Source organism: Verrucomicrobiia bacterium (assembly GCA_019634625.1).
In the GTDB taxonomy this organism is placed as follows: Bacteria; Verrucomicrobiota; Verrucomicrobiia; order Limisphaerales; family CAIMTB01; genus CAIMTB01.
The window spans coordinates 1-57,671 of sequence record JAHCBA010000024.1 but is presented as its reverse complement, the minus strand read 5'-3'; the positions used below and the strand labels follow the sequence as shown (position 1 = coordinate 57,671).

General features: G+C 67.0%; 36 protein-coding genes (1 of these 36 running past the window's edge). 21 read left to right on the top strand and 15 right to left on the bottom strand.

Annotation, left to right across the window (positions count from 1 at the left end; genetic code table 11):
- The 4 genes from KF833_14795 to KF833_14780 all read left to right on the top strand — a co-directional run.
- Window positions 1-709: the 3' end of a DUF1501 domain-containing protein gene (locus KF833_14795; GenBank protein ID MBX3746574.1), read on the top strand. It extends 734 nt beyond the left edge of the window; 709 of the gene's 1,443 nt are visible here — the last part of the coding sequence; its start codon lies off the left edge, out of view; its stop codon occupies window positions 707-709.
- Window positions 706-1,755 (top strand): DUF1080 domain-containing protein, encoded by a 1,050-nt coding sequence (locus tag KF833_14790; GenBank protein ID MBX3746573.1) that lies wholly within the window; start codon window positions 706-708, stop codon window positions 1,753-1,755. Before KF833_14795 ends, KF833_14790 begins: the two co-directional genes overlap by 4 nt.
- 196 nt (window positions 1,756-1,951) lie before the next feature.
- Complete coding sequence (gene rho, locus KF833_14785) at window positions 1,952-3,079, top strand: transcription termination factor Rho (GenBank protein MBX3746572.1); 1,128 nt, start codon at window positions 1,952-1,954, stop codon at window positions 3,077-3,079.
- A 21-nt stretch (window positions 3,080-3,100) separates the two neighbouring features.
- The gene (locus tag KF833_14780) at window positions 3,101-3,508 is read left to right on the top strand and encodes a TM2 domain-containing protein (protein MBX3746571.1); all 408 of its coding nucleotides are present in this window, start codon (window positions 3,101-3,103) and stop codon (window positions 3,506-3,508) included.
- Window positions 3,509-3,526: 18 nt separating this feature from the next.
- On the opposite strand, the gene KF833_14775 is transcribed toward KF833_14780, so the two are convergent.
- Window positions 3,527-4,987 (bottom strand): DUF1501 domain-containing protein, encoded by a 1,461-nt coding sequence (locus KF833_14775; protein ID MBX3746570.1) that lies wholly within the window; start codon window positions 4,985-4,987, stop codon window positions 3,527-3,529.
- Between the two features lie 567 nt (window positions 4,988-5,554).
- On the opposite strand from KF833_14775, the gene KF833_14770 reads away from it, so the two are divergent.
- The 3 genes from KF833_14770 to argB all read left to right on the top strand — a co-directional run bounded on the left by KF833_14770 (window position 5,555) and on the right by argB (window position 8,129).
- On the top strand, window positions 5,555-6,412 hold the full coding sequence (locus tag KF833_14770) for a transglutaminase family protein (protein MBX3746569.1): 858 nt from the start codon (window positions 5,555-5,557) through the stop codon (window positions 6,410-6,412).
- Between the two features lie 96 nt (window positions 6,413-6,508).
- The gene (gene deoC, locus KF833_14765; protein MBX3746568.1) at window positions 6,509-7,201 is read left to right on the top strand and encodes a deoxyribose-phosphate aldolase; all 693 of its coding nucleotides are present in this window, start codon (window positions 6,509-6,511) and stop codon (window positions 7,199-7,201) included.
- A 52-nt stretch (window positions 7,202-7,253) separates the two neighbouring features.
- Window positions 7,254-8,129, top strand: coding sequence for an acetylglutamate kinase (argB, locus tag KF833_14760; protein ID MBX3746567.1), 876 nt, complete (start codon window positions 7,254-7,256; stop codon window positions 8,127-8,129).
- Here the strand turns inward: argB and KF833_14755 are convergent.
- Window positions 8,126-8,548 carry a hypothetical protein gene (locus tag KF833_14755; protein ID MBX3746566.1) on the bottom strand — a complete coding sequence of 141 codons (423 nt, stop codon included), beginning with the start codon at window positions 8,546-8,548 and terminating at the stop codon, window positions 8,126-8,128. The two genes, argB and KF833_14755, sit on opposite strands and share 4 nt — an antisense overlap.
- Window positions 8,549-9,090: 542 nt before the next feature.
- On the opposite strand from KF833_14755, the gene KF833_14750 reads away from it, so the two are divergent.
- Together KF833_14750 and gltA are read left to right on the top strand one after the other, a co-directional pair.
- The gene (locus KF833_14750) at window positions 9,091-9,999 is read left to right on the top strand and encodes a sulfide/dihydroorotate dehydrogenase-like FAD/NAD-binding protein (GenBank protein ID MBX3746565.1); all 909 of its coding nucleotides are present in this window, start codon (window positions 9,091-9,093) and stop codon (window positions 9,997-9,999) included.
- Between the two features lie 58 nt (window positions 10,000-10,057).
- Entirely contained in the window at window positions 10,058-11,491 is a 1,434-nt protein-coding gene (gltA, locus tag KF833_14745; GenBank protein MBX3746564.1) for an NADPH-dependent glutamate synthase, read from the top strand.
- A 137-nt stretch (window positions 11,492-11,628) separates the two neighbouring features.
- Here the strand turns inward: gltA and KF833_14740 are convergent, their stop codons facing one another.
- Both KF833_14740 and nifS read right to left on the bottom strand, forming a co-directional pair.
- Window positions 11,629-12,456 (bottom strand): hypothetical protein, encoded by an 828-nt coding sequence (locus KF833_14740; protein ID MBX3746563.1) that lies wholly within the window; start codon window positions 12,454-12,456, stop codon window positions 11,629-11,631.
- A 34-nt stretch (window positions 12,457-12,490) separates the two neighbouring features.
- Complete coding sequence (nifS, locus tag KF833_14735; GenBank protein MBX3746562.1) at window positions 12,491-13,756, bottom strand: cysteine desulfurase NifS; 1,266 nt, start codon at window positions 13,754-13,756, stop codon at window positions 12,491-12,493.
- 166 nt (window positions 13,757-13,922) lie between these two features.
- Between nifS and KF833_14730 the strand changes: the two genes are divergently transcribed.
- From KF833_14730 to KF833_14715, 4 genes are all read left to right on the top strand, one after another.
- The gene (locus KF833_14730; protein MBX3746561.1) at window positions 13,923-15,605 is read left to right on the top strand and encodes an NADPH-dependent assimilatory sulfite reductase hemoprotein subunit; all 1,683 of its coding nucleotides are present in this window, start codon (window positions 13,923-13,925) and stop codon (window positions 15,603-15,605) included.
- A 21-nt stretch (window positions 15,606-15,626) separates the two neighbouring features.
- Window positions 15,627-16,289, top strand: coding sequence for a phosphoadenosine phosphosulfate reductase family protein (locus KF833_14725; GenBank protein ID MBX3746560.1), 663 nt, complete (start codon window positions 15,627-15,629; stop codon window positions 16,287-16,289).
- Window positions 16,290-16,304: 15 nt separating this feature from the next.
- Window positions 16,305-17,207, top strand: a complete 903-nt coding sequence (gene cysD / locus KF833_14720) for a sulfate adenylyltransferase subunit CysD (protein ID MBX3746559.1) — start codon at window positions 16,305-16,307, stop codon at window positions 17,205-17,207.
- A 113-nt stretch (window positions 17,208-17,320) separates the two neighbouring features.
- On the top strand, window positions 17,321-18,643 hold the full coding sequence (locus KF833_14715; GenBank protein ID MBX3746558.1) for a sulfate adenylyltransferase: 1,323 nt from the start codon (window positions 17,321-17,323) through the stop codon (window positions 18,641-18,643).
- 51 nt (window positions 18,644-18,694) lie between these two features.
- On the opposite strand, the gene KF833_14710 is transcribed toward KF833_14715, so the two are convergent.
- Window positions 18,695-19,657, bottom strand: a complete 963-nt coding sequence (locus KF833_14710; GenBank protein ID MBX3746557.1) for an FAD:protein FMN transferase — start codon at window positions 19,655-19,657, stop codon at window positions 18,695-18,697.
- Window positions 19,658-19,835: 178 nt separating this feature from the next.
- Here KF833_14710 and KF833_14705 point away from each other — a divergent pair, with 178 nt between their 5' ends.
- Together KF833_14705 and KF833_14700 are read left to right on the top strand one after the other, a co-directional pair.
- Complete coding sequence (locus KF833_14705; GenBank protein MBX3746556.1) at window positions 19,836-20,189, top strand: helix-turn-helix domain-containing protein; 354 nt, start codon at window positions 19,836-19,838, stop codon at window positions 20,187-20,189.
- Window positions 20,190-20,195: 6 nt separating this feature from the next.
- Window positions 20,196-20,996 (top strand): hypothetical protein, encoded by an 801-nt coding sequence (locus KF833_14700; GenBank protein MBX3746555.1) that lies wholly within the window; start codon window positions 20,196-20,198, stop codon window positions 20,994-20,996.
- A gap of 6 nt (window positions 20,997-21,002) precedes the next feature.
- On the opposite strand, the gene KF833_14695 is transcribed toward KF833_14700, so the two are convergent.
- The 3 genes from KF833_14695 to KF833_14685 all read right to left on the bottom strand — a co-directional run bounded on the left by KF833_14695 (window position 21,003) and on the right by KF833_14685 (window position 30,726).
- Complete coding sequence (locus KF833_14695; protein MBX3746554.1) at window positions 21,003-22,160, bottom strand: iron-containing alcohol dehydrogenase; 1,158 nt, start codon at window positions 22,158-22,160, stop codon at window positions 21,003-21,005.
- A gap of 523 nt (window positions 22,161-22,683) precedes the next feature.
- A complete protein-coding gene (locus KF833_14690) occupies window positions 22,684-24,714 on the bottom strand; it encodes a hypothetical protein (protein MBX3746553.1) in 2,031 nt (676 codons plus the stop codon).
- Window positions 24,715-24,999: 285 nt separating this feature from the next.
- Window positions 25,000-30,726, bottom strand: coding sequence for an Ig-like domain-containing protein (locus KF833_14685; GenBank protein ID MBX3746552.1), 5,727 nt, complete (start codon window positions 30,724-30,726; stop codon window positions 25,000-25,002).
- Window positions 30,727-31,361: 635 nt separating this feature from the next.
- On the opposite strand from KF833_14685, the gene KF833_14680 reads away from it, so the two are divergent.
- Complete coding sequence (locus tag KF833_14680; GenBank protein MBX3746551.1) at window positions 31,362-34,010, top strand: DUF3516 domain-containing protein; 2,649 nt, start codon at window positions 31,362-31,364, stop codon at window positions 34,008-34,010.
- A gap of 10 nt (window positions 34,011-34,020) precedes the next feature.
- Entirely contained in the window at window positions 34,021-35,718 is a 1,698-nt protein-coding gene (locus KF833_14675) for an alpha/beta-hydrolase family protein (GenBank protein ID MBX3746550.1), read from the top strand.
- Window positions 35,719-35,882: 164 nt separating this feature from the next.
- Here the strand turns inward: KF833_14675 and KF833_14670 are convergent, their stop codons facing one another.
- Window positions 35,883-39,341 (bottom strand): SUMF1/EgtB/PvdO family nonheme iron enzyme, encoded by a 3,459-nt coding sequence (locus KF833_14670; GenBank protein MBX3746549.1) that lies wholly within the window; start codon window positions 39,339-39,341, stop codon window positions 35,883-35,885.
- Between the two features lie 552 nt (window positions 39,342-39,893).
- Window positions 39,894-46,853: a lamin tail domain-containing protein gene (locus KF833_14665; GenBank protein MBX3746548.1), complete on the bottom strand. Its 6,960-nt coding sequence runs from the start codon at window positions 46,851-46,853 to the stop codon at window positions 39,894-39,896.
- Window positions 46,854-47,314: 461 nt separating this feature from the next.
- Between KF833_14665 and gcvH the strand changes: the two genes are divergently transcribed.
- Window positions 47,315-47,698, top strand: a complete 384-nt coding sequence (gcvH, locus tag KF833_14660; GenBank protein ID MBX3746547.1) for a glycine cleavage system protein GcvH — start codon at window positions 47,315-47,317, stop codon at window positions 47,696-47,698.
- A 120-nt stretch (window positions 47,699-47,818) separates the two neighbouring features.
- Here the strand turns inward: gcvH and rnc are convergent, their stop codons facing one another.
- From rnc to KF833_14645, 3 genes are all read right to left on the bottom strand, one after another.
- Entirely contained in the window at window positions 47,819-48,634 is an 816-nt protein-coding gene (rnc, locus tag KF833_14655) for a ribonuclease III (GenBank protein ID MBX3746546.1), read from the bottom strand.
- A 10-nt stretch (window positions 48,635-48,644) separates the two neighbouring features.
- A complete protein-coding gene (locus KF833_14650; GenBank protein ID MBX3746545.1) occupies window positions 48,645-49,277 on the bottom strand; it encodes a hypothetical protein in 633 nt (210 codons plus the stop codon).
- Between the two features lie 723 nt (window positions 49,278-50,000).
- On the bottom strand, window positions 50,001-51,326 hold the full coding sequence (locus KF833_14645) for a Gfo/Idh/MocA family oxidoreductase (GenBank protein ID MBX3746544.1): 1,326 nt from the start codon (window positions 51,324-51,326) through the stop codon (window positions 50,001-50,003).
- A 308-nt stretch (window positions 51,327-51,634) separates the two neighbouring features.
- On the opposite strand from KF833_14645, the gene KF833_14640 reads away from it, so the two are divergent.
- The 3 genes from KF833_14640 to KF833_14630 all read left to right on the top strand — a co-directional run bounded on the left by KF833_14640 (window position 51,635) and on the right by KF833_14630 (window position 54,829).
- Complete coding sequence (locus KF833_14640) at window positions 51,635-52,195, top strand: DUF2062 domain-containing protein (GenBank protein ID MBX3746543.1); 561 nt, start codon at window positions 51,635-51,637, stop codon at window positions 52,193-52,195.
- 45 nt (window positions 52,196-52,240) lie between these two features.
- Window positions 52,241-53,200 (top strand): glycosyltransferase family 2 protein, encoded by a 960-nt coding sequence (locus KF833_14635; GenBank protein MBX3746542.1) that lies wholly within the window; start codon window positions 52,241-52,243, stop codon window positions 53,198-53,200.
- 66 nt (window positions 53,201-53,266) lie between these two features.
- A complete protein-coding gene (locus KF833_14630; GenBank protein ID MBX3746541.1) occupies window positions 53,267-54,829 on the top strand; it encodes a hypothetical protein in 1,563 nt (520 codons plus the stop codon).
- Between the two features lie 23 nt (window positions 54,830-54,852).
- Here the strand turns inward: KF833_14630 and KF833_14625 are convergent, their stop codons facing one another.
- Together KF833_14625 and katG are read right to left on the bottom strand one after the other, a co-directional pair.
- Entirely contained in the window at window positions 54,853-55,152 is a 300-nt protein-coding gene (locus tag KF833_14625; GenBank protein MBX3746540.1) for an STAS domain-containing protein, read from the bottom strand.
- Window positions 55,153-55,211: 59 nt separating this feature from the next.
- Entirely contained in the window at window positions 55,212-57,386 is a 2,175-nt protein-coding gene (gene katG, locus KF833_14620) for a catalase/peroxidase HPI (GenBank protein MBX3746539.1), read from the bottom strand.
- Between the last annotated feature and the right edge of the window lie 285 nt (window positions 57,387-57,671).

Below are 57,671 nucleotides of genomic sequence, written 5' to 3'. Positions count from 1 at the left end.
ACTCGACCTCCTCCAGCAGCTCAACGAACGCCACCTCCGCCAGCGCCAGCACGAATCCCCCCTCGAAGCCCGCATCCAGTCCTTCGAACTCGCCTACCGCATGCAGCTCGAAGCCGCCGATGCCTTCGACATCTCCCGGGAACCCGAGTCGATCCGGAAACTCTACGGCGACGGCCAGCAGGCCCGCCAGATCCTCATCGCCCGCCGCCTCATCGAACGCGGCGTCCGCTTCGTCCAGCTCTGGCACGGTGCCGGACAGCCCTGGGACAACCACGACGATCTCGAGGTCAATCACCGCCGCCTCGCCCGCGAATGCGACCAGGCCATCGGCGCCCTCCTCACCGACCTCAAACAACGCGGACTCCTCGACGAAACCCTCGTCATCTGGGGCGGTGAGTTCGGTCGCACCCCGACCGTCGAACTCCCCACCCCGGGTGCCAACGCCGGCAAAATCAACGGCCGCGACCACAATCACCACGGCTTCACCATGTGGCTCGCCGGCGGCGGCGTCCGCGGCGGCTATGTCCACGGCGCCACCGACGAGTTCGGCTTCAAGGCCGTCGAGAAACCCGTCCACGTCCACGATCTCCACGCCACCCTCCTCGCCCTCCTCGGCTTCGATCACGAAAAACTCACCTTCCGCCACGCCGGACGCGACTTCCGCCTGACCGACGTGCACGGTCACGTGGTCAGGGAACTCATCGCGTGATCCGTTGCCTCGCCGCCCTCGCCCTCGCCCTCGCCCTGTTCCCCGCCCCGGCGGCGGAACGGACACTCGACTTTTCCCGGATGACCCCGGGTGCGCCCCTCACCGATTTCCGCGCCGCCCTCAACGGCTCCGGTTCGCCTCCCGACTGGCGCCTCATCCGTACCGAGGTCCCCAGCGGCTTCCCCGCCCTCGGCGACGGCCCGCCCGAAGTCTCCCACCAGACCGTCCTGGCCCAGCTCTCCGAAGACCCCACCGACGAACGGTTCCCCCTCCTCATCTATGAGCCCGATGTCTTCGCCGACTTCACCGCCACCCTCCGCTTCCGCACCGTGAGCGGCCGCGTCGCCCGGATGGCCGGGCTCGCCTTCCGGCTCCAGGACGAAAACAACTTCTACATCCTCCGGGCCAGTTCCCTCGGCAACACCCTCCGCTTCTACAAGGTGGTCGACGGCGTCCGCAGCGACCCCATCGGACCCGAGGTCCGCATTCCCGCGGGCGCCTGGCACACCCTCGAGGTCCGCTGCCGCGGCAACACCATCCAGTGTCTCTTCAATGGCGAGGAAGTCATTCCCCTCCTCAATGACTCCAGTTTTAGTCAGGGACGACTCGCCCTCTGGACCAAGTCCGACTCAGTCAGTCACTTCTCCAGCCTCCGCATCGAATACGACATCGTCCGCACCCTCCCCCGCCGCCTGGTCGAGGGCGCCATGCAACGCTACCCGCGCCTCCTCGGCATCGTCGTGTACGCCCGCCAGGATGGGACCGTCGCCCCCGTCGCCGCCTCCGACCCGGACCTCCTGCAACGACCCGCCACGGATTCGGAAATCCAGGCCATCGAGGCCGGTCAGATCGCCGTGGGCACCGCCTCCTCCCATGCCGCCGCCGTCTTCCCCCTGCGCGACCGCAACGGGGATCCCCTCTTCGCCGTCCACCTCCGGATGAGCACCTTCAAGGGCCAGACCCAGAACAACGTGGCGGCGCGCGGACGGATCGTGGTGGACTACCTGGACACCCTGGTGCGCTCCGCCGACCGGTCGGAGCGCTGAAACGGCCGAGAAAAACTTGTTGCGCTCGGCTTCGTACACGGTTAGAGCAACGGGCGTCGCAACTTTCAAGGCCGTTTCGATCGGCCCTGGCAGGGAGCCAGTGCGACGGGTCTCCTGGTTCCAAGGTTAAGTACCGCGGCATCTCTGATTCGGGTTACCGCTCGTCGGGCCGGCATCGAAGGTGGCGCCTTTCGCCATGAATAATACGAACAGTCATTTGCCGTCCTTCGGGTCCGGATTCCTCGAAATCTCGGAGAAGGGCTTCGGCTTCCTTCGGTCCGCCGACAATCGCTACCAACCCCGGCCGGCCGACGTCTTTGTCACACCCGACACCATCAAGCGCCACTTCCTCCGCGAAGGCTGCCTCGTCGAAGGCCGCCTCCAACCGCCCCATCGCGGTGTCAGCCCCCAGTTGCGCGAAGTCATCCAGGTCAACGGGATGCCCTTCAACGAATTCGTGAAATCCGTCCGCTTCGAAAACCTCACCACCATCGATCCCATCGAGAAGTTCAATCTCGAGACCACTCCCGATCAGCTCGAACCCCGGATCATCGACCTCGTCACCCCCATCGGGCGCGGCACCCGCGGCCTCATCGTCGCCCCACCCCGCACCGGCAAGACAACCATCCTCAAGCAGATCGCCAACGCGGTCACCACCAACCACCCCGAAGTCACCGTCATCGTCCTCCTCATCGACGAACGCCCCGAGGAGGTCACCGACTTCCAGCGCTCCGTCAAGGCCGAGGTCGTCGCCTCCTCCAATGACATGGACCTCGAAACCCATGTCCGCCTCTCCCGCTTCACCATCGAACGCTGCCGCCGCCTCGTCGAAACCGGCAAGGACGTCTTCGTCCTCCTCGATTCCATCACCCGCGTCGCCCGCGCCTACAACAGCGTCCATGGCGGCAGCGGCCGCACCATGACCGGCGGTGTCGATGCCCGCGCCCTCGAAATGCCCCGCAAGATGTTCGCCGCCGCCCGCAAGATCGAGCACGGCGGCTCCCTTACCATTGTCGCCACCGCCCTCGTCGATACCGGGTCCCGCATGGACGAACTCATCTTCCAGGAGTTCAAGGGCACCGGAAACATGGAGCTTATCCTCGACCGCAAACTGTCCGATCGCCGCCTTTACCCGGCTCTCGACATTCCCAAGAGCGGCACCCGCAAGGAGGAGAAACTCTTCGACAACCGCCAGATCGATGCCATCCGCAAACTCCGCCGCATGATGGTCGAACTCAATCCCATCGAGGCCATGGAAACCCTCCTCGGTGCCGTCCGTAAGTACAAAACCAACGAGGAACTGCTCACCAAGCTCGGCGGCTGAACCCACCCGGATCCCCCCCGAATGGATCCCCGAACCCCCACGCACAGCACCCTCATCGGGTACGTCACGTGGATCTTCGGATTCATCGGCTCCCACCGCTTCTACTTCGGACGCCCGATCACCGGCACGATCTGGTTCTTCACGCTCGGGCTGTTCCTCGTCGGCTGGATCGTGGACCTGTTCCTGATCCCCTGGATGTCCCGCTCCGCCGACCGCCGCTTCGTCTCGGGTCCCTACAACTACACCATCGCCTGGGTCCTGCTCACCTTCCTCGGTGTCTTCGGCATCCACCGCTTCTACCAGGGCAAGTGGGGCACCGGCATCCTCTACCTCCTCACCGGCGGCCTCCTCCTCCTCGGCGTCCTTTACGACTTCTGGACCCTCAACCAGCAGCTCAGCGAGCGGAATCACGCCTCCCGCCCCGGCTGATCCCCCTCCCACCGCCCCTCATACCAGCAGGTCCTTCATCACGTGCCCATGCACATCAGTCAGCCGGAATTGCCGGCCCTGATGGGTGAACGTCAGCCGCTCGTGATCCAGTCCCAGGCAATGCAGAATCGTCGCCTGCAGGTCATGCACATGAACGGGATTCTCCACCACGTGGAACCCCAAATCGTCGGTCGCCCCGTAGTTCATCCCCCCACGCACCCCGCCCCCGGCCAGCCACACGGTGAACGCCTGCGGATGATGGTCCCGCCCCAGACTCCGCCCCAGCGCGGCGTTGCTCTCCACCATCGGCGTCCGTCCGAATTCGCCCCCCCACACCACCAGCGTCGAGTCCAGCAATCCCCGCTGTTTCAGATCCTTCACCAGCGCCGCGCTCGCCCGGTCGGTCGCCCCGCAGTTGCTCCGCAAATTCCCCACCACGTCCGAATGCGCGTCCCATCCCTCGTGGTAGATGTTGATGAACCGCACCCCCCGCTCGACCATCCGCCGCGCCAGCAGGCACGCCCGCGCAAAGGACGGCTTGTCCGGATCGCAACCGTACATCTCCAGGGTGGACGTCGATTCCTGGCGCAGATCCATCAACTCCGGCGCCGACGTCTGTAACCGGTACGCCATCTCGTAACTCTGCACCCGCGTCGCAATCTCCGGATCCCCCACCTCTCCAAGCTGCCGCCGGTTCAGGTCCGCAACGAGGTCCAGCGTGTCCCGCTGCAATCGGGCGTCCACCCCCTTCGGACTCGATACGTTGAGAATCGGATCCCCCGAGTTGCGGAAACGCACCCCCGAGTAGTACGTCGGCAGAAATCCGCTCGACCAGTTGGCCGATCCACCGCTGATCCCCGCCCCCGTGGACATCACCACAAACGCCGGCAGATCCTGTGTCTCGCAACCCAGCCCATACGTCACCCAGGAACCCAGACTCGGCCGGCCCGGGAGCGGAAACCCGCTGTTCAGAAAAATCTGGCCCGGCGCATGATTGAACTGGTCGGTCCGGCACGAACGCACCACGCAGATGTCGTCCACCACCGTCGCCAGATGCGGCAGCATCTCCGACAACGTCGTCCCCGCCCCGCCATGCTGTTGAAACTTGAACTGCGGCCCCAATACGGCCGCGTCCGGTCGGATGAACGCATACCGCTGACCCATGATCACCGAGGGCGGCAACGGCTTCCCCTCGAGCTTCGCCAGTTCCGGCTTCGGGTCGAACAGGTCGAGCTGGCTCGGTGCCCCCGCCATGAACAGGTGGATCACCGCCCGGGCCTTCCCCGGATAATGCGGCGGACGCGGGGCCAGCGGATTGCGCGGCGCCACCGCCGTCGCCCAGGCGGCCCGCCCCCCCAGGGATCCCGTCAGCAAACCCGCCAGCGCCATCTTGCCGAGACCCACTCCGCAATCGCGCAGAAACCAGCGCCGCGATCGCACCGGGCCCGGCCATGAGGACAAATCAATCGGGATATTCATGACGACCCGGCATTCTTAACGCCCGCCTTCACCCCCCGCAAACCGCTTTCGTCTGCTTCGTCGCTGCCCGGTGCATCCCGGAGTTGTGGGTGCGTTGCGAACACCGCCCAGCGGTGCTTCGGAGGGCCGAGTTCCACGAGGCCGCAACGGTGTGGAGCGGTGTGGGTTGAGGACTCGCAGAGCTCGTCCCTCCGATTCGCTGCCTCTGCAAAGGGTCGGTGAGGATGCATGGGCTCGGAAGGACCCGCTCTGCGAGCCCTCTGCGTCGCCCCACCACCCAACGCTCCCCGAAATATCCCCGAAGTTTCCTTGCGCCCGACCCCATCCGACTGCCCTAGTGCTGTCGTTGGAAAAGCGTTCATCCAAGGCCATACCATGATCGGCTGGCTCACCATGGCTCGGGATCGCCTGCGACGGTGGCAGGTGGACATCCTCATGGTCGCTTTCCTGCTGATTGCCGTCCTGGGCGCCGGGGTGCTCGGGTACTTTGCCCTCCGTTGACGCCGGACCGGCGGCGCATGGCCTCAGGTCGGACTTGCCAGACCTCCCGGACCCACAACCGATCCCATGCGACGCCTCCGCATCGAACACAGGACGACCTACCGGTTCCCCGTACGGGTCGAACTGGAGCCTCACCGATTGTACCTCCGCCCCAGGGAGGGCCATGACGTCCAGGTGGAATCCTCCCGGCTGGCAATCCACCCCCCATGTGAGGTCCTTTGGCAGCGGGATCTGCACGACAACGCCCTCGCCATTGCCCGCTTCCTCGAGCCCGCTGACACCCTTTCCATCGAGAGCGAGATCGTCATCCAGCACTTCGAGTGCATGCCGCCGTTCTTCCCCATCGACCGCGCCTGGACGGCTTACCCCTGCCAGGTCTCGAACCACGAGGCGATCAGCCTGTCCCCTCACCGCATCCAGGCGTACCCCGGCGATTCGCCCGCCTGCCTTGATTGGCGGGCCCGATTCTGGCGACCCGGACAGGTCATCGACACCCTCGCCCTGCTGGCCGGGATCAATCGGGCGATCGCCTCCGAATTCACCTACGCGGAGCGCCATGCGGAAGGCGTGCAGTCGCCGGATGTGACGCTGGCAACGCGGACGGGCTCCTGCCGGGATTTCGCCACCCTATTCATGGAGACCTGTCGCGGCCTGGGACTCCCTGCCCGTTTCGTCAGCGGCTACCTGTGCACCGGTTCCAGTGCCGGCCCCGGTGGCTCCACCCACGCCTGGACCGAAGTCTATCTGCCCGGTGCCGGCTGGCGGGGCTACGACAGCACCCTCGGGGAAGCCACCGGCGGCTCCCATATCGCCGTCGCCGTCGGTCGCCATCCCTCTGCCGTGCCGCCCGTCGCCGGAAGCTTTGTGGGACCAGCCGGCCTCGCCCCCACCCTCTTCGTCGGCGTCAGGACCATCATCCTCTGAACGGCCAACCGCGCCCGCCAGGGGTCAAGTCACCGACCGCGGAGGCCCGCGCGCCCCACGCTCGACAGTGGCGCTCCAACCCGTTTCCCTCGGCCCGTGGATGCCGTCCCGCTCTCTCGCCGCCTCGAATGGATCGCCCTTCGTCCCGACCTGACCCGGGCCGACCTGGAACGAGCCTGCTCGCTTGCCCGGCAGCAACTGTGGTGGGCCGTGTGTGTCGGCGGTTCCAGGGTCCAACTCGCCGCCAGCCTCCTCGAGGATTCACCCGTCCACGTCGCAGCCCTGGTCGGGTTCCCCTTCGGCCAGGCCGATCCCGACACCAAACGATTCGAAGCCGAAGCCGCCATCGATGCCGGAGCCGCTGAACTCGACGTCGTACTCAATCTCGGCTGGATCAAGGATCGGGACGAGAAGCGTCTCCTGCGCGAATTGCGCGACATCCGGGATATTGCCGAGGATCGCCCCGTCAAGGCGGTGATCGAATGGCCCCTTCTCGACGATGACGACCTTCGCCTCGCCGCCCGCGTCGTCCTCGATGCGGAAGTCCAGTTCCTGGTCAACGCCACCGGTTGCGCCGTGCGCCCCGCCACCCCCGGGGATGTCCGACGCCTTCGGGAATGGGTGGGACCGGATCTCGGCCTCAAGGCCGTCGGCGGTGTCCAGGCCCGCCACCATGCCGAAGCCCTCGTGGCCGCCGGCGCCAATCGTGTCGGCCTCCTCCAACCCGGACTTCCCGACGACGAAGATGACCCGGCCCCGGCCAACCTTGACGCCCCGGCACCAGGGTGAGACAGAAGGTCCGTCGCCGCCCAGACCTGTCCGGGCGACGTCCAACCCCCGGATGCAAGATCTCATCGCCAAAGCTCACACACTGCTGGAGGCCCTTCCCTACATCCAGCGCTTCAGCGGCGCCACCTTCGTCGTGAAGTACGGCGGCTCGTTCATGGATTCCCCGGACCCGGCGGTCCGTCAGGGCGTCGCCCGCGATGTCGTCTTCCTCGAAGCGGTCGAGATCGATCCGGTCGTCGTCCACGGCGGCGGCAAGGCCATCACCCGCGCCATGGAACGTGCTGGCCTCCAGGCCCGCTTCGTCCAGGGTCGCCGCGTCACCGACGCGACCACCGCCGAACTCGTCCATCGCATCCTCTCCCACGAAATCAACCCGGAGATCGTCGCCACCATCAATCAACTCGGCGGTCGCGCCTGCGGCTTTGCCGGCACCGACATCTACCGCTGCCGCAAGGCGGCCATCGATGGACCCGGCGGCGAACCCCTCGACCTCGGCTTTGTCGGCGAAGTCGTCGAGGTCAATACCCGTCCCCTGCTCGATTGCATCGCCGAAGGCGTCACCCCGGTGATCAGCCCCACCGCTCGCGGCTTCGACGGCCACCTCTACAACTGCAACGCCGATGTCGCCGCCGCCATGACCGCCATCGCCCTCAAGGCCCGGCGCCTCGTCTTCATGTCAGATGTTCCCGGCCTTCTTCGCGATCCCAGGAACCCCGAATCGGTGATCCCTCACCTCCGAACCGCCGAGGTCGCTGACCTCCGAACCGCCGGCGTCATCGATCAGGGCATGATCCCCAAGGTCGAAAGCGCCGTCGCCGCCATCCGGGCCGGAGTCGAAAAGGTCTCCTTCGTGGACGGCCGGATTCCCCATGCCGTCCTGCTCGAAATCTTCACCGACGAAGGCGTCGGCACCGAAGTGGTGTCCTAGAACTCCTCCGGCGGACGCACCCGGTCCGGATCCGTCCCCACCGTCGAGGCCTCCCGTCCATCCAGTGCGGCCATCATGTCCTCGACCGCCTGGTACACCGCCAGGTCAGCTTTGTCGCCATCCTCCGCCATAACCACCTGGATCATGGCCCCCACGTTGATCATCGCATTCTTCTGATCCTCGCTGAGCGATTCTGCAGAACGTGCCAGGTTCGCCAGGGCGGTCGCTCCGTCCAGGAATTTCCCCGCCTTCAACGCCTGCACCGCCGTCGTCGCCGTTGCCTTCACTTCCGGTTCCGCACGCACAAAGGCCGCGTCGAGATCCGCCGTATCAATGCCTCCCCCCTTCCCACAGCCGGTGATGAACAGGCCCAGCGCGACAAAACCTCCCCACAGAATCGGTGCAATGCGTTGCTTCATGGTCGTGTACGATTGACGCCTGAACTTGGGCTGCGCCCCTCCCGCGATAAAGCCCAAAGTGGCGGCCCCCGGCCGGCACAGGCCCGCAGAACCAGTCCGTCCCAGTTACCCAGGCCGCAGATACACAGATCCAGATTAAATAATGGGCCTGACGTATATTGTTGACTCGAATTTAGATATTGAGACCGACTTTTATTCATTGATCCATGACCCGGTGGAGACTTGGTGGGACGGGCTCGAATCTGTACGGACGTGGATTTATGCTGCCCGGCTTATTTTGTTGACCCGCGCACAAGATAAAATGACCCCCTGAGTTAGTTGACTCTAACTACTACCTTCAACTAGACAGCTCGCCTGACTTTTGATTTTAGTTATTGACTAGGCACAACGCGCTTCCTTCGAAAAATAGCTGGCCCCATCGAGATCGGGATCAATGCCACCCCACAGGGCTTTACAGATTGCCTGCCAGCGCCAACCTCATCGACAAACAGTGGTTCGTGATCCCCGCATGTCCCGGGGCGAGCCGCAGCCCAAGTCCAATCATGCACCGGATCGTCGAAGCCCGATTCCTGGCGCCGGACGTAAAACTACTCCGGATCCACGCCCCCCTAGTCGCCCGCAAACGCCGTGCCGGCCAGTTCGCCATCGTTCGCGTCCATGACCATGGCGAACGCATTCCCCTCACACTCGCCGATTCCAACCCGGACGAAGGAACCATCACGCTGGTCGTTCAGGGTGTCGGCAAAACCACCCGGCTCCTCAACCAACTCGAACCTGGCGACGCTCTCTGCGATGTCGTCGGTCCCCTTGGGAAACCCTCTCCCATCGAACGTTACGGCACCGTGGTGGTCATCGGTGGCGGCCTCGGCATCGCCATCGCCTGGCCCACCGCCCGCGCCCTTCGTGAGGCCGGCAATCGCGTGATCGCCATCCTGGGCGGACGCAGCCGCCCCTACGTCCTTCTCGAAGACGAAGTTCGCGCACTCGCCGAAGAGGTGTTCGTCACCACCGATGACGGATCCTACGGACTGCATGGGCGCGTGACCGACCCCCTTCAATCCCTCCTCGACGCCGGACGCCCGATCGACCTCGTCCTTGCCATCGGCCCCATCCCGATGATGCGTGCAGTGGCCGAAACCACCCGGCCGGCCGGCATCCGCACCCTTGTCAGCCTCAATCCCATCATGGTCGATGGTACGGGCATGTGCGGCGGCTGCCGGGTGATTGTCGGTGGTCAGGCACGCTTCGCCTGCGTGGACGGACCGGAGTTCGATGCCCACCAGGTGGACTTCCGCATCCTCGGCCAACGCAATGCCATGTATCGCGACCAGGAACGCGTCGCCGCCGCAACCCTCCAAGCCAGTCCCCCGGACCCAGCCCCGCACGATCCCGCCTCCTGCCGCCTGCTTCAGGCCGCCGATGTCCCCGTCACGACGGCGACCGCCCCGTGACGTCGCGCCCCGAATCCTGCTTCTTCGAGCTCCCACACCCAGCCTGCCCCGACCGGTCATGCCCAATCCCCTGTCCTCCAAGGAACGCCTCAAAATCCCCCGTCAGCCCATGCCGGAGCGACCGGCCGGGGAACGCGCTCACTGCTTCTCCGAAGTCAATCTCGGCCTCGATGCCGCCCTCGCGAAACAGGAGGCCCTCCGTTGCCTCTCCTGTCGCAACCAGCACTGCTTCACCGCCTGCCCCGTCGGCGTGAAAGTACGCGACTTCGTCCACCTCATTGTCGAAGGCGACTACCTCGCCGCCGCCGCCAAGATCCGCGAAGACAATGTTCTCCCCGCCGTCACCGGCCGGGTCTGCCCCCAGGAACACCAATGCGAAGGGGCCTGTGTCCTGGGCAAACGCGGCGAATCGCTGGCCATCGGGTACCTCGAACGTTTCGTCGCCGACTACGAACGCCAGACCGGCCGCGTCGGCCTACCGGCTCGCGCCCCCGATACCGGCCGCCGCGTGGCCATTGTGGGGAGCGGTCCCGCCGGACTCAGCTGCGCCGGGGACCTCGCCCTCCGTGGTCACCGCGTGACCGTCATCGAAGCCCTCCACGAGATCGGCGGCGTTCTCCTCTACGGCATCCCTGAGTTCCGGCTTCCCAAGGACATCGTCCGCGACGAGGTCGAAAACCTCCGCCGCATGGGCGTGGAGTTCCAAACCAACGTCGTGGTCGGTCGCACGGTCACCGTGGACGAACTCCTCGGCGAACAGGGTTACCACGCCCTCTTCGTCGCCACCGGCGCGGGTCTGCCCCTCTTCCTCAACATCCCCGGCGAACACCTCTGCGGTGTGTACTCCGCCAACGAGTTCCTCACCCGCGTCAACCTCATGAAGGCCGCCGATTTCCCCGCCTACGACAGCCCCATCTGCGACTGCCGCGATCGCGATGTCGCCGTCTTCGGTGGCGGCAATACCGCCATGGATGCCGTCCGGACCGCCCTCCGCCTCGGCGCCCGTACCGCCACCATCATCTATCGCCGTTCCGAAACCGAAATGCCCGCCCGGGCCGAAGAAGTCCACCACGCCCGCGACGAAGGCGTCCGCTTCCGCATGCTGACCCAACCCCTCGAGTTCCTCGGCAACGAGTCCGGCTGGCTGACCGGGGTCCGGCTCCAGGAAATGCGCCTCGGCGAACCCGATGCCTCCGGACGCCGCCGTCCCGAGCCCAGCTCCGAGGCCTCCTTCGATCTGCCCATCCAGGTCGCCATCATCGCCATCGGCAATCGCGGCAATCCGCTCGTCCAGGCCACCACCCCGGACCTCGCCACCACCGCCAAGGGTTACCTGGTCACCCAACCCGGCAGCCTCCACACCACCCGCAAGGGAGTCTTCGCCGGCGGCGATGTCGTCACCGGCGGCGCCACCGTGATCCTCGCCATGGGCGCCGGCCGTCAGGCCGCCCGCGAAATCGATGCCTACCTCCGCGCCGGGGAGACCCCCTGAGAGCCTGTCTGAAGCCTCGCCAGCCTCACAACGACCCGGTCTCCAGGCACCTCACCCTGCCCCGGTTGAAATCGAATTCGGGAGCGACATCGCCAACCAGCTCCCCAGCCTGCACGCCGCTTTCACCCCCCGCTCCGTCACCTGCCATCCCGCCCGCCCCAACGCCGCAACACCCACTCCAGATACCGTCGCCCCATCTCGTCGCCCCCCCCCATCCCACCTGTCGGCGCCGGATTCTCCAGCAAATCGGCGGCTGCCACCCGTGCCAGATCGCCGTAGGTCCCCGGCGCCATTTCATCCAGCAACAGCGCCAGATAAGACACCTCCCGCCCGTCCGTCGCCGTTCGCAACGTCTCCGCCAGCAATCGCTCCGCCGCGTTCCCACCGATCGCCCGCAACACATCAAACAACCCCATCCGCAACGTCGGCGGCGAAATGAACTCCAAGGCCTCCACTTCGTCCCCTTCCCCCAAACCCTCCCCATTCCCCGTCGGACGCCGCACCTCGGGATACACCGTGTCGCTCCCCCCGCGCAGATACTCGCGAATCGCGGGAACCGCCGCCGGCCCCGCCTCCCCCAGTCGTGCCAGTCCCGTAATCAACCGCCGCAACGTCGCCACCGTCCAGCCGTCCGGACCCGGGCGCAGCTCGGTCAACCGCCTCACCGCGTCCGCCGGGTCCACCGGCTCGCCTCCGGCTCCAGACCCCGCGCTGACGGATGCCGCCTCCCGCAACCGGTCGATCTCGAGTTCGAGTGTGGCCCGTGTCGTTTCCCATGCCGACTCGGCCTGCGCCCGCTCCCGTCGCACCCGATCCGCCCAACGCTGCGACAGGACGCCGTAGGTCACGGCCGCCGACACCAGGATCGCCACCAAGACCGCCACCCATGGCCAGGTGCCCGCCACGACCGCCGCGCTCGAAGGCTCGGATGCCGCCCCCACCCATCCCGGCCGACGTCGCGGCACGCGTCCCGGTTCCAAATCGGCGTCGCGCGACACGCTAGGCGGCCACCACCCGGTCTTCCTTCTGCACCGCCTCCGCCAACTCCCGCTCGTGCTTTGCCCGGGCGGCCTCGATGTCGTACCGGTCGTTGTCTGGGTGCTCCGGATTCAGCGGCGAAATGTCCCGCAGCTTCTGGATGATCGGCCCCAGGTGCCCCAGCAGATAATCCACCTCCGCCTCCGTGTTGCCCACTCCCAGACTGAACCGTACACAGCCCCGCGCCCGCATCGGGGTCAACCCCATCGCCATCAGCACATGCGACGGATCCAGCGACCCGGTCGTGCACGCCGACCCGCTCGAGGCACAGATTCCCACCTGGTCCAGCAGCATCAACACCGCCTCCGCCTCCACAAACTCAAAGGCGATGTTCGTCGTGTTCGGCAGCCGGTTCTTCCGGTCCCCGTTCACAAACGTGTGCGGAATGGTCCGCAGAATCGTCTCCTCCAGCCGGTCCCTCAGCCCTTTCACCCGGGCGTACTCCTCGGACAGCCGCGACTGCGCCAGTTCCGCCGCCTTCCCAAACCCGACGATGTGCGGGACGTTCTCCGTCCCACCCCGCCGCCCACGCTCCTGGTGCCCCCCCACCACCAGCGGCTGAAACCGCGTCCGGCGCTTCACATAGAGCATCCCGATCCCCTTCGGCGCATAAAGCTTGTGCGCCGACAACGACAGAAAGTCCACGCCCAGCGACTTCACATCGATCCGCAGCTTCCCCGGCACCTGAACCGCGTCGGTGTGGCACAACACCCCCTTGCTCCGACACAGCGCCGCCACCTCCTCGATCGGAAAAATCACCCCCGTCTCGTTGTTCGCCCACATCACCGACACCACCGCCGTGTCCGGCCGGATCGTCTTCTCCAGCAGGTGCAAATCCAGCGACCCGTCCGATTCCACCGGCAGATACGTCACTTCGTACCCCTGCCGCTTCAGAAAATCCCCGTAGTTGATGTTCGCCGAATGCTCCACCGCCGTCGTCACCACATGACGCTTCCCCGGCTGCGTCATCAGCGCACTGTGGATCGCCGCGTTGTTGCTCTCCGTGCCGCAACTGGTGAAGATCACCTCCCGCGGGTCCGCATGAACCAGTGCCGCCACACTCGCCCGGGCCCCCTCCACCGCCCGATGCACTTCGCTCGCGATCCGGTAGGCGCTCGATGGGTTCGCCCACCCGTCCCGCAGGAACGGGATCATCGCGTCGGCGACCTCGGACGCGATCGGCGTCGTGGCGTTGTTGTCGAAATAATAAAAAGCGGGCTGACTCATGGTGCGCTCAGGAACCCGAACTCCGAAAACCGGACCGAATTCGTCCCGTTCAGAATAGGGAAGCCCACCCCACGCGCAAGCATCCCGTGGCCGCACCGCTCCATGCATTGACACCTCGATCCAAGACCGCCAATCTCTTTTCACAAGTAAGTTGACCGATTTAGTCATGAATACAGCCGCACCCGGGGCCCAACCGAAGCTCACGCATAACGAGGCGATCAAGGAGGCCGTCCCAACCCTCGCCGGAACCATCGCCGCCACCCTCGCCGATCCCAACGCCGACCGCTTCTCCGAGGACGACCAGCAGTTCCTCAAGTTCCACGGGATCTATCAGCAGGACGACCGCGACCTCCGCAAAACCGGCAAGAAGTTCATCATGATGATCCGCGGTCGCATCCCGGGCGGTGTCATGTCCCCCGCCCAATGGATCGTCTTCGATGACCTCGCCACCCGCCACGGCAACAACACCCTGCGGATCACCACCCGCCAGAGCATCCAGTTCCACGGGGTCGTGAAGGCCGGCCTCGGCCCGCTCATGCGCGCCATCAACGATTCCCTCCTCTCCACCCTCGCCGCCTGCGGTGACGTCAACCGCAACGTCCTTGCCCCCCCCACCCCCGCCTTCAGCCCCGCCCGCGCCGAGGTCTTCGCCGATTGCGTCCGCGTCGCAGATGCCCTCCGTCCCCAAACCCACGCCTATCACGCCATCTGGCTCGACGGCACCCAGCTCAACCTCGAAGACCCCGCCCAAAAGGACTTCGTCGATCCCCTTTACGGCCCCACCTACCTCCCGAGGAAGTTCAAGACCGCCTTCGTCATCCCCCCGCACAACGACATCGACATCCTGACCAACGACCTCGGCTTCATCGCGGTGATCGAGGACGGTCAACTCCTCGGTTACAACCTCGCCGTGGGTGGCGGCATGGGGCGCAGTCACGGCAACACCCAGACCTTCCCGCGCCTCGCCGACGTCCTCGGCTTCCTTCCCCGCGAACACCTCGTCGAAGTCGCCAAGGCCGTCCTCACGGTTCACCGCGATTTCGGCAATCGCTCCGACCGCAAACGCGCCCGGCTCAAATACGTCCTCGAGGAACGCGGCGCCGATTGGGCCCGCGACCAGGTGGAGCAGCGCGCCGGCATCCGCCTCGAACCCGCCCGCCCCTTCGAGTTCACCCGTCAGGACGACCTCCTCGACTGGCACCGTCAGCACGACGGTCGCTGGTTCCTCGGCCTGTGGGTGCCAAGCGGTCGCATTCAGGACCATGGCCCGGTCCGCCTGAAAACCGCCCTGCGCCAGGTGGCGGAACGGTTCCCGATCGAGTTCCGCCTCACCGCCAACCAGAACGTTTACCTCGCCGACGTCACCGAAGCCGATCGTCCTGCGGTGGACGCCCTGCTCCGGGATCACGGTGTTCGCACCGAGTCCCAGACGAGCCCGATCCGGGCCGCCGCCCTCTCCTGCCCCGCGCTCCCCACCTGCGGACTCGCCCTCGCCGAATCCGAACGCCACCTGCCCGGCGTTCTCGACCGCATCGAAGCCCTCTGCGCCGAACTCGGCCTCGCCAACGAGGAAATCACCCTCCGCATGACCGGCTGCCCCAACGGCTGCGCACGCCCCTACGCCGCCGAAATCGGTTTCGTCGGCAAGGCCCCCGGCCGCTACCAGGTCTGGCTCGGCGGCAACCAGGCCAGCACCCGCCTCAACCGCCTCTGGAAGGAGACCGTCAAGGACCCCGAACTCATCGACGAACTCCGCCCGCTCCTCGCCCGCTACGCCGGCGAACGCCAGTCCGGCGAACGCTTCGGGGACTGGGTCGCCCGCGTCCTCTGGAACGAATCCCAATCCTGATTCCCCAATCCTGATTCCCCCATGTCCGCCCCTCCCGACCTCGCCGCCCTCAATCGCGATCTCGCCGGCAAACCCGCCCTCGAAATCGTCCGCTGGGCCATCGCCCATGCCCCCGGTCACGCCATTGTCTCCACCAACTTCCGTCCCTACGAGGCGGTCCTCCTCCACCTCTGTGTCCAGGTTCAACCCGACCTCCCCGTCCTCTGGGTGGACCATGGCTACAACCGCCCCGCCACCTATCGCCACGCCGAACAACTCCGGTCCCGTCTCGGCCTCCAGCTCAGGCCCTACCTGCCCCGCCTCACCGCCGCCCATCGCGATGCCATCGACGGTCCCATCCCCGACCCCGGCGACGAGGAAGGCCTCAAGAAGTTCAGCGCCCTGATGAAGCTCGAACCCTTCCAGCGCGGCATGCGCGAACTGGCCCCCAAAGTCTGGATCACCGCACTCCGCAAGGTGCAGAACCCCAACCGCGCCGGACTCGACATCGTCAGCGACGACGCCAACTTCGGCACCCTCAAGGTCAGCCCCCTCTTCCACTGGTCCGACGCCCAGCTCGAAGACTACCTCCGCCAGCACGATCTCCCCAACGAGTGGGACTACTTCGACCCCGCCAAGGCCGACGAAAAACGCGAGTGCGGCCTCCACGCCGCCTGGGGTGGCAAGGCCGCCGCCGCCGTCTAGGACCCACCCCGACTCATGTCCTCCTACCACCTCGACCACCTCCAGTATCTCGAAACGGAGGCCATCCATGTCATGCGCGAGGTCGCCGCCGAGTTCGAGCGGCCCGCCCTCCTCTTCTCCGGCGGCAAGGATTCCATCTGCCTCCTGCGCCTCGCGGAAAAGGCCTTCCGCCCCTCCGACCTGCCGCTGCCCCTCCTCAACATCGACACCGGACATCACTTCCCCGAACTCAACGCCTTCCGCGACCACCGCGCCGCCGAACTCGGCGCCCGCCTCATCGTCCGTACCGTCGAACAGGCCATCGCCTCCGGCATCGCCGTCCCTGTCCCCGGCGAAATCAGCCGCAACCGCCTCCAGATCCCCACCCTCCTCGCCGCCATCGAGGAGTTCCGCTTCGACTGCTGCATCGGCGGCGCCCGGCGCGACGAGGAAAAGGCCCGCGCCAAGGAACGCTTCTTCAGCTTCCGCGACGGCTTCGGACAGTGGGACCCCAAGAACCAGCGCCCCGAGCTCTGGAACCTCTACAACGGCCGCGTCAATCCCGGCGAACACATGCGCGCCTTCCCCCTCTCCAACTGGACCGAACTCGATGTCTGGGAATACATCCGCCGCGAACGCCTCGAAGTCCCCACCATCTACTTCAGCCATCGCCGCTCCTGCGTCCGCCGCGGCGGCCAATGGCTCCCCGTCACCGATCTCCTCCCGCCCAAACCCCGCGAGGACGTCCGCGACCTCGTCGTCCGCGTTCGCACCATCGGCGACATCATCAGCACCGGCCTCGTCGAAAGCCCCGCCAACACCGTCGAGGATATCCTCGCCGAAATCGCCGCCGCCCGCGTCACCGAACGCGGTTCCCGCGCCGACGACCGCTCCTCCGAAGCCGCCATGGAGGACCGCAAAAAGCAGGGTTACTTCTGATGCTCCCCATGAATCGTGGCGAATCGTAATTCGTGAATCGTCGAGGGTCCGTTCGCTCCCGTAAACCACGCCTGCGATCCGCCGCCTCCCGTCCCCGGAAAACCGCCCCCTCCATGTCCTCCCGACTCTCCCATCCCGTTGACATCCTCCGCTTCAACACCTGCGGCTCGGTGGACGACGGCAAGTCCACCCTCATCGGCCGTCTCCTCTACGACTCGAAATCGCTCATGGAGGACCAGATCGAGGCCCTTGAACGCTCGGCCGACATCACCGGCGGCGGTCAGATCAACCTCGCCAATCTCACCGACGGACTCCGCGCCGAACGGGAACAGGGCATCACCATCGATGTCGCCTACCGCTACTTCGCCACCCCCCGCCGCCGCTTCATCGTCGCCGACACCCCCGGCCATGTGCAGTACACCCGCAACATGGTCACCGGTGCCTCCTCGGCCAACCTCTCCATCGTCCTCGTCGATGCCCGCCACGGCGTCACCGAACAAAGCCGCCGCCACACCTGCATCGCCGCCCTCCTCGGCATCCCCCACCTCGTCATCGCCGTCAACAAGATGGACCTCGTGGACTGGAACGAGGAACGCTTCCTCGCCATCCGCAGCGAATTCGAGGGCTTCCTTCCCCGCCTCGATGTCCTCCGCGACGTGAAGTTCATCCCCATGAGCGCCCTCAACGGGGACAACGTCGTCACGCCCTCCGCCAACACCCCCTGGCACCAGGGACCCGCCCTCCTCGGCCACCTCGAAACCGTCCACATCGCCAGCGACTGGAACCTCAGTGGCTTCCGTTTCCCCGTCCAGTGGGTCAACCGCCCCAACAACCCCCGCGACCCCGCCCTTCACGACTTTCGCGGCTTCAGCGGCCAGATCGCCGGCGGCATCGTCCGCAAAGGCCAGTCCGTCCTCGTCCTCCCCTCCGGCCTCAAAACCCGGATCCGTGACCTCTGGACCCACGACGGCTCCCTCGATGAAGCCTTCTGCCCCCAGTCCATCACCCTCGTCCTCGAAGACGACCTCGACATCTCCCGCGGCGACATGATCGTCGGTCTCGAGAATCTCCCCGGCATGGACAGCGACCTCCGCGCCCGCGTCTGCTGGATGCACCCCCGTCCCCTCCAGGCCGGCCGGAAGTACCTCCTCAAGCAGACCACCCAGACCGTCCAGGCCGTCGTCACCCATCTCGACAGCCGCCTCGACATCCGCACCTTCGAATCCGACCCCGCCGCCCCGCAACTGGCGATGAACGACATCGGCGAGATCCGCCTGCACACCGCCCGGCCCCTCGTGTACGACGGCTATCCCCAGAACCGCCTCACCGGCTCCTTCATCCTCATCGAACCCGGCACCAACATGACCGTCGCCGCCGGCATGCTCCATCCCCCCTCCGCCCTCGTGAAACCCGAATACACCGACTTCGCCATCTGACCCCACGGGGTCACATCTCTGAATTTGACAATTGCATGCTTGGGACCGGTTTCACGCCTCCATGGTCAGATTCAGGGATCTGACCCCGCCCCCCGCTTCCACCACCATTCCGCGAAACACGGACATCGCCCTTCCGATTCGGTCCAGCATCCCCGCGCCCCGCACCAGCAGCGCCGTGGAAAGCGCGTCCGATTCCGTTGCCGAAGGCAGCACCGCCGCCGCCAGCCAGGCGCCCTGCACCGGTTCCCCCAGCCGCGGATCGATGACATGCCCGTAGTAACGGCCGCCCGCTTCAAAGCCCTTTCCCCACACCGCCGATACCGACAGCGTCTCGTCCCGCAGGTCCACCACCGCGAGGGGTTTCGCGCCCGACTCCGACCCGGCCCTCTCAACGCCCGGACACCCCGGCCCCTGCGGAGGATCGATCGCCACCCGCCACACCCCGATCTCGGGCGGCGAACCCCACGCCACCGCCGTACTGGTGCCCCCATGGATCAGGGCCGCCTCGATGCCACCGTCCCGCAATCCTTCCGCCGCCCGGTCCAGCGCATACCCTTTCCCGATCGAACCCAGGTCCAGCATCATCCCTTCGCAGCGAAACCCGATCGTGTGCCGGTCCGGATCCAGATCGATCCCGTCCCAGCCCACACACCGTCGCGCCGCCTCGATCTCGTCCGCCTCCGGCACCCGGCCCCGCTCTCCCATCCCGCCCCACACCCGGACCAGCGGCGCCACCGTCACATCGAACGCCCCGTCCGTCACCCGCGACAGCAGGCAGGCATGCTCGATCAGTTGAAACACCTCCGGGGTCACCCGCACCGGCTGCCGGGCCGCACGGCGATTGACCGCCGACACCTGGCTGTCCGGCCGGTACAAGCTCAACGCCGCCTCGATCCGTTCGATCTCCCCCACCGCCTCCTCGCCCAGCGCCCGCAACCGCCGTTCCTCCGGACCGTGCAGCACCAGTTCGAACCGCGTCGCCATCGCCGCGCAGGCCATTCGAAGCATCGCCACGCCGCCACCCTCCCCCCGCTGCCCCGGAGCCCCAAGCCAAAAGACCCGGTCAAGAGACCCGCTGTGCCATCCGTGTCAGCGGGCGGTCAAAACCGGCCAGTGGTGGGCGGTTCAAAACCAGCCACGGGTGAGGTGAAGTTCCTCGCGGAGGCGGCGGCGTTGGCCGTTGGTTCCCGGGTTGAATATCCTCACCGTGAACGAACAGCAGTCCATTCGAACCCTTGCCGAGCGGGGCTGGTCCCGTCGGCGCATCGCACGGGAGCTGGGTCTTCACCGTGAGACGGTAGGCCGATACCTCGGTCCGGCGGGCGCATCGACCGGGGCGGTCGCTGCCGGCGCCGCAAAACCAGCCATTCCGCCCGCCGGCTCCGCGGATTCAGAACCGGCCAACCCCGGGGTCACATCTCTGAATTTGACAATTGGACCCGCGTCAGCGTTCCGCCTCAAATGTCAAATTCAGAGATGTGACCCCGGGTTGGCCACCGGCACGGTGGAGTCAGGCTTGACCCAAATGTCAAATTCAGAGATGTGACCCCAAGTGAACGCGGACTCCGCCGCCCTCGATCTCGCCGAATTGATCGTCGCCCTCCTCGACTGGATCCCGCATCCCACGGCCCATCAGCTCCGGCCCATCCTGGAACGATGGGATCCCCGTCACGGGTTCCGTCCCCAGTTCCGCGCCCTCAGCCGTGCCGGCCTCGCCGAATGCCGGCGCACCGGCCGCGACACCCGCATTTCCCTCACTCCGAAAGGCCGCGCCGCCGCCCTGGGAGGTCTCGACCCAGCAGCCCGTTGGAGTCGTCCCTGGGACGGACAGTGGCGCTTTCTCCTGTTCGATCTCACCGGGTACCAGCCCGGACTCCGCATGCGTCTCTGGCGCTGGTTGCGCCAGGGCCGGCTCGGCTGCCTCCAAAACAGCGTGTGGATCTCCCCCGACCGGCTCGACACCCACTCCCTCCCGCTTCGCGACCTCCATCTCACTCCGGACGCCTGCACGGTCATCCAGGGTCGCCCCGCCCCGCCCGATCAGGATGCCGACCTGGTCCGGTCCGCGTGGGATTTCACCGCCATCGACACGCGCTATCGCCAGTATCTTCGCGCTGCGGAGCAGGGACTTGACCTCGCCTCATCGCGGGACGTGCCGCCGGCGCAGCGCCGAAAGTGGCTCCGGTTCCAACGCCTCGTCTGGCGCCAGGCCCTCTCCCTCGACCCCGTCCTCCCGTCTCCCCTCTGTCCCCCTTCCTACCTGGGCCGTGACGCCTTCGAATCGAGGGCCCAGGTCCTCGCCCGCTGGGTCGAATCCGACCTCCAGGCCCTCGGCGGCGTGCCCGCCCCCTGATCGCCCCTACAGCACCTCCAGATACAATGACCGGAGATCGTCGCGTGTCACCGGGACCGCGTTGGTCCGATGACACGGATCCTCCCACGCCTGGTCTGCGAGGGTCTCAATATGCTCCGGTGTCACGCCGTGCTGGCTCAACCGGCTTGCCAGTCCGAGGTCCGCCAGGAACTTCATCAGGAATCCCACCGTCTGGCAGTCCGCCTCCCCGTCGCTCACCCGCACCAGATCCAGCCCGCACGCCAGTCCCACGCGCCGATACAGCCCCGGGCGTTGACGCGCGTTGAAGTTCATCACCGCCACAAGGCACAGGGCGTTGGCGAGTCCGTGGTGCATCCCGCACACCGTCGAGAGCGGATGCGCCATCGAATGCACCGCCCCGAGATCCTTCTGAAATGCCACCGCCCCCATCGCGGCCGCCACCAGCATCCGCCCCCGGGCATCCACATCCGCACCATCCCGGTAAGCCCTCGGCAACGCCTCGACGATCAGCCGGATGCCCTCCAGCGCAATGCCGTCGCACATCGGATGGAACTGCGGGCAGGTGAAGCTCTCGATGCAGTGCGTCAAGGCATCCGCCCCCGTCGCCGCCGTCAGTCCCGCCGGCAACCCCGTCGTCAGCGCCGGATCCAGCACCACCAAGCGCGCCAGCAACTCCGGATGAAACAGCACCGATTTCCGTCCCGTGGCCGCCAGCGTGATCACGGAACTCCGCCCCACCTCGCTCCCCGTCCCGGCCGTCGTCGGAATCGCCACCAGCGGTGCCAGCCCTGTCCAGTCCTCGGGCACCTCGTAAAACCGCCGCAGATCGCACCCGGGCCGCTTCACCAGCAGTCGTGCGGCCTTTCCCGCATCCAGCGGACTCCCCCCCCCCAGCGCCACCACCCCGTCGCATCCCCGGTCCCGAAACTTCGATGCCGCCACCCGGACGTCGTCCTCCACGGGGTTCGGATGCACCCCGTCGAACACGTGCCATTGACTGCCCCTCCCTTCCGCCCCCAGCGCCGCCTCCACCTGCCGGAACGCATCCGTGCGCACCACCCCGGCATCGGTGACGACCAACGGCCGCCGCACCCCCATCGCCTTCAACTCCGCCGCCAGCCCGGCGATGGTCCCCGCCCCGAACAGGGTCCGGGTGGGAAACGAAAACGTCGTCGCATTCATGCTCCGCCCCGTCCTCGCATGCCGGCCCCGGTCCGCGCAAGCCGGCACCTGTTCACCCTTCGGAGGGACGAGCTCCGCGAGGCCGCAATCCACTGCTCCACGCCCTTTCCCCCTCCCCGGGAACTCGTACTCAGCCCGAAGGGCGGTACTCGTACGCGTCCTCGTCCTCGAACCCGCAGGCACACCCCTTCAGCGTCGCCTCATGGCGGGTCCGATGGCTTCGACCCTGTTCGGACCTCCCGTTCCGTATGCGAACTGGGCGGGTACGATTACGATTACGATTACGATTACGATTACGATTACGATTACGAGTACGAGTACGGGTAAGAGGCCTGCTGCAAGAGTCTGAAATGCGCTGACAGCAGGGCGGGGACGTCGGAGGGCAGAGGCTGGGTCGAACTCTGTTGGGTGTGCACGCTTTAGCGTGTCGGGGCGGATTTTGGAGGCTCACGCTGAAGCGTGTACACCCAACGGTCCCTCCGACTTCACCACCCCGTTTCACCCTTCGGAGGGAGGAACGGACTCACGGCGCATTGAATTGCGCGGAAGCCTGCAATGTGCCCACGCCGCGCGGTACCGTGACGTTGAATGTCACGGTTCCCGCCGCCATCGCCTGAGGTCCCGACTCGATCACGCTGGACGTGGAGGTGATCCGCAACCGGACCGGCGTACCGTCAGGAATCCCGGTGCCGGTCACCACCACCTGCACCGGCCCCGCGTCGGTAAAGACAACATCCGGGGTCTGGAGGTTCCCCGAAGGCGGTTGGGCGACGTTGACGCCGCGGACGCTCTGGATGGCAAGTGTGCCAATCCGGTTGAGTTCGCCATTCGCTGCGGGCAGCCCAACGACTTCGACTGGAACACGGCTGCCGGTGAGGGACCGGACATAGCCCTCGACCCGGATCCGTCCGTTCGGGTTGTTCTGCTGCCCGCCGAAGGCCTGCAGGGTTCCGCCCCCGGTCACCCGATCGGCCCGCAGCAGAATGGACCCGCCCGAACCGAATCCGCCGAAACTGGCACCGCTCCATTCCCGGTCGCCGCCGTTGGCCCGGATCAGGCCGTTAAGCTGAATGTCGCGCGACGACGCGATGAGGATCGCCCCGCCGCCCCCTCCGCCATTTCCTCCGTTCGATCCCGCGGTCGAGGAGCCGCCGCCCCCGCCCGACCCCCCGGTGAGCGGCTGGAGGAAGGCGTTGCCGTAAGTTCCGTTGTGACTCCCGTTCTGGCCGTCCCGCAAATTCTCCGGATTCGTCTGCTGCGCCGTTCCCGGGGCACCTCCGCCGGGACCCTGTCCCGGCGACCCGACCGTGGAGGCGGAGGAATCGAAGGCGATCGCCCCCCGTCCGCCATGGAACCCGCCTGGCCCCCCCAAAGCCGCCACTCCGGGCGGCAAGGCATTAAAACCCGTCTGCCCGCTCACATCGATCGTACCGTCGATGGTGACGTCACCCGTCGCCAGCCACCGGACCGGTGTGTTGCCCGCATTCCGATTGAATTGAACGGTCACGCCGGCCGGGACGTGGATGGTCGTGAAGTTCCAGATCCCGTCCGGTCTGGCCGACATGTCGAAGACCTGCGCCTTGGAACTCCAGAGCGTCCAGTTGTTGCCGTCCCAAAGCCACGTGTCGGCGGAGAAGTTGTCCACGCTCGGGATGGCTCCGCCAAAAAGGACCCCGCGCCCCCGGGCATTATCCCAGACCATGGCATGATTCTGCCGGCCGGCCGGGCTCGTCGCTGGCGAACGCTCGGTCCAGTCCGTGCCATCCCAGCTCCAGGTGTCGCTCCGGTTCCCGCCGCCGAAGAGAAGCAGCGTGTTCGAAGTGCCATCGGCAATGAACGTCGGGAAGTTCCGGGCCGGCGGCGTTCTAAGCGAATTGCGCTGGGCCCAGTTGGCCCCATCCCACACCCACGTCTGGCCGAAGTTGCCGAACAACACGCATTCCTGCCGGGCGGCATGATACGCCATGGCACTGGAACCGGTGCCCGGCGGACGGGTCGGAGGATTGGCCTGGGACCAGTTCACGCCGTCCCACAGCCAGGTCTCCTGGCCCCCGCCATTGCCTCCGAACAGCACCACCCGTTGCCGTGCCGCGTCGTAGGCCATGGCGTGACCATCGCGGGTGGTGGGTGAACTCGCCGGGGTCCTCTGAACCCAGTTCGTGCCGTTCCATGTCCAGGTGTCGTTCAGGCGGCCGGTCGAGCGGGTGCCGCCGAACAGCACCACCTCGCCGCGCGCCTCATCCCACACCATCGCGTGGCCCCACCGATCGACCGGACTGCTGGCAGGAAGGACCCGCAGCCAGTTGCCGCCGCGCCACACCCATGTATCCCCAACGCCGACATTGGAACTCTGCCCGCCGAACAGCACCACCTCCTGCCGCACGGGATCGTATGCCATGCCCGCCGCGTTTCGGCCCAACGCGATCTCCCGGAAGGTGAGCGGCCCGTCGGCCCCCGTGGAGCCGCTCGAGAACGGCAGATCCGGATCCGCCGCCCAAGCCGGCAGGCCCAGCACCAGCACCGCCCCGGCGAACCAGGCCAACCCGCGGCGCACCGACCCTCGCAGAGGGTCCTCCCCTCGATACGGCGCGCCCGGCGACACCTCCGGAGGCAGACCGCACCGTCCCGCACCCCGATTGGCGATTCGCGATTCGCGATTCGCCGGTTCTTGGGCACACAGGGGGTTCCGCGGCGCAGCGTGGCGGGCGGAAAGGAGGCGCAGGTGACTCATGGCTCGGTCGGTGGAGGTTGCGAGGGGCGGCAAAGGAAATCCAGAACGCCGGACGGGCCGGGCGAAGGCGGGTTGAAAAGTGCGTTGCGTGGACATGGTCCGGGTCGGTCAGGGGTTGTGATAACTCACCACGGGAGAGACGACGGTGACAGGTCCTGTGACGGGTGCCGGCACGGCGTTGAGGTAACTCACGACCGGCGCCGCGACGGTCATCGCCGTCCCCGCCGGCACCCCGTCGCCCAGGGCATTGAGGTAACTGGCGGGCGCGGAAACCACCCGAACAGACACCCCCGCCGGGGGGCCTTCCGCCAGGGCGTTCAGGAACGAAACCGGAGCCGAAACAACCCGCAGCAAGGGGGTCGAACTGGCGTCCAGCGGATCGGAACCGCTCGCAACCTCGCCATTGTCGTCCCACCCGTCGCCGTCACTGTCCGGACTGATGGGACTGGTCCCGCGACGAAACTCCTCCCGGTTGCTCAACCCGTCGTTGTCCATGTCCTCGTCCCCGTCATTGATCCCGTTGCCATTCGTGTCCGCCAGGCGCGGATCGAGTCCGAAGAACAGCTCCCAGGCGTTCCCCAGGCCGTCGCCATCGAGATCCTCAAGGCCGTCCGGAATGCCGTTCCCGTTGGTGTCGCGGCGGGTCGGGTCGTATCCAAGGGCCTCCTCGATGTTGTCCGGCAATCCATCGCCGTCGGAGTCCACCTCGCTCAGAACCCAGAAGGTCCAGGTCACATCCGCCGTCAGGGCGTTGCCTGCCAGATCGGCGATGGGCGGGCGCACCCGCGCCTCGTAATACCCCGGCGCCAGCGGCTCGGGCAGCGTCAGCAACGCGGTCTGCAATGGACCCCGGTATTCCACCCGCCCCTGCGTCACAAGGATGTCGTCCGCCGTTCCGAGCGCCGCATCCGGACCGGCCGAGCGCAGGGTGAAGGTCTCCCGTCCCACCGTGGCAGGCACGACGGGCTCATTGAACACCGCCGAGAGCACCGCCACTTCGCTGGCGAAGGCGCCCGGGGCCGGCGTGCGCCGGATCACCCGTGGCGGGGTGGCGTCCGGAACCAGCTCCACCGTGACCACCGGCGTCGCGGCCCGGTTCCCACCCGTGTCGATCGCCCTCGCCTGCAGGGTGAACGAGTTCCGGGTCGGGGTGATCGTTGGCGTGGTGAAGAAGAAATCGAACCCGTAGTTGTTGTCGGTCGCCACCAGGACCCCATCGACCAGGAACTCGACGCTCCGCACCTGGACATCGTCCCGGACCCGGGCGATGACATTCACCAGCTTGCCCTCCTCCGCCCGCGGCGGATCGAGCGGGAAACTGGCTGCCAGCGAGATGGACGGCGGAACCCCGGCGCGGTCGAAGGCGAGGAAATTGATCACCTGCAGCCCCGCCCGGCCGTCGGCGACATACGCCATCCCATTGTACAGGCTCAACGCGGTGGCCAGCCCGGGCGTCGGGAAGGTGGCCACGAACGCCGTTCCCAAACCATCCTCCCCAAGGTTGTAAAGCGAGACGTGGTGGTCGCCGTCGTCGGTGCTGTTGGCCGACACCGTCGCCACGCCCAGGCCCGAACCGTTGGGAACGATCTGCTTCCAACCCTGCTGGGCCGTGTTGTTGGCCAGCACCCGCCGCAGGCTGGTCCGGTCACTCACATCGAAGACGTTGTACCCGGACGTGAAGGTCGCGTAGGCACGCCCGTCGGCCACAAACAGCCGAAGACGCCGGCGCCCCGCCCCCACGCCTCCCGGCGACGCCACACTCCCCGTCACCGTCAACGCCCCCTCGTCCAGTGCCACCGCATACAACTGCCCCACCGCCAGCACGAAGAGCGTCGTCCCGGACACCGCCAGATCCTGGATGTTCGCCGAATTGGACAGCACGGTTGAATCGATGACCCGCCCCGAGGCGAGATCGACCATGGCCACCAGTCCGTTGGCCAGCCCGACCAATCCGACACCCCCCGCCACCGCCACCGCATTGACCGGCGCCCCCAGGTTCACCTGGTGGAGGAGGCGCGGCCCGTCGGCCCCCTGAAGGTCGATCACGATGAACCCGCCCGGCCCGTCGGCCACCGCGACGTACCGTGCGGTGCAGGCCACGCACCCGGCGTTGCCAGGCGTGTCGATCTGCGCCACCCGCGTGGGATTCAACCCGCCCGACACGTCGAAAATCGCCACTCCCGCCTCCGAATCCGCCACGACCGCCAGACTTCCCAGCGCGCACACATCCACCGCGTTCCCCGGCGTGTCCGCGCTCGCCACAATCCCCGTGCTGACCGGCCGGCCATCATTCGGATTGGTGCCCCGGCGCACTTCCTCCCCGTCCGGAATCCCGTCCCCATCCGTGTCCGGGTTCCGGTCGTCCGTCCCCATGATGAACTCCGCCAGATCCGACAACCCGTCCCCGTCCGTGTCCGGCGAACGGTCCGGCCCGAGCACCACCCCCGGCAGCAGGAACTGCCGCCCGTTCCCCGCCGAAATCCAGTCGGCCGTGCCCACATGCAGATCCCGGGCCCGCAAGACCCACTGACGATACCGTGTGTTGGGAGCCATGATGAGGTTGGCGTGCCCCTCCCCGTTTCGTCCGGTCACGCCCCGCTGCTCGATCCGGCCCGTCTCGAGATTCATCAACACGAAGTAGTGCAGCCCCAGCGACGGCGTCCGTCGCGGCCGCCGCGTCGCCAGCGGCGGCGTCCCGCGCAGCGTTTCCTCAAAATCGCTCACCCCGTCGCCATCCGTGTCGCGCCGCCTCGGATCCGTCCCCAGCTCGTACTCGCGCCGGTTGATCAATCCGTCGCCATCGAGATCCAGGAAGGCATCGGCCGGGTTCGCCGGATTGAGGCCGTGCTGCAATTCCCACGCATCGGGCATCCCGTCGTTGTCCATGTCCAGCGGTGACCGCACCACGATCCGCACCGCCGCACTCAGCGGTTTGCGATCCATCCCCGGCGAATGCGTCACCAGAATCGTCGCCGTCCCCGGCCCCACCCCATGCACCACCCCATCCACCGAGACGGTCACCACCGCCGGATCGGTGGAGCGATAACGCGTGCCCGACGCCTGCCGCGTCACGTCGGTGGACACGCCGTCACGGAATCCCAGCGTCGTGATCGCCGCCGTCTCCCCGATGTCCACCAGCTCGCGCGGCACCGACGCCGTCAGCCGGTCGAACGGCATCCCGGCTCCGTGCCCGTGCAGTCCGAGGCGCGGCCCGCCGGGACCGACTTGATGCGGCGAGGGCGCCGGGCACGCCGGCCAGCCCTGCGCCGTCGCGAACGCCCTGATCTGGTCGATCATCCCGTTCAACACCGCCTGTCCCGCCTGGTACGCCGCATCCGTGCGCGCCGAATCGTGCCCGACGTTGTACGCCACCACCGCCGCCGTGAACTGCGTCTCCAATTGCGCCGTCAACGCCTGCGCCCGCGCGTTCAGCGTCGCCGTCGCTTCCGCTTCCGTCCGGATGCAGGGCACGAACTCCGCCTCCAGCGCCGCCTCGGTCGCCGTCCACAACGGCGCCAGCAACCCCGGCCAGTCCACGTCCCGGTGATGCACCTCATGCGCCCGGCTCGCCTCCTTCATGTGCCATGCCCCCCGCCCCGCCCCCAGGTACGCCGCAAGCGTATCGATGACATTGCACCGGTTCGCCCGGGTGATGTTTCCTCCCACCGTCGGATTCGGCTCCGTGCTCCCCGACATCGACAGGTTGATGGTCCCGTTCCAACGCAACCGCGTCACCCGGTACCGCCAGTTGTTGTCCGCGTCCCGGCAGATCGTTCCGTCGATGGTGAACCCGCTGTGGGACGTGTAATTGCCCCCCGCGTCGGCATCGTTCTCGGTCAGCGTCCACCCGCTCTGATCCACCGGACCCAACCCGTTCGCCCCGCAGCCGGGACCGGCCGGCGGCGTTCCCCGGCATTCGCCCCCGACACAACGGTCGTCCGTCGTGCACGGATCCCCATCGTCGCAGACCGACCCCTCCTCGCATGGCCCATCGCCGTCCCCATCTCCATCTCCATCTCCATCTCCATCCCCATCCCCGTCCCCATCGCCGTCTCCATCCCCGTCGCCGTCGCCGTCGCCACCTCCATCGCCGTCTCCGCCACCTCCCCCGTCTCCGTCTCCGCCCCCATCTCCTCCTCCATCGCCATCCCCATTGCCACCGCCACCCCCCAACAACTGGTCACAGCCACCGCTGCTTCCGGGGGCCGTTCCATGCCAGCCGGGCTGAAGCAGCCCCACCCCGGGGTCGGTCTCCACAAACAGCCCGTCCGCCGTCACCGTCATGGGACCCACGATCTCCCATTCGCCCGTGTCGTGGTTGAAACTCCAAAGCGCGCTCGACGCGCCGGGTGGCAGCCGCTCGCCCGTCTCGGGATCGGGCAGGTTCGGGAACCGGACGGGCACCGGCCGGTCGAAATTGCTCGCGCCGTCGGTCTGGACCGTGATGACCAGCGGCAGATTGAGACCCGGCGGCAGCGGGCTCGGCAACCGGTCCGCCGGCACCGGCGCAATTCCAACCCTGCCCCCGCGCGTGCCATCATCCGCAAACAACGCATTCGCCGGCACCTGTATGGCCACCCCCGCCAGCTCGGGACTCCCGGTAATCACCTCGTCCGGGAACGTGACCACCGTGTCCACCGTCGCGCTGACCACCTGCAACGTCCCCGGCACCACCCGCGGCAGGTAAATCACGCCGGTCCCGCCGGCGAGGTTGTCATCCCGCCCGGCCGCCGCCGTAAACGACTTGCCCACAAACGGGTAATAAGCCCCGTCCGGCCAGTCCGAATCCGGTGAAGTCCGCCCGTCAATGTGGACGAAAAACGTCCCCGACGGCGCCGGCCTCAGCGTGAAGTTCCCGTCCACATCGGTCACCGCCCGCAACGTCTCCTCCCGTCCGTCCACCGTGATGGTGACCCCGGACAGCGGCCGGTTGATCGGCTGGCCCAGGGCATCCGTGCCCGGCTCCGAGGCCAGCACCCGCCCGATCACCGCCGTTTGCCCCACCGGCGTCAGACTGACGGTGTCGAACCGGAACACCCGCCGCCCCCCCGGTCGCCCGTCGCCATTCGCATCCAACGCCACCCCGCGCGCATCCCGCAGATGGTCTCCCACCAGGGTCACCGTAACCCGGGTGTTGCCGGGCAACGGTTCCAGATAGAACAGGCTCGCCTTCAGCCGGTCACTCGACAGATCCACCCGCGTCAGCAACCGGCGCCCGCCCGCCTCGGCGTAAAAGTTTGCCGGTTCCAGCACCGCGTCGGCGCCCAGCGGCCCCGTGAAGTACACGATGCTCTCCCGCGTGACCGCAATGTCGCTCGCATTGGCCGCCGGACTCGTCGAGGCCACCCCCGTCACCGGAGTTCCCGAATCGGGATCCGTCCCCTCCAGGTACTCCTCCAGGTTCGATCTCCCGTCCCCGTCCTGGTCCCGGGCCGCATCGGTGGGATCAAACGGATTCAGGAATGTCGGGTACTGCAATTCGTACAGGTCATCGATGCCGTCCCCGTCCACGTCCCCCGGAGAGTCCACCGAAAACCGCTGCACCCGGTAGAACCGCGACCCGCTCCGCCCCAACGCCGCGCTGTCGGTCAGCGTCACCTCACCCTGCACCCCCATCGCGATCGCCACCGGCTCGGTCACCGTCGTCGCCGTCGCCCCCCGGAACAGCACGTAATAGCTGCCCGACACCGCCTCGACCCGCACCGCCGGCCGATCCACCGAGTCCAGTTGCGCCTCGACGATCCGGAAGGTCTGCGACTGGAGGCTCGCGGAGGCCAGGAGAAACGCCCAACTCCCGATCAGACCACCAACACGCTGGAGGAATCGAAGGTTCACGGGGAGGGAGAGCAGGCGCTGCCTTCGTACGCGCACCAGCGCTCCCATGTCCACATGTTTTCTTGAAAAACAGTCCTCCTTACCCACCCCGCTTCACCCTTCGGAGGGACGAGCTCCGCGAGGCCGCAATCCACTGCTCCACGCCCTTTCCCCCTCCCCGGGACTCGTACTCAGCCCGAAGGGCGGTACTCGTACGCGTCCTCGAACCCGCAGGCACACCGTTTCAACGTCGCCTCATGGCGGATCCGATGGCTTCGACCCTGTTCGGACCTCCCATTTCGCATGCGAATCAGGCAGGGCGGGTACGAGTACGAGTACGATTACGATTACGATTACGATTACGATTACGATTACGATTACGAGCACGAGCACGAGCACGAGCACGAGCACGAGCACGAGCACGAGCACGAGCACGAGCACGAGCACGAGCACGAGGCCGAGGCCTGTTGCAATACACGGAGATGCGCCCCATCGCACCACCCCCTTGCGGCCTCGTGGAACCCGGCCCTCCGAGGCGAGGCTGCGCGACGTTCGCACCTCTCCCCACGATTCCCCGTTCCCCGTTCCCCGTTCCCCATTCGTGATCCCCCATTCGCCTTCGTTCCCGGCCGCCCGACCCGTACCCTCGGCCCATCGTGTCCGTCACGCTCTACGATCTCCTTCCCAAGGACGGCCCCGTCGGGCCCGACGTCCTGCTCGGCCGGTTCCTCGAATACGCCGAGGCCCGACGCCTCACGCTCTACCCGGCCCAGGAGGAAGCCATCCTCGAACTCTTCGAGGGCCGCAACGTCGTCCTCAACACCCCCACCGGCTCCGGCAAGTCCCTCGTTGCCGCCGCCCTCCACTTCCACGCCCTCGCCCGCGGACGTCGCTCGATCTACACCTGCCCGATCAAGGCCCTCGTGAACGAGAAATGGATGGCCCTCTGCCGTGAGTTCGGACCCGACAACGTCGGACTCAGCACCGGCGATGCCACCGTCAACCGCGACGCCCCCATCCTCTGTTGCACCGCCGAGGTCCTCGCCAACATCGCCCTCCGCGAAGGTCCCGACGCCACCGTCCACGATGTCGTCATGGACGAGTTCCACTGGTACGCCGACCGCGATCGCGGCGTTGCCTGGCAGGTTCCCCTTCTCACGCTCCCCCAGGCCCGTTTCCTTCTCATGTCCGCCACCCTCGGCGACACCGCCTTCTTCGAGGAACAACTCACCCTCCTCAACGGACGCGACACCGTTCCGGTGAAATCCACCGACCGCCCCGTCCCGCTCGAGTTCTCCTACGCCGAGACGCCCCTTGCCGAAACCCTCGACACCCTGGTCCGCGAAGGCCGCGCCCCGGTCTATATCGTCCACTTCACCCAGGCCGAAGCCGCCGAAAGCGCCCAGGACTTCACCAGCATCAACGTCTGCACCCGCGACGAGAAGGCGGCCATCGCCCGGGCCATCGACGACTTCCGCTTCGCCAGCCCCTACGGACCCGAAATCAAGCGCTGGCTCCGTCACGGCATCGGACTTCACCACGCCGGGCTTCTCCCCAAGTACCGGGTCCTGATCGAGCAACTCGCCCAGCGGGGACTCCTCAAGGTCATCTGCGGCACCGACACCCTCGGCGTCGGCATCAACATCCCCATCCGCACCGTCCTCTTCACCCGCCTCTGCAAGTTCGATGGCCAGAAGGTCGGCATCCTCAGCGCCCGCGACTTCCACCAGATCTCCGGCCGCGCCGGCCGCAAGGGCTTCGATGACCGCGGCTGGGTGGTCGCCCAGGCCCCCGCCCACGCCGTCGAGAACCTCCGCCTCGAGGAGAAATCCAAACGCGACGGGAAGAAGTTCCAGCGCCGCCAGCCCCCCGAACGCAACTGGGTCAACTGGGACCGCAAGACCTTCGACCGCCTCATCGCCGCCCCCCCCGAACGCCTCGCCTCCAGCTTCGCCGTCTCCCACGGCATGCTCCTCAATGTCCTCAGCCGCCCCACCGACGGTTGCGCCGCCATGCGCGACCTCATCCGCAGCAGCCACGAATCCCCCAACCGCCGCAAAGCCCACCGCCGCCGCGCCTGGCAGCTCTTCCGCTCCCTCCTCGAACGCCGCATCGTCGAGTTCGTCCCGGACACCCCCTCCGCCCCTTCCGTCGCTCCCGCCCCTTCCTCCCCACCCCGCCGCCACACCCCGCTCCGGGTCCACGTCGATCTCCAGGACGACTTCTCGATGGACCAGACCCTCTCGCTCTACCTCATCGAAACCCTCCCCCAACTCGACCCCGCCTCCCCCTCCTACGCCCTCGATCTCCTCACCCTCGTCGAGGCGATCCTCGAGAACCCCGAAATCATCCTCCGCCGCCAGCTCGACAAGCTGAAGGCCGAGAAGATCGCCGAGTGGAAGCAGCAGGGCATGGAATACGACGAGCGCATGGAGGAACTCGAGAAGCTCGAATACCCCAAGCCCCTCCGCGAATTCGTTTACGCCACCTTCAACGCCTTCGCCGACCGTCACCCCTGGGTCGGCCAGGAGAACATCCGTCCCAAGTCCATCGCCCGCGAAATGTTCGAGACGTTCCGTTCCTTCGCCGACTACATCAAACTCTACGATCTCCAGCGCTCCGAAGGCCTCCTCCTCCGCCACCTCCACAGCGCCTACAAGGTCCTCGCCCAGACCGTCCCCGACGCCGCCAAGACCGATCCCGTCCGCGAAATGGAACTCTACCTCGGCACCATGATCCGCGAGGTCGATTCCAGCCTCCTCGACGAGTGGGAACGCATGCGCAATCCCGATCGCCCCACCGCCGGGGACCGCACCGACCGGCGTCCCCCCGGCGCCGAAGAGGCCGATGCCGACATCACCCGCGATCCCCGCACCTTCACCGCCGCCCTGCGCGTCCGCATCTTCGCCTTCCTCCGCGCCCTCGATCACGACGACCCCGCCGCCGCCCTCGAACAGATCCCGGCCCACGCCGATTCCGAACCCTGGGACCCCGCCCGGCTCCGCACCGCGCTCGACGCCTACCGCAGCGAACACCACGGACCCCGCCTCGACCCCGAAGCCCGCAACGCCCGCCACACCTACCTCCGCCGCTCCGAAGACGGCGCCACCTGGCACCTCGAACAGATCCTCGTCGATCTCGAAGCCCACAACGACTGGGCCGCGGAGTTCACCGTGGATCTCCCCGCCTCCCGCGCCGCCCGCGAACCCGTCATCCGCTTCCTCCGCCTCCGCCCCCTGCTCGATCCTTCATCCCATCGCCCGGAGGAGCCTCCTCCAGTTGACCCGCCCTCACCGACCGCCTGATTCCGGGGCCATGAAAGGATGCACTCCAGAGAGGCAGGGCAGTGCCAGAGCGTTGCGGGTCCGCCGGCTGCTGAGGCCGTTGTGCCCCGAGGGGATGGTGGCGGGCGCGGTGTTCTTCGCCTTCTCGCTGACCCCTTCCCTCCTGCCCCGCTCCTACGCCGTCCAGGGACTGCTTTCCGGACTGTCCTTCGCCGCCGGCTACGGGGTGGGCGTGGCCGGCGTCCTGCTCTGGCGCTATCTGCAATTGCCCCGGGCCCGCACCCGCGTCCGCCGGGTGCTGCGAACCATCGCCGCGGCGGCGACCGCGCTGTTGTGCCTCGCCAGCCTGTGGCACGCGGCGCACTGGCAGAACTCGATCCGCCGATTGCTGGGCATGGAGGAGTTGTCGGGATTCCAGCCGGTGCTGCTGGTGTTGATCGGGGCCCTGCTCTTTGTGCTGGTGCTGGGACTGGCGCGCCTCTTCGCGTGGGTGTGGCGGAGGTTGTCGTCACGACTCGGGCGCTACGTGCCGGCCCGACTGGCCCGTCTCCTGGCGGCGGGGCTGTCGGTGTTCGTCTTCTGGACGACCCTCAACGGGCTCTTCTACCGGTTCCTGCTGAAGGCCGCGGACCGTTCCTTCCAGGCACTCGACGCGCTGATCGACGATGAGCTGCCGCGTCCGGCCGGTCCGGAACAGACGGGCAGCAGCGCGTCTCGAATCGCCTGGGAAGACCTCGGCCGTCAGGGGCGGGAATTCGTCGCCCGGGGCCCGTCAGCCGCCGACTTGAGTGCGTTCTTCGGACGCCCGGTGACGGCACCGATCCGGGTATATGTGGGACTCAACAGCGCAGACAACCCCGAAGCGCGCGCGCAACTGGCCCTGGAGGAACTCATTCGTGCCGGCGGCTTCCAACGGTCGTTGTTGCTTCTGGTCACCCCGACCGGCACGGGCTGGGTGGACCCGGCGTCCCAGGCCACCGTGGAATACCTCCATCGCGGGGACCTCGCCACGGTGGCGGCGCAGTACTCCTACTTGAGCAGCCCCCTGGCGTTGCTCACCCAGGGCGACTACGGCGCCGAAATGGCGCGCGCCCTGTTTGCACGGATCTACGGGCACTGGCGTTCGCTCCCGAAAGACTCGCGTCCACGCCTGTTCCTGCACGGTCTCAGCCTCGGATCCCTCAACTCCGACCTGTCCTTCGACGTCTTCGATGTCGTGGAGGATCCGTTCGACGGCGCCTTGTGGAGCGGGCCGCCCTACCGTCATGGGACGTGGCGGCGGGCAACCCGGGAACGGGATCCGGGGTCTCCGGCCTGGCTTCCAATCTTCCGGGGCGGATCCGTGGTCCGATTCATGAACCAGACAACCGGACTTCGGGAGGGAACCGGCACCTGGGGAAACTTCCGAATCGCCTTCCTTCAGTACGCCAGCGATCCCATCACCTTCTTCGACCCCAAATCCGCGTGGCGCATGCCCGACTGGATGCGCGAACCGCGGGGTCCCGATGTCTCACCCGCGTTGCGATGGTTCCCGGTGGTGACGATGCTGCAACTGGCCACGGACATGATGGCCGGAACGGCCCCCAAGGGCTTTGGCCACGAGTACGCACCGCTGCACTACATCGACGCCTGGCTCGCAGTGACGGAACCCGAAGGGTGGACGGATGCCGAACTGCAGCGACTGCGCGCCCTCTTTCACGAAAACGAACCGCGCGCCGGGGGACGATGATCCGCCCATGTGCGGGTCAATCCTGTGCCCGCACGTACCCGCCCTGCCAGAGGCAATGGGCTCAAATCGGCATTCTTGATCTTCTGTCCCGGGCCTCCAGGTCGCCTCGGCACCCGTCCGAGGATGAATTGTAATAATACAGATTTGACCCCATTGCCCGCGGTTCACTCCCTCCGTCCGTCCGCGCGCCGCTCCGGAGCTCCTGACCATGCGGCCAAGCGAAAGCCCTGGTTGCCGTCCCCGTCGCTAGGGTCCCAGTGGGCCCGGTAGGCGGCACGGCAGAAGCGCGCGCTGTACAGCCACGAGCCGCCGCGGATCACCCGGTCGGCGCCATCGACCGGCCTGACGGGATCGCTATCGCCACCTTGGGCGTAGGCATCCGGGGCGTACCAATCCGCACACCACTCCCACACATTGCCGCTCATCTCTTCAATTCCGAAGGGACTCGCCCCACCCGGAAAACATCCTACGGCACTGGTCGATCCAATCCCGGTCTCAAAGCAGTTCTGGCGGTCAGGATCCTCGTGGTCCCCCCACGGGAACACACTCCGATCCGTCCCGCGTGCCGCCTTCTCCCATTGGGCTTCGGTGGGCAGACCCATCCGCATTCCCCCTGCGGTGAGCGCCCTCCGGAGGGGCTCCGGTGTGACCCGGCTGTTCCGCAGCTTCCGCGTCAGCCAGACGCAGTAGGCCATCGCCTCGTCCCACGAAACCCAGATCACCGGATGGTTCGCCACGCCGCGCAGGCAGTCGGGTTTGCAAGGACGAAAGCCCCCGTTCTCCGCCCGGTCCTCCGCGAACGCGCGGAACTGCGCCACTGTCACCGGATACCGCCCGATGTAGTACCGCGTCAGCGACACCGTCCGGGACGGCACTTCGTTAGAATCGGCATTCGGATCGCGCCTCGGATCGCTTCCCTGCTGGAATGGCCCCTCCGGAATCTCGACGAACCCCAGCAGAGGCTCGTCGGGCAGATACCACGCATCGGCCCGGAACCGCGCATCGCCCAATCTCCCCAGGGCCTCGCCCAGGCCGCAGCGTTCGCGCGCCGGACGTGTTCCCCGCATTCCCTCGAGGCAAAGCGTCCGCACTCCATCGAGCATTCCATCCGTCAGTTCGACCTGCCGCCCTCTCAGAATCTCGACACAGTCGGCCACCAGCGTCGTCATCGACAGCCCGGGGGTTCCTGAAATCGCCTTGAGGATCTCCCGCAGCAGATCGACCGCACGCCGGGGACGCCGGTTCCCGGCCAATTGATTCCCAAAGAGAAAGGAAAGCGTGTTGCGCCACTCCGGCCGTTCGCCCCGTTCGCGAAACACCGCCGCCAGTCGGGCCTCATCGACATCGGCGATCCGTTCGGCGGCAAAGAACTCCTGAAACGAGAAATGATGGAACTCCGCCCCGTCCGACTCCACCGGGAGGAGCAGCCCGCTCTCGGACAGCAGCCGGTCCCTCGCTTCGTTCACCCTTCGGAAGCCCGGCTCCCGGTAGTCCGCCTGTTGATCCGCCTGGAGCAGACGGTCGATCTCCCGGGCGGTCGCCCGCGCCTCCGGCGTCTCCCGCGTCTCGTCCAGCCCCTGGCCGGTATGCATGCCGTGGGCGATGGCCGCCAGACGATGCCGCATCAGGGGGACCTCCTCCGGCGCGAACCGGTTGTGCAGCACCGTGTCGGCGATGCGGTCGTACAAGTCATGCCTGTCCTGCGGCAGCCGCTTGCCCTCCCCGTACACGATGCCCATGGCCGTCAGGAGCAGCGGATTCTCGGCCAATGGCACCAGCCATGTACGCTCCGCGATGTCCCTCAGCAGACCCGCCGCCGTCTCCCCGGCCCGCCCCGGATCCTCGATCAGGATCCGGAACCAGCGCCGGACCAGTTGCTCCTGGAACTCCCGGGCCAGCCGGTCCAACGGCGCATGCACCAGCCCCAGCCTCCGGACATCCCCATCGGACAGGCCATACGGCCGGCTGGTGAGCAGGATCCGGTTCCCCGCCTTCTCCCAATCCGGAAGACACTGTGCCAGACCGCTGACCAAGGCCGCCCGACGGGAGGCGGGCACTTCATCCGCCCCATCGAGAATCAGCACCACGCCGCCTCCCTCCAGGCGCGGTTGCAGCCCACCCCAGGAAAGGTCGCCGGGTCGCTCCTTCGTGAGCCACCGCTTCAGGGCGTCCTGAAGCAACCGGGCGGTAAGCTCCCGGCGCCGCGGCAATGCGCGGTGGAAATCACGCAGGCGGATCAGCACGGGAAGCTTGCCTTCAAGCTGCCATGGAAGGCCCTCGAATCGCGTCTCCTCTGCCCGCTCCAATTCCGGTTCCGGCATCCGCCTGTTCGCCAGCAGCCAGGCCAGCCAGCGGCAAAAAGTGGACTTCCCCGACCCCGGCGCACCCGAGACGTAGAGCGAATGCTGGTTGACCACATCCAGCAGGAGCGGCGAATCGGAAGGCTGGTCCGCCTCGCCGAATTCCGCTCGGTCGGGGTGAATCGCGATCCATCGCCGCTTCCCCCCGCCTTCCTCCGCATCCGGACGCGCCTCCCGCCACGTCGTGGTCAGCGGCACATACACCGAGCCGATTCGCACCGACTGCCCCTGCTTCAACCGCAGGCCAAGCAGCTCGACGCTGCCGCATTCCCGCTTCACCCACTCCAGGTACCCGGATGGAATCGCCTGTGCCTTTCCCCCCTTTCCGCCCCGGCTGGCGCGCCCCCCGGCCCCCTTCCCTCCACCCGATCCCCGCCCTTTCCCAGGCAACCTGGCCGCCAGTCGCTTGAGGAACGGAACCAGGTCGTCGAAGGACGCCCCGTAGGGCACCACGTCGAGCCACGCCACCTCCTTCAATTCGTCGCGCAGCGCCCCGGCGTCCTCCTCCCGACAGAGCACGAAGTGCCGATGAGTCGTGTGTTTCCGCGCCTCGCGGGCCCACTCAATCAGGCGGGTGAAGTTCGGATCTGTCACCGTCCCGCGGCATCCCACGAACACCAGCGTCCGGTCCATGGTGAACAACCGCAGGATCGTGGCCGCAAGCGGATCGTCCCTCACCCGGTCGTAGGAGCGCAGCCCGAGCACCACGGATTCAGGATTCTCGTAATACCCATGGAGGTGGAGAACGCATGACCCCCCGTCACCGCGCAACGCCTCCTCGAACCGCGCCTTGTTCCCTTCGACCCAGGTGACCGGCGATCGCCCGGTGGCCTTCTCGAACAGCGGATCGTAGTTCAGCGTGGCCAGCAACCCGGGAAAGCCGGCCAGCACTTTCAAGATCTCCGGTTTCGCCGGTTCGAGTTCTCCCAGGCTGTCCTTGAGCCAGGCACGGTACTTTCCCGGAGCCTTGCGCATGAGTCGGCTCGTGATCATCTCCGCCGCCTGCACCAGGAAGTCCGGACTGCCCAACCGGATCAGGGCGCGCACCGCATCCGCCTCGTCGGCCTTGATCGCGTGTTCCACCTTCTCGCAGTAATCCACACCATGGCCAAGCAACCCATCCCAACTGGCCACGACATGGCCATTCACCTCCTGCCGGTCACAGGCCGCCAGCGCCACGCCCGTCCCGGCCACCAGGACCAGTTGTTCCGGGCGCCCGGCGACCTCCTCCTCGAGCTTTTCCACCAGGGGATGCAGGCTCACGGGCCGAGATGGTGAATCCCCTTCCATCCGTGAGGCAATGACCTTGGTTTGCCACCGGAACCACGCGGTGCATCCCCAAGTTGTCGGTGGGGAGGCAGCCAATCGGAGGGACGAGCTCTGCGAGTCCTCATCCCAACACACCACGTCGTTGCGGCCTCGTGGAACTCAGCCCTCCGAAGCGATGCTTCGCGAAGTTCGCGCCTCTACCCACAACTCCGGGATGCACGGGGAACCACGAGGGCACTCCCGCGATCCGCCGCCACGGGCGCCTCTTCGAGTTGTCGGTCGATTCAGTCGCAACGGGTGTCGAAATCGCGTTTTCGGATGGCAACCTCAACACCCAGGAGGTGACGCACTCCAGTTTCTTGGAGTGCGGCGGTTCCCGCCGCTTTGGATCCCGCTCCGGCCAAGCCTCAAGCCCGGGTGCGTCTTCAATCCTTCCCTCCGCGGACCAACCCTGCCCCCCCCACACGTCCCCGCCCTGCCAGAACCGCTGGGTGTACACGCTTCAGCGTGAGCCTCCCAAACCACCCCCGACACGCTAAACAGAGGTCAAGGGGCGGGCCGCGCGGGAGTGACGAGTCGGTAGTAGCTGGGGGCGGCAGGGTCGGGTTCGATGGCAATGGCGATGGGACCGTCGGCGGTGGCGGGTTGGACGGTGTGATGGACATGCCAGGCGCCGAACCCGGGATGGTCGCGCACGAGAATCGAATAGCTGCGGCCGGCGATGGCATGGAATCCGAGGACGAGGGTGTCGGGCGTGTCCTGGCGGGCGGTGAGCCGAAGAGTGCTCCCGGGATCGCGGGGATCGGTTCCGGCAAGGTACTCCTCGAGGTTGGTCAGGCCGTCGCCATCGGAATCGAGGTGGGCGTCGGCGGGATTGTTGGGGTCGAGTCCGTGGGCGAGTTCCCATTCGTCCGGCATCCCGTCGAAGTCGGTGTCCCAGGCCGGGGGCGGGGTGGCCCGGGTGGCGGAGGGCGGCGCGGCAATCCAGTTGGCGGGGTCGTTGGCGTATTCGAGGGGACGCCGCCGCTGGAGGGACCAGCCGCGTTCGAGGGGTTCGACGGGCCAGGGCGGCGTGCTGCGGTAGTGGACGCGCTCGACCAGGAGGTAGGGAACGAAACCGGCGTCGGGCCGGCCCGGGCCCTGGGGGGTGTCGGGGCGTTCGAGCCGGATGTCGTCGTCCTCGTTGGAGAGCCGGCCGGTGAAGGGCCCGAGGAAGGGGAAGAATCCCGCGGGCTGATACCGGGTGCTGAAGGCTTCAGCGCGGGCGCTGTCGGTGGGCGCAAACCGGACCACGAGGGCGAAGCTACCCGGGGGTAAGATGATGCCGGGGGGCAGGTCGAACTCGATGCCGCCCCGGAAGCGCCAGGTGTGGGTGGGATGGGCCGGATCGAAGAGGGGGACGTCCTGGCTGGAGGCGTTGTGGAGTTCGATGAACTCGTCGAGCGGTTCCTCGGGGAAGGCCGGGTCCCCTGGAACGACGGGCCGGTAGTGGATCTCGGTGATGACGATGGGCCCGACCAGGGGATAGGCGTTGGGGAGTCCGGTGCCCTGGCGAAACTCCTCGATCGAGGTGGGGATGTCCCGGCCGAAGGTCCGCCGGCTGAGGGGCGCGAAGTCCCATCCGACGCTGGTACGATGGCGTCCGTGGGACATGGCGTTGGCGGCGGGCTCGAAGTCGAGACGGGCGCGGAAGCCGGTGGCCTGTCCCGCGGCATCCGTCTGGCTCAGCCAGAGGGTGCCGCCGCGGGAGGAACTGAGTCCGAAGGCAGACGGCTGGCCGGGGGCGTTGAACTGGTTCGCGTAGAGAACGTGGTATCCGCCGGGTGGCAGGACGGTGCCGTCCGGGAGCCGGTATTTCCACAGGTCGGAGGCGTCATCGCTCATCCACCAGCCGGTCAGGGAGAGCGGTTGACCCCCGTGGTTCAGGAGTTCGACGGCGTCCTCGAGGGGCGGGTCGGTGTGAGTGAGGATTTCGTTGAAGACGAGCGCCGGGTGGGGAAGCCAGTTGGCGGCGCCGGGCGACGGCGATAGCGGGAAGTCGGCGAGGGTGTTCGAACTGTCGGGGAAGCGCCCCTGGGAGACGTCGCGGCGCTGGGGCCCGAGATCGACGGAATCGATGATGGCCCGCTGGGGGGTGTAAAGGCGGATGGTTTCGCCGTCGATGTGGAGGCTGAAGTTGAGGTGGTTGGGTCCGAGGTCGGGCTGGCTGCTGGCGTACCAGAATTGATGCCCGTTGGGTGCGATGAGGGAAAGCGGGGCGAGTTGGGAGCGGGTGACGCCGGCAACGGAGGGGTCGTCGGTGAGGTAGTGGAGTCCGAGATCCACGGGAAGGGGTTGGGGATTGTGGATCTCGATCCAGTCGTGGCCGGAGGAGCTGCTGGCCAGCCATTCGTTGAGGCGCACACCGATGGACGGGGCGAGCGGAGCGGCGGGTCGGTTGGCGGCGCCGGGAGTCGGGGCTTCGAGGAGCGCATGGCCGCCAGTGGCCCAACCGACGGAACGGTCCTGAAGTTGGGGACCGTAGGTGACCTGGTCGAGGACCTGGCCGGAGGCGGAGACGAGCCGGAGCACGGTGCCGTCACCGGGGAGGGCATGACCGGTGCGAAGCGGTGGGGTGGCGGTGGTCGAGGCAGGACGGTCGGGGTCGCACCAGAGGACGAGATATCCCTGGGCGGGGAGGACGGTGCCGGCGGGGAAGGTGAAGGATGCGGCCGGGTCGGGTCCTATGAGGAATCGGGCACCGGCGAGGTCGTGGGAATCGGCGCTGGAGTTGTGGAGTTCCATCCAGTCCACGTGCCGGCCTTCGGGATCGGCCACGGCGGAGCGGTTGCGGGCCATCCATTCGTGGAAGCGCGGGCCGGAGGCGAGCAGGACGTAATTGCTGGCGCCGGGGCTGGCGGTGTTGGGGAAGGGCACGGGCTGGCCGGTGCCGTCGGGAAAGCGCCCGTGGCTGAGGCCTTCAGGCATGGCGGGATAGATCACCCGGTCGAGTTCGGAACCGGCGTCGTCGTGGAGGGCAATGAGACCGCCGGCAGCGGGGAGCCGGAGTCCGGCGCGATTCAGGCCGGGCCGCGGATGGGCGGTGAGGACGACAAAGCCGGAGGGGGGCACGAAGGAATGGATGCCGAGGGTGAAGGTGGCGTTGCTGGTGGACAGGGAGAGGCCGCGGAGAGGGACCGGGGCGGAGGTGTTGAGATTGTGAAGTTCGAGCCAGTCGTCGGCGCCGGGAGGCGGGTTGGCGAGCCATTCGTTGAGGGCGAGGTCGCGGGCCGGGGCGGCGACGGCGGGTTCGTTGGGGGCGCCCGGCGTGGGTTCGCAGAGGTGCCAGGCCAGCGAATCGTCGAGGCGGCCGAGGGTGTATCCGGTGGGGAGGGTGCCGAAGGAGACGGCATCGATGCGGGCGCCGGCGGGATTGTAGAGGGCGAGGGTCTCGCCGTCCTGACTGAGGCCGAAGCCGGTGTGGAGTTCGTCGGTCGAGCGGCTGTCGGCCCAGACGCGGAGGTGCTGGCCGGGGGCGAGGACGGTGTTCGGAGGGAAGACGAAACGTCGGGGATCGGCGGTGTCGGAGAGGCTCCAGCCGGCGAGATTGGCGGAGGCGGAGGCGGGATTGATGAGTTCGATCCAGTCGGCGCGGGCGCCCGGGCCGGCGGCGATTTCGGAGAGGCGGAAGGCGGGGGACGGAGGGGTGGCGTGGGGTTGGCCAGGCGTGCCGCCGGGCTGGGGGCTGGCGAACCAGGCGGCGGGGTCCGAGGGATCGTCGGCGGGATCGCGGTATTCGAGGGACGAACCACCACCGGCGGCTTCGACGGGCCAGGGCGGGGCGATGCCGTACTCGACGGCGGCGACGACGCGGCCGGAGGGATCGAGGAGTTCGATGCGTTCGCCGGAATTGCTGAGGGCACCGGTGTACCAACCGGACACGGTCACGGTGGGATAGCGGGCGGCGAAGTCGGCGGGGCGCGCGGCGTTGGCCAGGACCCAGCGGGCGCCGGGCGGCATGAGGGGCGTGGGTTCAGGAAAGCGGAAGGTGATCCCGTTGAAGGAGTGCCCCGAAAGGTCGATGGGCAGGGTGCCGAAGTGGGTGAGTTCCAGGAACTCGAAGGCGTCGCCGCCAGGCGGATCGAACATGAGTTCGGTGAAGCGGAGAGGCAGGGCGGGCTGCTGGACGAGGAAGTCGGCGACGGTCAGGGCGCTCCATTCGGTGCCGTCGAGGGCGCGGGCGGCGAGGGTGACGGATTCGGTGAGCGCGATGGGTTCCTGGTAGAGGCGGGCGTGGGGCGCGATGTCCCCGGAAAAGGGCAGGCGCGGGTCGGAGCCGTCGAGGGTGAAATAGATCGGGCCGGTGAGGTTGGTGAGGGTGAGGGTTTGGCCCGCCAGGACGTGGCCGCCGTGACGACTGAAGGCGGGGGCGTTGGAGGACGCGAGGAGACCGGCGCGATGGAAGTGGTCGAGGACATGACGGCGACGCTGGGGGATCCAGGTGGTGCCAACGCGGTTGTTGAAGCTGGGGACCACGCCGCGGAGGCGGTTGGTGACGGAGGCGTAGCGGGTGCGGATGCGGTCGTCGGTGAGGGCTCCGTCGTTGAAGAAGTGGCGGTGGACGCGGTCGGCGAAGAGGAGCCGGAATTCGGGGGAGCGGCGGAGGCCGATGAACATGCGCTGGATGTCAGTGCCACCCCAGGGCGGGGAGGTGGAGGAGAGCTGGTTCTGGATGGTGTTCCAGGAGGGCGCGTGGTTGTTGATGTTGCCGAAGGACCATTCGGCGTCCCAGACGTACATGCGGTAGAGACCGTCGGGGGTGCGTTCGCGGGCGGCCCGCCAGTTGTTGTGGGGCCAGTCATCGTTGTCCACGTAGATCAGCGGGCAGAGGTAATCGACGAAGTTGGTGAGATCGAGGCGGGAGGCGATGTCGCGGTAATGGTCGGGATTGGAGAGGTCGCGGGTGTTGATGAGATTGCGGAGGGTGTTCCAGGCGACGGCGGTGCCTTCCCGGACCTCGCCGCTCTGGGCCATGATGTCCCATTCCTCGCCGCCGCCGTGGTAGGCACGGAGGAACTCGACATCGATGCGTTCGGTGGGGTTGTAGTAGCCGCGGTACACGCCGTTGAGGAAGAGGTGGACGAAGTTGCCGACGGCGGAGGGCTGGCGGCAGTCGCGGGCGAGGGTGCGGACCAGTTCGTCGAGGAGGAACGGGTTGGAATGGTCGTTCATGCCCGCGCGCAGGACCAGGGTGTCGAAGGAACGCTGGGTGGTTTCGGGAAAGAGGGGGTAGTTGAGGCGGCCCTGTCCGTATTCGCCGCGGAAATAGAGGCGGAAGGAGTACTTGCTGAAGGGCAGCGAGGTGGAGCGGTAGTCGTAGCGTTGCCGGACGTAGTCGCCTCCCTGGATGCGGATGCCGCATTCGGTCTGGAACCCGTCGTTGTCCTCGGGGCGGATGAACTCGACAGATACCGGGCGTTCCCAGTCCCGGCCACGGCGCGTGGTGTTGCGGGGGCTGACCTCCATGATGCCGGTGCGTCCGAACAGGTGGTTGGTGGCGGTGACCAGGGAGAGGGCCGGGAGTCGGAGGCGGGTGGCGGGCTGATTGACGAGATAGGTGTGGGTGGCGATGGGCGACGGCAGGGCGTTGGTGAGAAAGGCGGCGGCGCGGATGACGCGGTTGGCCGGGATCGGGATGGGGGCGTCATAGAGGAAGCCCTCGGTCTCGGACGGCGGGCTGCCGTTGGTGGTGTAGCGGACGGTGGCGCCGGGGGTGGGACAGGACAGGGTGAGGTGGAAGGCCGACGCGAAGAATCCGCGGGGCACGCTGAAGCGCACGGCCTCGACCGCGCCGGTGATGGTGCTGGAGCCGTTGGGGCCGCCGGGTGTGCCAGTCAGGAAATGGCGCCATTCGCCGGAGGCTTCGTCGCGGCCCATGGAGTAGTTCGGTCCCTGGCGTCCGAAGGTCACTTCGCTGACCGGGCGACGGGGGAGTTCGGGCGGGTAGAGGCCGATGAACTCGCCGTTGGGGTTGAGTTTGAAGTTGGTGTGGAGCGGGGCGTTGCCGACGACCGGGCGACGATCCTTGCCCGAGGCGAAGACCACCAGGTAACCGCCGGCCGGGAGCGTGACGGCGGGGAAGGTCCATTGCCCGGGGTCGTCGGCACGGTCGGAGAGTGACCAGCCTTCGAGGTTGACCGGGGACGCGGTCGGATTGTGGATCTCGATCCAGTCTTCGGCGTCGGCGTCCTCGTCGCGATGGGCGGTGAAGTTCTCGGCCATGAACTCGGTGATCGCCAGTGCAGGCGGCCGATGGGCGGGGTTCACCGTGTAGGACCAGCCAGCGCCGGAGAAGGGGTGGGGTTCGAGGGCGTCGTTGGCAATGCCGTGGTTTGGCGCCCATGTGATCAGGACGGGACCGGGGCTGGCGGCTGGAAAGGTGAACCGATATGGGCCGGCGCCGAGCCCGTGAACGCCCGTGGCCGGCAGGCCATGGACGCGGAGGTCTGCGGCATCCACCCCGGTCACGGCCTTGTTGAACGTCACCTCGATCTCGGTGAGGGCGCTGATCGTGGCGCCAGCGGGCGGTTGCCGGACCAGGACGGACGGGCCTTCGGGATCGACGAGTTCGTAACCCCAGGTGGAACCCGGGGCGGCCAGTTCGAACCGCAGCGGTGGGTCCTCAAAGTCCTCGATGGTGTGAAAGGCGCCCCAGGAGATGGTGACCGGGCCGTAAGGCGGCGGGGCAAAGGTGAAGGTGTAGCGGTCTCCGGACCCCGTGACGTCCGTGGCACCCAGGCCGTTTATCAGGAAGTCCCCGGCGTCGACCCCGCGGACGGGTTCATTGAAGGTGACGGTGATCCGGTCGAGTTCGGCCACCGGGCCCGGCAGGGGATCGACCGACACCACGAAGGGCGGGCCCGAGACGCGGGGGACCGCCGTGAGGGCGGCATCGAAGGCAAGGTCGCTGCTGCCGAGGGTGACGTTGAAGACCTGGACGGCGAGGATGTTCTCGCCCGGCACCAGCAGGGCCGCGGGATCGGTCAGGGGAAACGGGGTCCAGGCGATGGGTTCGGGGACATTCTGGGTGGCCAATGCATTGAACGCCGGGTCCCCCGCAGGGGCCGCGGCGCTGGCCACGCGCACGCCGTTGATCCAGGCAATGAAGCCGTCGTCGCAGATGGCCGACAGCTCCAGGGTCTCGAGGGCGGCGGGGTCGGCAACCTGGAAGCGTTGGCGCAGGTAAAGCGTGGAGTAGCGGTTCTGCATGTCGCCCAAACGGGTGCCGGTGCCGCCGAACAGCGCCTCCTCGCCATACCAAAACGGAGCGGGAGCGGCCGTCCAGGTGGCATCCGCGAAATTCAGGGCGCGCCAGGCGGTGCGGTTCGCGGGTGAGGGTTCGGCCAGGCCCTTAAAGTGGCGCCAGACGGACCCGGACGGAACCAGCGGGACCGGGTCGGCAGCGGCGACGGAAAGGCCTGCGACAAGGGCCATGCCGGCGGCGACCCTGGGGAGGAGATTACGCATGTGACAGGCCTTCTATCGCCCACAGAGGGGGGGTGCGTCAAAGGCCGCCAGACCCCGACTCCTTGGCGAGCATCAGGAAAACGCGTTCTGGATGAGTCCTTCTCCGCTTCGTTCCTCCGTCACCGTGCCGCCATTCGATCGACTTCCGCGATGGGAATGGGGAACGGCGGTCGGGTGTCCGCGCCTTCGCGTGTCAGAGCTTGGAACTTGAGCAGGGAGCGGGTGCATGGCTGTGGCCGGGCTGAAGCCGGAACAAAGGCGTCAACAGTACTATGTCGGACTTTTTATATGGACCCAGTCAACGTGATATTGCCGGGCTTATTATTCTGTACGCAGACAATAGCATTATGCCGGGCATATTTTTATGGGTTTGGGATCTGCCGACTGGATAAGGACTCGGGACCGGCCCGGAAGCCCAAAAGCGGTTTGACCGGCGGGGGCGATCCCGCCTGAAATCGGGCATGTCGAACGTGCCGAGCGATCTCCGATACGCCAAGTCCCACGAGTGGGTGCGCCTGATCGATGGGGAGGCGGTGGTGGGGATCACCGACCATGCACAGCAGGAGTTGACGGACATCGTTTTTGTCGAGTTACCCGCACCGGGACGGCAGCTCAAGGCGGGTGAGGCCTGTGCGGTGGTGGAGTCGGTGAAGACCGCGAGCGACATTTACGCCCCGGTGAGCGGGGAGGTGGTGGCGGTCAACGAGGCGTTGCCGGGGAATCCGGGGCTCGTGAACTCGGTGCCATATGGAGACGGTTGGTTCTTCCGGGTCCGGCTCAGTGCTCCCGGCGAGGCGTCGGCCCTGCTGTCGCCGGAACAGTACGGAGAGCAGATCGGCGGGTAGCGGACGGGAGGACGGACCCGGCGGCCGGGCACGGACCAATGACCCCGCTCGGGCGCACACCGCAGGCGCACTCGCTAGTGCCGCGATCCGGAAGTCAGGTCCGCCGCGAGACCTGGTCGATCAGGCTGCTGGCGGCGGTACGGGGTCTGGATTGGGGGTTGGATCGTGGCCGGATTGACCACCGGTGCGCAACCGGAGGAGCGCCTGCAGGGCGGCCTCGGATTCCGCCGCTTTCTTGGTCTTGCCCAAACCCTGTCCAAGGGTTTCGCCCCGGTAACTGACAGCGCATTCGAAGACGCGGTCATGGTCAGGACCGGTCATTGAGATCAACTGATAGGAAGGGGCCTCCGCGGATTCGGCTTGGAGGAGTTCCTGCAGTTCGCCTTTCGGATTGTGAAGGCTGGGCAGGGCCTCGAGTTGCCCAAACGCCTCCCGAAACCTGGGCAGGACAAACTGGCGGGCGGAGTCGAGCCCGCCGTCGAGGAATATCGACCCCACCACCGCCTCGAAGGCGTCCGCCAGCGTCGAGGCGCGATCCCGTCCTCCGGTGGTTTCCTCGGAGCGGCTGAGGCGTAAAAAGCGGCCGACCCCCATGGCCGCGCTCTGCGCCGCGAGGGTGCGGCGATTCACCATTTCCGCCCGCGCCTGGGTCAGCGGCCCTTCACCGAGATCGGGGAACTTCTCGTACAATTCCAGCGTCAGGACGAGCTGCAGGACGGCGTCCCCAAGGAATTCGAGTCGCTGATTATGGGGAGTGCCGGGACCGAGGTCGTGGGTGACTGAGGGATGGGTGAGGGCAAGATCGAGAAGGGCGCGGTCCCGGAAGCGGTGACCCAGCAGGGCCTCGAGGTCCTCAAGCGCATCCCAGCGGACCCGGATCTCGTCCCGGTCCGGTTGCACAGAACCGGATTGGGCGAGGGTGGCCGCGGTTCCCATGGTCACGGGTTCAGGATGCGACGACCTCAGCCACAACGGACTCCCCGGCCGGGCCGGCTTCGGGCGATCCCGTGGCGACAGGTTCAGCGGCGGGTTCGTCGTGGATGGATTCCGGGGCTGGGCCGGCCTCCGGAGGCAGTCCGTGCTCAAGCAGGTGGGCGACATCGCGCTGGACCTGTTCGAGCTGATCCAGTCGCAGCTGGGGATCCGGGACCGTGAACATCTCCCCGGTGCCGGGCCGTTCGTACACGAAAACGCGGCGTCCCTCGGCGCGAAGGGTCTCGCGGATCTTGAGGACGCGTTTCCGTTCCAGCATCACGGCCAGAATGAAGGCGGCCGGCTGCCAGGCGGGTTGATTGCGCTCGGTAAGGCGGCGCAGAAGGGTCTCGGCGTTGTCGCGCTGGATGGGCTCGGGCGGGGCGGCGGGAGGAACGGTGAACAATCCCTGCCAGTGGGAAATGTACCCTTTGCGGTCGGCGGCGCCGTGCTGGTGCTGGTCGGCCCAGCACGTGACACAGACGTCGAGGCGCTCGAACCCGGATCGCCGTTCGAACAGAAGGGTGTGGTACGGCTCCTGATCGGCAAAGGCGTTGCCGCAGGTCTGGCAGGCGCGGGCCCGGCTTTGAATATTCCAATCGTTCATCCCCGGTGACAGTGGACCTTGGGCCAGCATTATTTCCCGCGGAACCGATCGAGCAACAGCAATCGTTCAGACTGCAGTCGTTCCGACACGACCGATTCTGGAGGAGGAATTGAGGTGGGAGTGCTTGGCAAGGCGAAACGGATGCCACGACAACAGCGCAATCGCCTCGAGGAAGGTATTCCGCCTGCACTGGAAGGCGGCGCTGGGCGCCGAGGCGCCTTCCCGGTCGCGAGCCTGGTCGTATGGTTCGTCGTAGGGTTCGATCGCGAGCCCTCCTGCTCGGTGCCTGTCTGAAGAATGGAAGGGGCCCTGTTGTCGCGGAAAAGGCCGGATGGCGAGACGCGAGGGTGGAGCATACCCGCCAGTCCCGCAGCCACGGGATGACCGAGGAGCAACCAAGCCAGGCGAACGACCAAGGAATGCTGTAAAACGCCCGGCATAATACTATTGACCGACTTGTAAACTGAGAGCCTGGCTTATTATTTGTTTTGTTGACCAACAAGCGACTGCGACATCCAACGCGACCAGTCGGACGGGCTTTAGGGGTTCTAGGTCATTTGCGGGGTACCCGAATGCCGTGGGACGTCAGCATCCTTAAGCCTGCCTTTTTTAATTCAGGATCGGCTCCAGTGGGCCAATAGCGCCGGAACAGCGAAGCCGGAGGTCTGGAATGTGCGCAGGATTCGACGGAGCCCCGCCGGGCCGGCCCCCTCACCGCCCCGCTCAGCCGATGAAATCCCAGTCGTAAGGGCGCCGCATCGGCCGGCTGAGCCATCCGTTGGCTTCGGCATCACCCACGATCTCCTCCTTTTCCGGATTCCACTCCAGCCGGCGGCCCAGGCGGATGCTGATCACGCCGAGGTGTGCGATTGAGATGGAACGGTGCCCGATCTCGGCGTCGCAGATCGGTTCTTTCCGCGTGCGGATCCCGTCGAAGAAGTTTCCGATGTGGTTGTCCGAAGCGTAGAGGCGAACGGCATTGGCCGGCAGGGGCGTCTCGATCATTTCCGGATCGCTGGCACGCAGTTCACCGCGACTCACAAAGATCCAGCCGTCGCTCCCGAGGAACTGCACCCCGTTGGGCGACTTCTCGCCGCCCCCCACCACGCCGCGCTCATGGGGCGTGTTTTCGTCGAGAATGGTCATGGTGACACCGTTTGCATACCGGCACTCGATCCGGTACCGCGCCGCGGCGTCGTACCCGCCCGGGATCATGTCCACCAGGGATCTCCCGTCCACCTCGACCGGACCGGAACGGTCGGTGCCGTTGCCCCACTGCGCGATGTCGTTGTGGTGAGCCCCCCAGTCGGTCATCTGACCGCCCGAGAACTGGTACCACCAGCGGAAGTTCCAGTGGTGGTTGCGCCCGTTGAAGTCCACGAACGGCGTCGGACCCAGGTAGTAGTCCCAGTTGAGACCTGCCGGCACCGGCTGCCGCGCGAACGGACCTTCCCGAGGACCGGTGGGCAGCCCGACAATCATGTGCTGCAACTTGCCGATCCGGCCGTTGCGAACCAGTTCGCAGGCGAGGCGGAAACGGCGGTCGCTCCGCTGCTGACTGCCCACCTGCAGGATCCGCTCGTGTTGGCGCACCTCCCGGACCAGGAACTTCCCCTCGTCCACCGTCAGGGTCAGCGGCTTCTCGGAGTAGATGTCCTTCCCCGCCCGTGCGGCCGCCACGTTGATCATGGTGTGCCAGTGGTCCGGCGCGCCATTGATGATCACATGGATGTCGTCCCGCTCGATCAACTTCCGGAAATCCTCGTACTGGTGCTCCGCCTCGAACTGCTTCCGGGCCGCCCCCGCCTGGTTCACGTCCACATCGGCCACCGCAATAACCTGCCCGTACCGCCGTGCCCCATTGCACACCCCGCGACCCTGCCCGCCGCAGCCGATCAGCCCGATTCCCGGGCGGTCGTTCGGGCCCGGTCTGGCGGGGGTCGCCGCCAGACCTTCGCACTCGTGGAGGTACCACAGCGGGATGCCGGCGCCGGCCGCTGCCGCCTTGAGGAAATTCCGGCGACTGACCTGGATCTGGAAAGGCTTCATGGGTCCGCAACTCCAATCGGACGGCGCCGCTCCGTCAACCCGCTTGTGGACGACCCCCTGAAAGCCGGCGCAACGCGGAGTTGTGGGGAGAGGTGCGAGCTTCGCGAAGGATCGCCTCGGAGGGCGGAGTTCCACGAGGCCGCAACGGTGTGGAGCGTTGGGCCGAGGACTCGCGGAGCTCGTCCCTCCGATTCGCTGCCTCCTCACCCACAACTCCGTGATGCACCGCCTGAAAGCTCGGAAGCCCTCGATGGCCCGACTTGGGCCGTCGTTGACGCCCGACCCGCAAGGTGTCTCCCTTTTCGCCCGTGCTTCGTCGCCTCGGTATCCGACTCGAACGCCGCTTCCTCTACCGGACCATCCGGTTCTTCCGCATTCGCGGGGAGAGTGAGAAAGTGGCGCGCGGATTCGCCATCGGCATGGTGGTCAACTTCTTCCCCACCTTCGGCTTCGGCGTCTTCGTGTCCGGGTTCATCGCCCGGTTCTTTGGCGGCAACGTCCTCTCGGGAATCGCCGGCGGGGCCACTCTCACCTTCGTCTGGCCCCTGCTCTTCTACCTCAATATCCGCGCCGGCAGCTTGTTCCTTCGTCCGTCGGTCCGCGTCGTGGACCTGGAGGACGTCACCGAGAAGACCGTCAACGCCCTGGTCTGGGGCCAGACCTTCCTGCTGGGGGCCGTCATCAACAGCCTCCTGGTCGGCCTGGTCATCTATGTCCTGCTCCGGTTGCTCTACGAGCGCACCCGCCCGGTCGCCCTTGCCTACTTCCGGCGGCATGCCCAGGACCATCAGCTCCGCCTGCGCCGCCACGCGGCGATCCTTTCCAAGGCCCGTCGCACTGGACCCGACGAACCGGCCGCCTCGGGTTGACCCGGCCAGCCCCTGGCGCCTGTCACCCCCCTATCGCCGCCTCCCGTGACCCTCCCCTCCCTCTCGGTCGTCGTTCCCAACTACAATCACGGCCATTCCCTGCCGGCCTGCCTCGACGCCCTCCTCGCCCAGTCCGTTCCGCCCGACGAAATCGTGGTCATCGATGACGGCTCCACCGACGACAGCCGAACCGTGATCGCCGATTACGCGCGTCGCCATCCGTGCATCCGTCCCGAAGCCAACCCGGCGAACCGCGGCGTGGTCTTTACCATGAATCGCGGGCTCGAACTCGCCCGGGGCGACTACCTCCACTTCGCCAGCGCGGATGACATGGTCCTGCCCGGCCTGTTCGAACGTTCCCTTACCTTGCTGGCCGCCCATCCCCGGGCTGCCCTCAGTTGCTCGGCCAGCCGCTGGAGCGACATGGACAGCGGGATGACCTGGTCCATGGCTGCCGGACTCGCCCAGGAACCGGGTTACCTCGATCCCGACCGTCTGGTCGCCCTCGAACGCGCCGGCCGCCTCATGATCGTCAGCCACAGCGCCCTGCTCAAAGCCGGGGTCGTCCGCGAATTCGGCGGGTTCCTCCCGGATCTCCGCTGGCATTGCGACTGGTTCCTGACCTACGCCGCCGCCTTCCGGCATGGCCTCTGTTACCGCCCGGAAGTCCTCTCCCAGGTCCATCTCCACGGCTCCTCCTACTACGGATCCGGGCGGCGCCGGACCGAACACGACGCCGTCATGACCCGCCTCCTCGAATTGCTGCATGAAGAGCGATTTGGCGACGTCGCCCGGCGCATCCGTGAAAGCGGCGCCCTGTCGCTCCACGCCATCCCCATGCTCCGTGCCATGCTCCGCCAGCCCGCCCATCGCGATTTCCTCACCGCCCGCTTCCTCCGCAAATGCCTCTGGCGGCAAGCCCAGGTCCTGGCCCGACGCCACTTCCCGACCTGGCTCGCGCGCGCCTGCATCCGGCTTTTCCTGCGCCCCACCCCTTCCCGCTGAACCCGACCGCCTTCCTCCGACTTCCGGCTTCCGACGTCTGTCCTCCGACCTCCGACCTCCCCACCCATGGCACTGCCCGCCCTGCTCCCGGTTCCGTCCCGGCTCGCCCTCGCCGGCCTGCTGTCGGCCGCCAGTGCCATCGCCGCCATCCCGCTCCCGCCTGTCGCCCCCCTGCCGCCGCCCGGCACCGGGGATTTCGCCGTCTCGATCTGGATCGAGGTTCCGCCGGATGGACAGGAGGCGGGAGGCGATCTGGTGACCTGGTACGACGCGGAGAGCCGCAACGGGCTGAATCTCTCGGTCGTGCACGCTGCCGCCGCCTGCACCTCGACGGCCAACACCCGCAATCTGTTCTTTGGCCTCGATGCCGGCACCGAGCCGGTCTGGGAGGACTGCGGCCGCCCGGGAAACAACCGGATGGTGTTCGCCCTGGCAACCCACGGCGGCCACCTCTACGCCGGCACCTTCGAGCATGGCGCATCGGAAAGCGGACGGGTGTACCGCCATGCGGGCGGCACCCGGTGGATCGACTGCGGCGCCCCCGCGCGCTGCAACACCGTCTCGGCCCTGGCGGTCTTCGAGGGCGAATTGTACGCGGGGGTTTCCCGATACAGCGGGGTTGGCTCCCACCTGGAGCCTTCGCCCAACCCGCATCCCGGCGGACGCGTGTACCGGTACACCGGCGGCCGGCGTTGGGAGGACTGCGGTCAACCCGGACCCGGACAGTTGATCTGGGGCATGGCGGTTCACGACGGCCGGCTCTACGTCACTTCCCTCGATGTCCCGCCGCTGCACCAGACCACCCCGAGGCAGGGCTTGTACCGCTACGAAGGCGGCGCCCGCTGGACCTGGTGCGGCCAACCGGGCGGCCGCATCGCTCCGATCGCCTCCTTCCAGGGTTCCCTGTTCGCAGGCGGCTTCGACGGCGGCGCGCAGGGCGGGCTCTTCCGATACGATGGCGACGGACGGTGGACTCCGTTCGGCTCCCCGCCTCATGTGGACCAGACCTACTCGATGGCGGTGCATGGCGGCCGGCTCCACACCGGGACATGGAAGGAGGGCCGCGTGTTCCGGTACCTGGCGCCGGGAGAATGGGAGGACACGGGACGCCTTGGCACGGAACTCGAGGTGATGGGCCTCGCCCACTTCCACGGCAGACTCTACGGCGGCACGCTTCCCCTGGCGGAGGTCCATCGCCTCGACGCCACCGGGTGGTCCCTGACCGGCCGGCTCGACTTCTCGGACACCCCGTACCGCCGCGCCTGGTCCATGGCGGTGGCCGGGGGACGCCTCTTCTGCGGGACCCTTCCATCGGGGCACGTTCATGCGCTGAGCGCCGGGGTCGCCCTTTCGCAGGACCGCGCCCTGGCCCCGGGCTGGCGGCATGTCGCGGCCCAACGGCATCAGGGCCGTCTCGAACTGCACCTCGACGGCCGGCGCGTCGCCATCTCGTCCACCCCCGATGCCGCGTCCCTTCACCTGGACCCCGGATCCCCGCCCAGGATCGGTTTCGGGGAGGGCGCTCGATTCCCCGGCCGCTGGCGCGAGGCCACCTATTACCCCTATGCCCTCTCGCGCTCCCACCTTCGGGCGTTGGCACGCGCCGCGCCCCGGGCCGCGCTTCCCTGACCCCGCCAAGGTGCCGCCCAGGCTCAATGCACGATTTCGAAGATCCTTTCGAACTGCACCAGGTCGAATGTCTGCTGCACGCTCGGACGCGGGTACAACAGCCGCACCTTGCCTCCCTGGGCGGCAATCAGCCGGCGGATCGCGATCAATGCGCCGAGCCCCTCGCTGTCCACCAGTCGCACCTGACTCAAATCCACCTCGACCACCCGGTGTTCGGGCAGGAGCTTCGACTTCACACCCTCCTTGAAAAGCGGCACAGAGCCGCCGGATAACGCCTCCAAACCGCCTACCCGGACCACCTCGTTCGCGAGATCGATTTGCATATGCGGGACTTCCCGGAGTCTTGCTCAGTGACTCCCGGGAGGGCAAGCGGCACCGGCAGTCAGTCGAACCGGTCCAGGTTCATCACCTTGTCCCAGGCCGCCACAAAGTCGTGAACGAACTGGGTCTGCGCGTCGGAACCTCCATACACCTCCGCGAAGGCCCGCAACTGGGAGTTGGAACCGAAGACCAGGTCCACCCGCGTGCCGGTCCACCGTACGTTCCCTGTCTGGCGATCCCGGCCTTCGAAAAGGTCGGCGTCCGGAGTGACCGGTTTCCATTCCGTCCCCATGTCGAGCAGATGGACGAAGAAGTCGTGGGTCAGCGCCTCCGGGCGCTGGGTGAAAACCCCATGCGAAGTCCCGCCATGGTTGGTGTTGAGCACCCGCATCCCGCCCACCAGGACGGTCAGTTCCGGCGCCGTCAGCGTCAGCAACTGCGCCTTGTCAATCAGGAGCACCTCGGCCGGCACGCTGTACCTGCCCTTCAGATAATTGCGAAACCCGTCCGCGATGGGTTCAAGAACCGCAAAGGATTCCGTGTCGGTCTGTTCCTGGGCCGCATCCATGCGACCCGGCCGGAAGGGCACCGTCACCTCGACCCCGCCGTTCCTGGCCGCCTGCTCAACCCCCGCGCAACCCGCCAGCACGATCAGGTCGGCCAGCGAGATCCTCTTGCCACCGGACTGCGTGCCGTTGAAGGCACTCTGGATGCCCTCCAGCGTCTGGAGGACTTTGGCCAGCCGGGCCGGCTGGTTGACGGCCCAGTCCTTCTGCGGGGCCAGACGAATCCGGGCGCCGTTCGCGCCGCCGCGCTTGTCCGAGCCGCGGAACGTCGAGGCCGACGCCCAGGCGGTCGATACCAATTCCGAAACCGTCAGCCCGGAGGCGAGGATCCTGGCCTTCAGGGAAACGATGTCCTGCGCCTCGACCAGGGGATGGTTGACCGCGGGAATCGGATCCTGCCAGAGCAGCTCCTCGGCCGGCACCTCGGGCCCGAGATACCGGGCCCGAGGGCCCATGTCGCGGTGGGTCAGCTTGAACCAGGCCCGCGCAAAGGCATCGGCGAACTGATCCGGGTTCTCCAGAAACCGCCGCGAAATCTTCTCGTACACCGGATCGAACCGGAGCGAGAGATCCGTGGTCAGCATGGCCGGCGCGATCCGCTTCGAAGGATCATGCGCGTCCGGCACCGTGCCCGCCCCCGCGCCGTTCTTCGGCGTCCACTGATGCGCCCCCGCCGGGCTCTTGGTCAGTTCCCATTCGTATCCGAACAGGTTCTCCAGGAAACCGCTGCCCCATCGGGTCGGCGTCGAGGTCCAGGTGACCTCCAACCCGCTGGTGATCGCGTGGCCGCCCTTTCCCGTGCCGAAGCTGCTCTTCCAACCCAGACCCTGTTCCTCAAGTCCCGCAGCCTCTGGATCAGGCCCCACATGCGACGCCGGACCGGCACCATGGGTCTTGCCGAAGGTGTGCCCCCCGGCGATGAGGGCCACCGTCTCCTCGTCGTTCATCGCCATCCGCGCGAAGGTCTCCCGGATGTCGCGCGCCGCCGCCACCGGATCCGGGTTGCCGTTGGGTCCCTCGGGATTGACATAGATCAGGCCCATCTGCACCGCGGCCAGCGGGTTCTCAAGGTTTCGATCCCCCGTGTATCGCTTGTCCCCCAGCCAGGTCGTCTCCGCGCCCCAGTAAACGTCATGGTCCGGTTCCCAGGTGTCCTCCCGTCCGCCCGCAAATCCGAACGTCTTGAAGCCCATCGTCTCGAGCGCGACGTTCCCCGCCAGGATCATCAGGTCCGCCCAGGAGATCTTCCGGCCGTACTTCTGCTTGATCGGCCAGAGCAACCGACGGGCCTTGTCGAGACTCACATTGTCCGGCCAGCTGTTGAGCGGCGCGAACCGCTGCTGCCCCCGGCCGCCACCGCCACGCCCGTCGCCCGTTCGGTACGTTCCCGCGCTGTGCCACGCCATCCGGATGAACAGCGGCCCGTAATGCCCGAAATCCGCCGGCCACCACTCCTGGGAGTCGGTCATCAGCGCCGCGAGATCCGTCTTCACTGCCGCCAGGTCCAGGCTCTTGAACGCCTTCCCATAGTCGAAGCCCTCCCCCATGGGGTTCGACCGGCTGGAATGCTGGTGCAGCAGTTCGACCTTCAGATGGTTCGGCCACCAGTCATGGTTCTTCGTGCCGCCTCCGGCAACGTGATGGAACGGACATTTCGCTTCGGTTGACATGGTTGTGCTGGTTCGGGCGGTTGGACTCCCTCGGGAGTTGGAAAAGGAAGTTTCTGGCACCAGCGCCCGAACGGTCAACTGCCGGATTCTTTTTTATTGTGCCTGGCATTTTAGAATTGACCATTTAGCTTCATAGCTCACCCTGTACCCATCCTCCCCATGAGAATCCCCCGCATCAAAGCCGACCCATCCCTCCCGGCGACGTATCACTGCATGTCCCGCGTCGCCGGTCGCCTTCCCCTCCTCGACGATTCCGCCAAGAACAAGTTGGTCAACATCCTCCAT

What these genes read in the sequence shown, in the direction of transcription:
- KF833_14755 (MBX3746566.1), bottom strand. Translation starts at nt 8,548, where the DNA reads ATGAAGCAACGCATTGCACCGATTCTGTGGGGAGGTTTTGTCGCGCTG.
- rho (MBX3746572.1), top strand. Translation starts at nt 1,952, where the DNA reads ATGAATAATACGAACAGTCATTTGCCGTCCTTCGGGTCCGGATTCCTC.
- KF833_14695 (MBX3746554.1), bottom strand. Translation starts at nt 22,160, where the DNA reads ATGAATGCGACGACGTTTTCGTTTCCCACCCGGACCCTGTTCGGGGCG.
- argB (MBX3746567.1), top strand. Translation starts at nt 7,254, where the DNA reads ATGCAAGATCTCATCGCCAAAGCTCACACACTGCTGGAGGCCCTTCCC.
- KF833_14630 (MBX3746541.1), top strand. Translation starts at nt 53,267, where the DNA reads ATGGCACTGCCCGCCCTGCTCCCGGTTCCGTCCCGGCTCGCCCTCGCC.
- KF833_14625 (MBX3746540.1), bottom strand. Translation starts at nt 55,152, where the DNA reads ATGCAAATCGATCTCGCGAACGAGGTGGTCCGGGTAGGCGGTTTGGAG.
- cysD (MBX3746559.1), top strand. Translation starts at nt 16,305, where the DNA reads ATGTCCTCCTACCACCTCGACCACCTCCAGTATCTCGAAACGGAGGCC.
- gltA (MBX3746564.1), top strand. Translation starts at nt 10,058, where the DNA reads ATGCCCAATCCCCTGTCCTCCAAGGAACGCCTCAAAATCCCCCGTCAG.
- KF833_14775 (MBX3746570.1), bottom strand. Translation starts at nt 4,987, where the DNA reads ATGAATATCCCGATTGATTTGTCCTCATGGCCGGGCCCGGTGCGATCG.
- KF833_14665 (MBX3746548.1), bottom strand. Translation starts at nt 46,853, where the DNA reads ATGCGTAATCTCCTCCCCAGGGTCGCCGCCGGCATGGCCCTTGTCGCA.
- KF833_14645 (MBX3746544.1), bottom strand. Translation starts at nt 51,326, where the DNA reads ATGAAGCCTTTCCAGATCCAGGTCAGTCGCCGGAATTTCCTCAAGGCG.
- nifS (MBX3746562.1), bottom strand. Translation starts at nt 13,756, where the DNA reads ATGAGTCAGCCCGCTTTTTATTATTTCGACAACAACGCCACGACGCCG.
- KF833_14750 (MBX3746565.1), top strand. Translation starts at nt 9,091, where the DNA reads ATGCACCGGATCGTCGAAGCCCGATTCCTGGCGCCGGACGTAAAACTA.
- KF833_14650 (MBX3746545.1), bottom strand. Translation starts at nt 49,277, where the DNA reads ATGAACGATTGGAATATTCAAAGCCGGGCCCGCGCCTGCCAGACCTGC.
- rnc (MBX3746546.1), bottom strand. Translation starts at nt 48,634, where the DNA reads ATGGGAACCGCGGCCACCCTCGCCCAATCCGGTTCTGTGCAACCGGAC.
- KF833_14770 (MBX3746569.1), top strand. Translation starts at nt 5,555, where the DNA reads ATGCGACGCCTCCGCATCGAACACAGGACGACCTACCGGTTCCCCGTA.
- katG (MBX3746539.1), bottom strand. Translation starts at nt 57,386, where the DNA reads ATGTCAACCGAAGCGAAATGTCCGTTCCATCACGTTGCCGGAGGCGGC.
- KF833_14715 (MBX3746558.1), top strand. Translation starts at nt 17,321, where the DNA reads ATGTCCTCCCGACTCTCCCATCCCGTTGACATCCTCCGCTTCAACACC.
- KF833_14725 (MBX3746560.1), top strand. Translation starts at nt 15,627, where the DNA reads ATGTCCGCCCCTCCCGACCTCGCCGCCCTCAATCGCGATCTCGCCGGC.
- gcvH (MBX3746547.1), top strand. Translation starts at nt 47,315, where the DNA reads ATGTCGAACGTGCCGAGCGATCTCCGATACGCCAAGTCCCACGAGTGG.
- KF833_14730 (MBX3746561.1), top strand. Translation starts at nt 13,923, where the DNA reads ATGAATACAGCCGCACCCGGGGCCCAACCGAAGCTCACGCATAACGAG.
- KF833_14675 (MBX3746550.1), top strand. Translation starts at nt 34,021, where the DNA reads ATGAAAGGATGCACTCCAGAGAGGCAGGGCAGTGCCAGAGCGTTGCGG.
- KF833_14780 (MBX3746571.1), top strand. Translation starts at nt 3,101, where the DNA reads ATGGATCCCCGAACCCCCACGCACAGCACCCTCATCGGGTACGTCACG.